Genomic DNA, 57,671 nt, shown 5'->3' with positions numbered 1-57,671 from the left:
TGGAAGTCCAGACGTACCGGCGGACGGCCGTTAGGGTCGAGAATCGTTACGCGAATAGGAACAATCGTCGCATCGCCCAGCGGCTGTTCCGGTGCAATCTGATACGTCTGACCGTGGTACATCGCCAGCGCCTGGCCATAGGCCTGCTTCAGATATTCACGGAAGGCCGTAAAGTAGGCTTCGCGCTGCGCCGGCGTCGCATCTTTGTAATAGCGGCCCAGCACCAGCGCACCCGCATATTTCACCTGGACATACGGCATCAGTTCCTGATCGACGATATCACGAAGGTAGTTCGGGTTAGCCTGAATCTTCGGCTGTTCGTTTTTCAGGCGATCGAAGGTTTTTTGCGCCGCTTCATTCATCAGCTTATACGGATTGGTCTGATCCGCCGCCGTCGCAGCGGTCAATGGGGCAATCACCAACATGGCGATCATCAGTACGCGTTTAAACATATCGTTTTTCTCCTGAAATTAATGCGTCGTGGCAGCCGGCTGCGTCGCGTCAGTATGGGCCGCTTCCGCAGACGAATCATCGCCAGAATTCTTATTGTCACCGCCTTTACTGCTGTAAAGGAACTGACCAATCAGGTCTTCCAGTACCATGGCTGACTTGGTGTCCTGAATTGTGCCGCCATCTTTAAGGATAGACGTCCCGAGTTCCGGGTCTTCAAAACCGACATTCAGCGCCAGATACTGTTCCCCCAGCAGGCCTGAGGTACGAATGGCCAATGAACTGGTATCAGGGATATGGTTGTAGCTCTCATCGATATCGATCGCCACACGCGGCAGATAGGTTTTCGGATCCAGCGTGATGTCCGCGACCCGACCCACGACAACGCCACCGATACGCACCGGAGAGCGAGCTTTGAGTCCACCAATATTGTCGAAGGTGGCATAGATACGATACGTCGGCTCAGTACGCAGAGACGTCACGTTAGCGGCCTTCAGGCAGACAAACAGCGCCGCCAGTAATGCCGCTAGTAAGAACACACCTACCCAGATTTCACTTTTTTTCGTTTGCATGAACTCAATTCCCAAACATCAGCGCAGTCAGCACAAAATCCAGCCCCAGAACCGCCAGCGACGAATGCACTACCGTGCGCGTCGTTGCCCGGCTAATCCCGGCGGAAGTGGGGATAGCGTCATAACCGTTAAATAACGCCACCCAGGTCACCGTAACGGCGAATACCAGGCTCTTAATCAGACAGTTAACCAGATCCATTCGCCAGTCGACGGCATTTTGCATCGCGCTCCAGAAGAAGCCGCTGTCGATACCTTTCCAGCTGACGCCCACCAGCGAGCCGCCCCAGATCCCCACGGCGACAAAAATAATGGTCAACAGCGGCAGCGAAATCACCCCAGCCCAGAAGCGAGGCGAAATCACGCGACGCAGCGGATCCACCGCCATCATCTCCATACTGGAGAGCTGTTCGGTCGCCCGCATCAGGCCAATTTCGGCCGTCAGTGCAGAGCCCGCGCGTCCGGCAAACAGCAACGCGGCAACCACCGGTCCCAGCTCGCGCAGCAGCGACAGCGAGACCAGCATGCCTAAACTGGTCTCGGCGCTGTAGGTGGTTAACACCAGATAGCCCTGCAGCCCCAGCACCATGCCGATAAACAGCCCTGACACGATGATGATCAACATTGACAGTACGCCGACGTTATAGAGCTGGCGAACCAGCAGCGGCGCATGCTTACGAAACTCCGGCTTGCCCACGACGGCATTGAACAGCATTAACCCGGCACGCCCGAACGTCGCGGTGGTTTTAATCCCCCGATGCCCGAGTGATGCCAGCAGATTTAGCAGCATCAGTTACTCACTCCCTTGCCGAGTAAATCATGGTGATAGTCGCCCGCCGGATAGCGGAACGGCACCGGACCGTCGGCGATACCGTCGATAAACTGACGAACCCGCGGGTCGTCATTTTCCCGCAGCGACTGTGCGCTGCCATGGGCCACGATTTTTTTGTCGGCCACGATATACGCATAGTCCGCAATGCTGAGCACTTCCGGCACGTCATGCGACACCACAATACAGGTCACACCAAGCGTGCTGTTCAGTTCCGAAATCAGCTTAACCAGCACGCCCATGGTGATCGGATCCTGCCCGACAAACGGCTCGTCGAACATGATCAGATCCGGCTCCAGTGCGATGGCCCTCGCCAACGCGGCACGCCGTGCCATCCCGCCAGAGAGCTCGGAAGGCATTAACTTCGCGGCACCGCGCAGGCCGACGGCCTCGAGTTTCATCATAACGGTGGTGTGCAGCAACGCTTCAGGCAGACGCGTATGTTCGCGCAGCGGGTAAGCAACGTTATTGAACACATTCATATCAGTGAACAGTGCGCCGGACTGGAACAGCATGCTCATACGCTTGCGCACGGTATAGAGGCGCGAGCGTGACATCGCGGGCACGTTTTCGCCATCAAACAGGATCTCGCCTTTATCGGGCGGGATCTGTCCACCGATCAGGCGCAGCAGCGTCGTTTTACCGATCCCCGATGGCCCCATGATCGCCGTGATCTTACCGCGCGGCACTGACAGCGAGATGTCATCGAAGATCACCCGATCGCCGCGAGAGAAGCGGATACCGCGAACTTCGACCAAATTCGCCAACGTTTGGCTCATAAAATCATCCTTCCTAAACATCCCTCGGGCTAAGCATGGCGCGTACCTTCACCACAAACCCAACATTTTTACAGAATCTTACCTGCCTGGGTTAGCGAAAACTGGCATTTGTTTTACTTTTGACAAACATAAAGTCAAAATTAAGAATTCGTTACGCTGCAGACGGAATGGGACAGCGAAGCGACGATTATACCTGAAGAAAGGACTTTAGATGCTCTTAGCGACGGCTCTGTTAATCATTGGTTTACTGCTGGTAGTCTACAGCGCCGATCGTCTGGTCTACGCCGCTTCCATTCTGTGCCGAATGCTGGGGATCCCGCCGCTGATAATCGGAATGACGGTGGTCAGTATTGGCACCAGCTTGCCCGAGATCATCGTTTCTGCAGCCGCCTCCCTGCACGGGCAGACCGATTTAGCCATCGGTACGGCAATCGGCTCCAATATCACCAATATATTATTAATACTTGGCCTCGCTGCCCTGCTCCATCCATTTACCGTGCATTCTGATATCCTGCGCCGCGAGTTGCCGCTAATGTTGCTGGTCAGTTTGCTGGCAAGCTTTGTGCTGTACGATGGGCAACTGTCCCGTATAGATGGCCTGTTTTTATTCGCACTGGCCATACTGTGGTTGCTGTTTACGATTAAAATCGCCCGCATTGCTGAACGCCAGGGCAGCGATAGCCTGACCCGGGAACAGATGGCAGAACTCCCGCGGGAAGGTTCGCTTCCGGTCGCCCTGCTGTGGTTAGGTGTGGCCCTGATTATTATGCCAATGGCCACCCGAATGGTCGTGGACAACGCCACCGTGCTGGCTAACTATTTTGCTATCAGCGAGCTGACCGTCGGTCTGACGGTGGTCGCCATCGGGACCAGCCTGCCGGAGCTCGCGACGGCGATCGCCGGGGCGAGAAAAGGGGAAGATGACATCGCCATCGGTAATATTATTGGCGCGAATATTCTCAATATCGCCCTGGTTCTTGGCTTACCGGCACTGATTGCACCGGGCGGGTTCGCGCCGGAGGCATTTACCCGCGACTACGCGGTCATGATGTTCGTCAGCGTGATCTTCGCCCTGCTGTGCTGGCGCCGTAAGCAGCAACTAAGCCGTCTTGTCGGTGCGCTCCTGGTCGGCGGTTTTGTAGTTTGGTTGGCGATGCTGTACTGGGCAGCACCGCTCTTCGTTGAATGACTCGGGATAACATTATGTCGCAAATAGATTTGCCAACGGATTTTGACTTTCAACGGGCAGGACGTGAAGTGCTGGACATTGAACGTGAAGGTCTGGCTCAACTCGATCAATACATTAACGCCGATTTTACGCAGGCCTGCGAAAAGATCTTCCGCTGTAGCGGGAAAGTAGTGGTGATGGGGATGGGCAAATCTGGCCATATCGGGCGTAAAATGGCGGCCACCTTCGCCAGCACTGGTACGCCTTCGTTTTTCGTTCATCCCGGCGAAGCAGCCCACGGTGACTTAGGCATGGTGACACCGCAAGATGTTATCATTGCGCTCTCCAATTCCGGTGAATCAAACGAGATCCTGGCGCTGATTCCGGTCCTGAAACGCCAGCAGGTGCCACTCATCTGCATGACCAGCCGCCCGGAAAGCAGCATGGCGCGCGCGGCAGATATTCACCTTTGCGTGAAAGTATTGAAGGAAGCCTGTCCGTTAGGGCTGGCCCCAACGTCCAGCACTACCGCCGCACTGGTGATGGGTGATGCCCTGGCGGTCGCGCTGCTGGAAGCACGTGGTTTTACCGCTGAAGATTTCGCCCTGTCGCATCCTGGCGGCGCACTGGGTCGTAAGCTGCTGCTGCGGGTCAATGATATTATGCATACGGGTGATGAAATCCCGCATGTCAACGTGACGGCAACTCTGCGCGATGCGCTGCTGGAAATCACGCGTAAAAATTTAGGCATGACGGCAGTCTGCGACGACGACATGAACATCATTGGTATTTTCACCGATGGTGACCTGCGCCGGGTGTTCGATACCGGCGTCGATATGCGTAACGCCAGCATCGCCGAGGTGATGACACCGGGGGGGATCCGCATCCGCCCCGGCATTCTGGCCGTGGATGCGCTGAACCTGATGCAGTCACGTCATATCACCTGCGTGTTAGTTGCCGATGGCGACCATCTGTTGGGTGTGGTACATATGCACGATCTCCTGCGCGCGGGCGTAGTGTAAGTAAGGATAAAATAATGAATAATGCTGATGCTCTGCTGGCAACCTGTTACGGACCGGTAAGCGCTGAGTTTATCGAGCGGGCGGCGAAGATCCGTTTGCTCATCCTCGACGTTGACGGCGTGCTGTCCGACGGTCTTATCTACATGGGTAACCACGGCGAAGAGCTGAAGGCGTTTAACGTACGGGATGGTTATGGGGTCCGCTGCGCACTGACTTCCGGTATTGAGGTCGCGATTATTACCGGGCGAAAAGCTAAACTGGTAGAAGACCGTTGTCAGACACTGGGCATTACGCACCTGTATCAAGGGCAGTCTGATAAACTGCTGGCATTCCGTGACTTATTAAGCAAGCTGGCGGTCCATCCGGAAGAAGTTGCCTACATTGGCGATGACCTGATCGACTGGCCGGTGATGGCAGAAGTCGGGCTAAGCGTTGCGGTGGCAGATGCCCACCCTCTGCTGCTGCCCCGAGCGAACTACATCACCCGCATCAATGGCGGGCGTGGCGCGGTACGAGAAGTCTGCGATTTGTTACTCCTGGCGCAGGGCAAGCTGGATGAGGCCAAAGGACAATCAATATGAGTAAAACCAGACGTTGGGTTATTATTTTACTATCGCTGGTCGCGCTGGTCCTGATAGGCCTGAATCTGGCGGGTACGGACGACGCGCCTGCACCAGAGGCCAATCCTGCTGACCCAACGTACACCAGTGAGCATACCGATACCGTGGTCTACAGCCCTGAAGGGGCGCTTAACTATCGCTTAATCGCTGAGCATGTGGAGTATTTTTCCGCCGAGGCGCTATCGTGGTTCACCAAACCGGTCATGACGACCTTTGACACCAATAAGGTCCCGACCTGGTCTATCAAAGCAGACAAGGCAAAGCTGACCAACGACCGCATGCTGTATCTTTACGGGCATGTTGAGGTAAACGCACTGACAGCGGACTCTCAACTGCGCAAAATTACGACGGATAACGCCCAGATAAACCTGGTAACACAAGATGTTACCTCCGATGACATGGTGACGTTGTACGGGACAACATTTAATTCTAGCGGCCTGAAAATGCGCGGTAACTTGCGCAGCAAAACTGCCGAGCTGATTGAAAAGGTTAGAACCTCTTATGAAATTCAGAACAAACAAACTCAGCCTTAAGATTGCGCTCGCCAGCGCCATTCTGGCCGCCAGCCTGCCGGCACTGGCCAAAACCGGTGATACCGATCAGCCGATCCACATCGAATCCGATCAGCAGTCGCTGGATATGCAGGGCAATATCGTCACCTTTACCGGCAATGTGGTCGTCACCCAGGGCACCATCAAAATCAACGCGGATAAGGTGGTCGTCACCCGTCCTGGCGGGGAAAAAGGCAAAGAAGTGATCGACGGTTTTGGCAACCCGGCCACCTTCTATCAGATGCAGGACAACGGCAAACCGGTGAAAGGCCGCGCCGATAAAATGCATTATGAATTGCAGAACGATTTTGTGGTGCTGACCGGCAACGCGCACCTGGATCAGCTCGACAGCAACATTCAGGGCGACAAGATCACCTATCTGGTGAAAGAGCAGAAAATGCAGGCTTTCAGCAGTAAAGGCGGACGCGTAACCACGGTTCTGGTTCCTTCGCAGCTGCAGGACAAAAGTGGCGATCAGTCAAAGAAAGGTAAGTAATTCGTTATGGCAACATTAACTGCAAAGAATCTTGCTAAAGCCTATAAAGGCCGCCGCGTGGTGGAAGATGTCAGTCTGACCGTGAACTCCGGCGAGATTGTCGGCCTGCTTGGCCCTAACGGCGCCGGTAAAACCACGACCTTCTACATGGTGGTGGGCATTGTACCGCGCGACGCCGGCAACATTATCATCGACGATGAAGATATCAGCCTGCTGCCGCTGCACGCGCGCGCGCGCCGGGGCATTGGCTATCTGCCGCAGGAAGCCTCTATTTTCCGCCGCCTGAGCGTGTTTGATAACCTGATGGCGGTGTTGCAGATTCGGGACGATCTCAGCAGCGAGCAGCGCGAAGACCGCGCCAAAGAGCTGATGGAAGAGTTTCATATCGAACATCTACGCGACAGCCTCGGTCAGGCGCTTTCCGGTGGTGAACGCCGTCGTGTCGAAATCGCCCGTGCGCTGGCCGCTAACCCGAAATTTATCCTGCTGGATGAACCCTTTGCCGGCGTGGATCCGATTTCCGTTATCGATATCAAACGGATCATCGAACACCTGCGAGACAGCGGTCTTGGGGTACTGATCACCGACCATAACGTCAGGGAAACGCTGGCCGTTTGTGAACGCGCCTATATCGTTAGCCAGGGTCACCTGATTGCCCACGGCACGCCTCAGCAAATCCTTGAAGACGAGCAGGTTAAGCGCGTGTATCTTGGGGAAGACTTCAGACTCTGATAGGGTAGAGGTTACAGACGTTTTAGCCGGAGATATTTGCCCTGAATATGAAGCAAGGTTTGCAATTAAGGCTAAGCCAACAGCTTGCCATGACGCCACAACTGCAGCAGGCCATCCGTTTGCTGCAGTTGTCCACGTTAGAACTCCAGCAGGAACTCCAGCAGGCGCTGGAGAGTAATCCGTTGCTTGAGCAAACCGATCTTCACGATGAGGTAGAAACCAAAGAGGTCGAGGACCGCGAATCGCTGGATACGGTCGATGCGCTTGAGCAAAAAGATATGCCGGAGGAGTTGCCCCTCGACGCCAGCTGGGATGAGATCTACACCGCCGGTACACCGTCAGGAAACGGCGTTGACTATCAGGACGACGAGCTGCCGGTCTATCAGGGCGAAACGACCCAAAGCCTGCAGGATTACCTGATGTGGCAGGTCGAGCTGACGCCATTTACCGATACCGATCGCGCCATCGCCACCTCTATCGTCGACGCCGTCGATGATACGGGCTATCTCACCATTCGGATCGAAGACATTGTCGAGAGCATCGACGATGAAGAGATCGGCCTCGAAGAAGTTGAAGCGGTACTAAAACGTATCCAGCGTTTTGATCCGGTTGGCGTGGCGGCGAAAGATCTGCGCGACTGCCTGCTGGTTCAACTTTCACAATATGCGAAAGAGACTCCCTGGCTGGAAGAGGCCCGGCTGATCATCAGCGATCATCTTGATCTGCTCGCCAACCATGATTTTCGTTCCTTAATGCGCGTGACGCGCCTTAAAGAAGATGTGCTGAAAGAAGCGGTTAACCTGATCCAGTCGCTCGATCCTCGCCCAGGCCAGTCGATCCAGACCAGTGAGCCAGAGTACGTCATTCCTGACGTTCTGGTACGCAAGGTTAGCGACCGCTGGGTAGTGGAGCTGAATTCCGACAGTATCCCGCGGCTGAAAATCAATCAGCACTATGCCGCAATGGGTAACAGCTCGCGCAATGACGCCGACAGCCAGTTTATCCGCAGCAACCTGCAGGAAGCCCGCTGGCTAATTAAGAGCCTGGAAAGCCGTAACGATACGCTGCTGCGCGTCAGCCGCTGCATCGTCGAGCAGCAGCAGGCCTTCTTCGAGCAGGGCGAAGAGTACATGAAACCGATGGTGCTGGCGGATATTGCCCAGGCCGTCGAAATGCATGAATCCACCATTTCACGTGTCACCACTCAAAAATACCTGCACAGTCCGCGCGGTATTTTTGAGCTGAAGTATTTCTTCTCCAGCCACGTCAGTACCGAAGGCGGCGGCGAGGCATCCTCCACCGCCATTCGTGCGCTGGTGAAGAAGTTAATCGCCGCGGAGAACCCCGCGAAGCCGTTGAGTGACAGTAAGCTCACCACCATACTGTCCGAACAAGGTATCATGGTCGCGCGCCGTACCGTTGCCAAGTACCGAGAGTCTTTATCCATTCCGCCGTCCAACCAGCGTAAACAACTGGTCTGACACAACCGATAAGGAAGACACTATGCAGCTCAACATTACAGGACACAACGTCGAGATCACCCCTGCACTGCGCGACTTCGTTAACGCGAAGTTCAGCAAACTGGAGCAGTTTTTCGACCGGATCAATCAGGTCTACATTGTGTTAAAAGTAGAGAAGGTAACGCAAATTGCGGATGCCAATCTGCATGTCAACGGTGGCGAAATCCATGCCAGTGCGGAAGGGCAGGATATGTATGCCGCTATCGATGGTCTTATCGATAAGCTGGCAAGACAGTTAACAAAACATAAAGATAAACTAAAACAACACTAATTGTCCGGGCGTTGCTCTCGCCTGTTACCCGCTTTAATGGGTAGCAGGCAAGGGGCGCTCAGGTGAAATTATGATGAACAACGATTCGGCTCTACAACTGAGCAACGTCCTTAACCAGGAATGTACCCGTAGCCAGGTTCACTGCCAGAGCAAAAAACGCGCGCTGGAAATCATCAGTGAGCTGGCGGCTAAACAGTTAGGTTTACCGCCCCAACTGGTGTTTGAAGCTATTCTCACTCGCGAGAAAATGGGCAGCACCGGGATTGGCAATGGGATCGCCATTCCTCATGGCAAGCTCGAAGAGGATACGCTGCGTGCGGTTGGCGTATTTGTCCAGCTGGAAACCCCGATTGCATTTGATGCCATCGACAACCAGCCGGTCGACCTGCTGTTTGCACTTCTGGTGCCGGCCGATCAGACCAAGACCCATCTGCATACGCTGTCGCTGGTGGCGAAGCGGCTGGCAGATAAAACCATTTGTCGTCGCCTGCGCGCAGCGCAAAGCGATGAAGAACTGTATGAGATCATCACCGAAGCAGGAAGCAGCGATGATAGTTAACGAGAGTCGCACTTCATTCTTTATCGTACTGAGGAGAAACGGTACATGGTACTGATGATCGTCAGTGGCCGCTCAGGCTCGGGGAAATCCGTTGCCCTGCGGGCACTGGAAGATATGGGTTTCTACTGCGTAGATAACCTGCCGGTTGTGCTGCTGCCCGAACTGGCCCGCTCGCTGGCCGACAGAAACATGTCAGCAGCCGTCAGCATTGACGTGCGCAATATGCCGGAATCACCGGAGATCTTTGAGCAGGCCATGAAAAACCTGCCAGAGACGTTTTCACCTCAGCTCCTGTTCCTTGATGCCGACCGTAACACGCTGATCCGCCGCTATAGCGACACGCGCCGTCTGCACCCGTTGTCGAGCAAGAATCTGTCGCTTGAAAGCGCAATTGACGAAGAGAGCGCCCTGCTGGAACCGTTACGTTCCCGAGCAGACCTGATCGTCGATACCTCCGAAATGTCGGTGCATGAACTAGCAGAAATGCTGCGTACGCGCCTGCTCGGTAAGCGTGAGCGCGAACTGACCATGGTCTTTGAATCCTTTGGGTTTAAGCACGGCATCCCGATTGATGCCGATTATGTCTTCGACGTGCGCTTCCTACCCAACCCGCACTGGGATCCCAAACTGCGTCCAATGACCGGGCTGGATAAACCGGTGGCGGCCTTCCTTGACCGGCACACGGAAGTTCACAATTTTATTTACCAGACCCGCAGCTATCTTGAGCTATGGTTACCGATGCTGGAGACCAATAATCGCAGCTATCTGACGGTGGCTATTGGTTGTACCGGCGGTAAACATCGCTCGGTCTACATTGCCGAGCAACTGGCTGACTACTTCCGCTCACGCGGCAAGAATGTGCAGTCTCGCCATCGGACGCTGGAAAAACGCAAATCATGACTGTAAAGCAGACCGTTGAAATCACGAATAAGCTGGGTATGCACGCCCGCCCGGCGATGAAGCTGTTTGAGCTGATGCAAAATTATGACGCAGAAGTGTTGCTGCGCAATGATGAAGGCACGGAAGCCGAAGCCAATAGTGTGATTGCCTTGCTCATGCTCGACTCAGCAAAGGGTCGGCAAATTGAGATTGAGGCCAACGGTCCGCAGGAAGCAGAGGCGCTGGCGGCGGTCATTGCGCTGTTCAACGCCGGTTTTGACGAAGATTAGCCTTTATCTGATGCACTCCCCGGCCGCGCGATGCTGACCGGGGCTCACGCTCCCTGTCCTGTTTCAGTCCAGCTTATGCGTCCGCATAAACCCTTCTCCGCCTAACTGGCGCATCTGACGCAGGATCCACGCCTGGCGGCTGCGAATATAGCCGGACGGCGCATCGGCGCGAAAGCGGATCGGGTTAGGCAGTACCGCCGCCAGAAGCGCGGCTTCCGAAGCGGTTAGCTTGCTGGCTGGCTTATGGAAAAAACGCTGAGAGGCGGCTTCAACACCAAACGTCCCTTCGCCAAACTCGGCAATATTCAGATAGACCGTCAGGATACGTTTCTTACTCCACACCGTCTCAATACCCACCGTCAGTCCGGCCTCCAGCCCTTTGCGCAACCAGCTGCGCCCATCCCACAAGAACAGGTTTTTCGCCGTCTGCTGCGACAGCGTCGAGGCACCGCGCACGCGATTTTCCTCGCGTTGATTGTGCGCCAGCGCTTTTTCTATCGCCGACACATCAAAGCCCCAGTGCTCGGGAAACTTTTGGTCCTCTGACGCAATAACCGCCAGCCCCATCCACGGTGATATCTCATCCATGCTGACCCAGTCCGAATGGGCAACGTAGTGGAAATCACCGTGCAACCATGCGCCAACCTGCCGCTCCAGCATGACGGCGGAAAAGGGCACCGGCAGAACGCTAAAGAGTGCGATTCCCCCGCCCCACATCACCACCCCAATCATCAGGATACGCAGCAGCACGCGCTTGAATATCCGCAGCGGCGACAGGCGACGAACACTCATGCAGCGAGAACCAGTACGCGAGCCACCAGCTTCTCAATGCCACTTGCCGCTTCCGCGATGTTCTGTGCCAGCATCCAGGCCGGGGTCGTCACGACCTTGTTCTCTTCATCGACCACAATGTCATCGACCGGGCAAGGCACGTGTTCCGCGCCCATCTCTTCCACCACATCAGCAGTATCGAGATCGGTGCCGATAGTTATCCGCAAGGGCACAGAGAAAATTTTCGGCAGCAGCGCCGGGGCAATGCACATAAAGCCCAGCGGTTTTCCGGCCTCATGCATCGCCAGCACCAACGCTTTCAGGTCGCTATCAACCAGGCATTCAGCACCCTGCGAGGCAAAGCTACTGAGGTTCTTCGCCGCGCCAAAGCCACCGGGAACAATCAGCGCGTCTAACGCCTCGGCCCGGGCGCTGGCCAGAGGCTGGATATCGCCACGGGCAATACGCGCCGCCTCAATCAGCACGTTGCGCGTTTCACCCAGCGGTTCGCCGGTCAGATGGTTGATAACGTCCGTTTGGGCTTTATCCGGCGCAAAACAGATGGCCTGCGCGCCACCACGGGCAATCGCCAACAGGGTAATGACCGCTTCATGGATCTCCGTCCCGTCATACACGCCACATCCGCTCAGTACCACACCAATCTTTTTCATACGCCCACTCCTTAGTACAACTTACTGAAACCAGTCAAAAATTTTGATTTACTCGCATTGCTTCACATATTTAACTGATTCACGTAACAAATAATTTAAGGTTTGCTATCTTAATGAGCGAGCAAACCGAATCCTCAGGTTGCGCTGCATATAACTCGTTCTAAAAATTCTGGCGCAACGACCAGTTCCCTGGTGTTGGCGCAGTGTTCGCGCACCCCGGTTTATCCGGGGTCATTTTTTTGGTGCCGACGCCACCCACGCCTTCAACACCGCCACATCGTTCTGCCACTCTGACTTCATCTCTTCAACCCATTCAGCAACGTTATCTGACCACGCTGGCAGGTCCGGGGTCTGAATCTGCTGTCCGAGCTGCTGAATATGACGCAGGCCGATAGAGCCCGCCGCGCCTTTGATCTTATGCCCTTCATCCACGATGCCTTTGCGGTCACGGGCGGTCAAATTAGACTCCAGCACCGCCATATAGCCAGGCATCATCTTCTCGAACACCGCCAGGCCGTCGTTGATAAGCTTCGGCCCGACCAGCTCGATATACTGCTCAAGCATTGGAATATCGAGCACCGAAGAGGCTTTACTCGCATCAACCTCCGGCATCTCGCACTCATCCTCTTCCGGGGAATCCCAGAATTTTTTAATGATGGCGGTTAATGCCGGCACCGATAGCGGCTTGCTCAGGACATCGTCCATGCCGGCATCGAGATACTCTTTTTTGTTTTTCAGCACATTCGCCGTCAGCGCCACCAGCGGCGGCAGCTCATCGGCTGCAAAGTGCTGTTTAAGATGCCGGGAAATATCCAGGCCGGTCATATCCGGAAGCTGGATATCCAACAAGACAAGATCATATTCGCCCGGTTTAAACATCTCCAGCGCCGCGGTACCGGTCATCGCGACGTCCACGGTATTACCCAGTTTCTCCAGCACCGAGCGCGCGACGATCACGTTAAGCTCGATATCTTCGACCAGCAGCACGCTGAGCGCCGGCAGCGGCATCTCATCATCAGTCAGGCTGTCTTCCGTCTCTTCCGCCACCGCAGGCGCATGCACGGTCAACGTAAACGTCGCCCCTTGTCCTGGCAAACTGGAGACATTAATGTCGCCGCCCATATTGCGTGCCAGACGACGCGACACGGCAAGGCCAATCCCGGTCCCGGTTGCCGGTTTACCGCCGTGGCTGTCTTTTACCTGATAGTACATGGCGAAGATCTTATCCTGCTCCGCCTGGGGAATACCGATACCGGAGTCCTCCACTTCAAAGTGCAGAATGTCCCCCTCATCGTAACGTACGCGGACGGTGACATTTCCGCCCTGCGGCGTAAATTTCACGGCGTTGCTGATAAGATTCCACAAGATCTGCCGCAGACGCGTTCCGTCAGTCACCACGTTATGTGGCAACGGCTGCGTCGGATCCATCACGAAGCGCAGCCCCTTCTGCTGTGCCTGCAGGCCGGAGAGGTTTTCGAGGTCGGCCAGGAAGCTGGTGAAGTCGACCGGCTGGTTATCCAGCTGAACCTTACGGCGCTCCATCTTATCCATGTCGATAATATCGTTGAAAATATTCCCCAACGTTACCGCCGACACATGAATGGTCTTGAGGTATTTTTCCTGCTCGCCGGTCAGGTCGGTATCCAGCAGGATACGGCTCAGCCCGACGATGCCATTCAGCGGCGTACGCAGCTCATGGCTGATAGTGGAAATAAAAGTGGTCTTGTCGCGGCTGGCGCGTTCCAGGGCATCCTGGTAGCGCTTACGTTCCGTAATATCGCGGCCAAAGCCCATCAGCCCCCGGCGTTTACCCACGCGGTCATAGTAGGGGACTTTGCGGATCTCAAAGCAGGCTTTGCGCCCGTCGGGATAATCCAGCCACTGTTCATAGGTCAGGGAGACGTTATGGCGGAAGACTTTCTCATCCGTCTCGAGGACTTTTACCGCCGCTTCCTCGTTATAGACATCCTGAGGTTTCAGGTGAATAAGCTGCTTTTCGCTTTTCCCTGTCAGCAACTCCATAGCGCGGTTACAGCCGGAAAACTCTTTGTCTTCATTACGATAGAAAACCAAATCCGGGGAGGCATCCAGGAAAGAGCGCAGGAAGGAAGATTGCTGCTCTAGCTGAATTTGCGCCTCTTCGCGCTCTTTCATCTCAATCTTCAGCTGTTCAAGGGTCGTTTCGCGCTCGGCTTCCGCTTTCTCACGTTCGCCAATCTCCTGATTCAGCTGGGCAATGTTGTCCTTAAGCTGCACGTTGAGCTTCAGGTCGCGTTCGCGCATCTCCTCAAGCTTTTCAACCAGTCGGGAGAGACGCTGCCGCGACTCTTCCAGTTGCTCAACAACTACCGATAGAAAATAGACCGCCCAGGGCGTGATCAGCAGACCAAAGAAGATGGAGCGGATAACATCGATACTCTCGACCTGGCCATGCAGCACCATGGTAACGGCCATCTGCACGACAATCGCCAGCACCACTAGTGCAAGGGCCAACAGCATGGAAAAACGCACCAGACCCAACTTCATCATCAGGTCAACATAGTACTGCGCCAGCATACGGATTTGCTTCATAAGGGATTCCTTCGCGACAACTCCGCACAATAATACCCAATTCTGAGCAAACCGCTGTAAGTTGTGCGAAAAATGCGAACCCCCTTACTCCTGGAGGGAAGGTGGCGTCCAGGCACGCCCCAGCGCCGAGCCCTGCACGCCGTGCTGATTCAGATAGCGGTCGAGTTCTACCATGCCGGTCCAGCGGTTTTCGCACCACAGCGGCGCCAGTAGCGTCGGGCGACGAGCGCTGGCAGAAATCCGGTGATAAATCACCTCCGGCGGCGTGGAGCGGATCATCTCGCCGGCGGTGACCGTATACTCCTCCAGCTCAATGGCCTTCAGACGCCCGGCCTGCCAGGCTTTCGCCATCGTGCTACCGGTCACAATGTGCAGAGGATGCAGCTTGATGCCATCAACGCCGGTATCCACCACCTGCTCCAGAGTTTGCAGGCAATGCGCCTGGGTTTCGCCCGGCAACCCGACAATCAGGTGTGAGCACACTTTCAGCCCGCGTTCACGCGCCAGGCGGGTCGTTCGCTGGTAGCAGGCAAAATCGTGGCCGCGGTTAATCCGCTGCAGCGTTTTGTCATGCGCGGTTTGCAGGCCCAGCTCCAGCCAGACTTCATAGCCCTGCTCGTGGTAACCGCTCAGCAGATCTAACACCGCTTCCGGGACACAATCCGGGCGGGTGCCGACACAGAGCCCAACAATATTGGCCTGGCTCACCGCCTGCTGATACATATTGCGCAGGACCTGTACTTCCGCAAAGGTGCTGGTGTACGCCTGGAAATAGGCCAGATAACGCTTTGCTCGATTCACGCGCTGCGCCTGATGCGCCAGTTGTTCTGCAATGGAGAGATGCTGTTGCTCTTCGTCAGCAAATGAGGCCACATTGCAGAAGGTGCAGCCTCCACGGCCGATAGTGCCATCGCGATTCGGGCAGCTAAACCCGCCATGCAGCGTCAGTTTATGGACTTTTTCGCCATAGCGACGCGAAAGATCCCCACCAAACATATTGACTAATTTTTGTAACTGCATAATCTGATAGACCGGCCTTAAGAAAGGGGCCAAGCCTGCCATTTTTAGCCACCGATGACGATGACCTGGATCAATCGTCAGTGCGGCCGCACACCTCATTGCATAACCACTCAAGATAACTGCAATTTCATTCACCCATCCGGTAATGACTTTTCCTTATACTTAAGCCCTGGATTGCCATTATCTTCATCAGGGGAAAAAACAGTGTTATTCCCCACCACGCAAGGAACAGGCAGATGAATACTCTGCTATAAATAGCCAGTTCAGCATATAACGATAATGATAAGCTATCGATATAGTGAGACAGATCACACTAGAATATGCTTTCCGCTGCGTTTCATTGTTGTTTAAAACTCCTTATTTTCCTTAACAATCATAACATTAAGTATCTCATAGCACATTTTTGTATAAATAAGATTGCCATTTGACGTAAGTGCCGATTCCCGATAAGTTGGGAATCCGCTGGAAGCTTTCTGGATGAGCACTCTGCTCATCATATTTATGCAGTAATTGAGATTCCCTCTTACAGCAAGTCCTCAAACTTGCGTACCGATGCGAAAAGGATTTAAAGAGGGCGAATGCGAGGTGCAAACCACCCCGTCGCCATGCTCTTTCTGTGCCCGTGCGCAATCGGTATCGGAGGGTGTCCCGTAGAGCCTGGGGAGGTTCACTGATATGTTGTACGATAAATCCCTTGAGAGGGATAACTGTGGTTTCGGCCTGATCGCCCACATAGAAGGCGAACCTAGCCACAAGGTAGTGCGTACCGCTATACACGCACTGGCCCGAATGCAGCACCGCGGCGCGATCCTTGCCGATGGTAAAACCGGCGACGGTTGTGGCTTGCTGCTGCAAAAACCCGATCGTTTCTTCCGTATCGTTGCGGAGGAGAACGGCTGGCGTTTAGCCAAAAATTATGCCGTCGGGATGTTATTCCTTAATAAGGATCCTGAACTGGCGGCTACGGCGCGCCGCATCGTTGAAGAAGAATTACAATGTGAAACCCTGTCTATTGTTGGCTGGCGCGATGTGCCGACCAACGAAGGGGTTCTCGGTGAAATCGCCCTCTCCTCGCTGCCCCGTATTGAACAAATTTTTGTTAACGCTCCGGCAGGCTGGCGCCCGCGCGATATGGAACGCCGTTTGTTCATCGCACGTCGCCGCATCGAAAAGCGCCTGCAGGAAGATAAAGATTTCTACGTCTGCAGCCTGTCGAACCTGGTGAATATTTATAAAGGTCTGTGTATGCCGGCAGATTTGCCGCGCTTTTACCTGGACCTCGCGGACCTGCGCCTGGAGTCGGCAATTTGCCTGTTCCACCAGCGCTTCTCCACCAACACCGTTCCGCGCTGGCCGCTGGCACAGCCGTTCCGCTACCTGGCACATAACGGTGAAATCAACACCATCACCGGTAACCGCCAGTGGGCGCGCGCGCGTACCTATAAATTCCAGACTCCGTTAATTCCGGATCTGCACGATGCGGCGCCGTTCGTTAACGAAACCGGCTCCGACTCCAGCTCCATGGATAACATGCTTGAGCTGCTGCTGGCCGGCGGGATGGATATCGTGCGTGCCATGCGTCTGCTCGTGCCACCAGCCTGGCAGAACAACCCGGATATGGATCCGGAGCTGCGCGCCTTCTTCGACTTTAACTCCATGCACATGGAGCCGTGGGATGGCCCGGCGGGCATCGTCATGTCCGACGGTCGCTACGCAGCCTGTAACCTCGACCGTAACGGTCTGCGTCCGGCGCGCTACGTCATTACCAAAGATAAGCTGATCACCTGTGCATCAGAAGTCGGTATCTGGGATTACCAGCCTGACGAAGTGGTGGAAAAAGGCCGCGTTGGCCCAGGCGAACTGATGGTTATCGATACCCGCGCAGGCCGCATTCTGCACTCCGCGGAAACCGATGACGACCTGAAAAGCCGCCATCCGTATAAAGAGTGGATGGAGAAAAACGTCCGCCGTCTGGTGCCGTTCGAAGACCTGCCTGACGAAGACGTTGGCAGCCGTCAGCTGGATGACGATACCCTCTCCAGCTACCAGAAACAGTTTAACTACAGCGCTGAAGAGCTGGACTCCGTGCTGCGCGTGCTGGGTGAAAATGGCCAGGAAGCCGTCGGCTCAATGGGCGATGATACCCCGTTTGCTGTGCTCTCCAGCCAGCCACGCATTATCTACGACTACTTCCGTCAGCAGTTCGCGCAGGTAACCAACCCGCCGATCGATCCGCTGCGTGAAGCGCACGTGATGTCGCTGGCCACCAGCATCGGCCGTGAAATGAACGTCTTCTGCGAAGCGGAAGGCCAGGCACACCGTCTGAGCTTCAAATCGCCGATCCTGCTGTACTCCGATTTCAAACAGCTGACCACGATGGAAGAAGAACACTATCGTGCCGATACGTTGGATATCACCTTTAACGCCACCGAAACCACGTTGGCCGAAACGGTGAAAGCGCTGTGTGATAAAGCCGAGCAGATGGTACGTAACGGTACCGTTCTGCTGGTGCTCTCCGACCGTAATATCGCCAAAGATCGTCTGCCGGTACCGGCCCCGATGGCGGTTGGCGCGATCCAGACCCGTCTGGTGGATAAGAGCCTGCGCTGCGATGCTAACATCATCGTTGAAACCGCCAGCGCCCGTGACCCGCACCACTTTGCGGTGCTGCTGGGCTTCGGCGCCACGGCTATCTATCCGTACCTGGCCTACGAAACGCTGGCAAAACTGGTCGATAGCAAAGCGATTGATAAAGCGTACCGCTCAGTGATGTTGAACTACCGTAACGGTATCAACAAAGGCCTGTACAAGGTCATGTCCAAAATGGGCATCTCGACCATCGCCTCTTACCGCTGTTCGAAGCTGTTCGAAGCTGTCGGCCTGCATCGTGAAGTTTCCGACCTGTGCTTCCTCGGCGTTGTCAGCCGTATCGGCGGTGCCGGCTTTGATGACTTCCAGCAGGATCTGCTGAATCTGTCCAAACGCGCGTGGCTGGTCCGTAAGCCGCTGGCGCAGGGTGGCCTGCTGAAATACGTTCATGGTGGTGAATATCACGCCTACAACCCGGACGTGGTGCGTACCCTGCAACAGGCTGTCCAGAGCGGTGAATACAGCGATTACCAGCAGTATGCGAAGCTGGTCAATGAACGTCCGGCCGCGACGCTGCGCGATCTGCTGGCAGTGAATCCAGGCGAGAATGCTATCAGTATCGACCAGGTTGAATCGGCAAAAGAGCTGTTCAAACGCTTCGATACCGCCGCGATGTCTATCGGTGCATTGAGCCCGGAAGCGCATGAGTCGCTGGCGGAAGCCATGAACAGCATCGGCGGCTTCTCTAACTCCGGTGAGGGTGGCGAAGACCCGGCGCGCTATGGCACCAATAAAGTGTCGCGTATTAAACAGGTTGCTTCCGGTCGCTTCGGCGTTACCCCTGCATACCTGGTCAACGCCGATGTTATCCAGATTAAAGTGGCTCAGGGCGCGAAGCCGGGCGAAGGTGGGCAGCTGCCGGGTGACAAAGTCACGCCGTATATTGCCAAACTGCGTTATTCGGTTCCGGGCGTCACCCTGATTTCGCCACCGCCGCACCACGATATTTACTCTATCGAGGATCTGGCGCAGCTGATTTTCGACCTCAAACAGGTCAACCCGAAAGCGATGATTTCCGTGAAGCTGGTTTCTGAACCTGGCGTCGGCACCATCGCCACCGGCGTGGCAAAAGCCTATGCCGACCTCATCACCATCGCTGGTTATGATGGCGGTACCGGTGCCAGCCCGCTCTCTTCGGTGAAATACGCTGGCTGTCCGTGGGAACTCGGCCTGGTGGAAACCCAGCAGGCGCTGGTCGCCAACGGTCTGCGTCATAAGATTCGCCTGCAGGTGGACGGCGGTCTGAAAACTGGCCTTGATATCATCAAAGCGGCGATTCTCGGTGCAGAAAGCTTCGGCTTCGGTACCGGCCCGATGGTCGCGCTGGGCTGTAAATACCTGCGTATTTGCCACCTGAACAACTGCGCAACCGGCGTAGCAACCCAGGATGACAAACTGCGTAAGAACCATTACCACGGACTGCCGTTCAAAGTGACCAACTACTTTGAATTCATCGCCCGCGAAACCCGCGAGCTGATGGCCGAGCTGGGCGTGAAGCGTCTGGTCGACCTGATTGGTCGTACCGACCTGCTGAAAGTGCTGGACGGCTTTACCGCGAAGCAACAGAAGCTGGATCTGAGCAAACTGCTGGAAACCGCCGAGCCGCATCCAGGCAAAGCGCTGTTCTGCACCGAAAGCAACCCGCCGTTTGATAACGGGGTGCTGAACGCGCAGCTGCTGCAGCAGGCAAAACCGTTCGTCGACGGCAAGCAGAGCAAAACCTTCTGGTTCGATATCCGTAACACCGACCGCTCCGTTGGCGCCTCGCTGTCCGGCTATATTGCCCAGACCCATGGCGACCAGGGGTTAGCGGCCGATCCTATCACCGCGCACTTCAGCGGTACCGCGGGCCAAAGCTTCGGCGTATGGAACGCCGGTGGCGTTGAGCTACACCTGACCGGTGACGCCAACGACTACGTCGGTAAAGGGATGGCAGGCGGTCTGCTCTCCATTCGTCCTCCGGTAGGCTCAGCCTTCCGCAGCCACGAAGCGAGCATCATCGGCAACACCTGTCTGTACGGTGCGACCGGTGGTCGTCTGTACGCCGCAGGCCGTGCGGGTGAACGTTTTGCAGTACGTAACTCCGGCGCCATCACCGTGGTCGAAGGCATCGGCGATAACGGCTGCGAATACATGACCGGCGGTATTGTCTGTGTTCTGGGTAAAACCGGCGTCAACTTTGGCGCAGGGATGACCGGCGGCTTTGCTTACGTACTGGATGAAGACGGAGACTTCCGTAAACGTGTGAACCCCGAACTGGTGGAAGTGCTGGACGTTGACTCTCTGGCTATCCATGAAGAGCATCTGCGTGGTCTGATTACCGAACACGTGCAGCTGACCGGTTCGTCTCGCGGCGAAGAGATCCTGGCCCACTGGCCGGCCTTTGCAGCGAAATTCGCGCTGGTTAAACCTAAGTCCAGCGATGTTAAAGCACTGTTGGGTCACCGTAGTCGTAGCGCAGCAGAGCTGCGTGTGCAGGCGCAGTAAGGAATTCAGATGAGCCAGAACGTATACCAGTTTATCGACTTACAGCGCGTTGATCCGCCAAAGAAACCGCTGAAGATACGCAAAATTGAATTTGTAGAAATTTATGAGCCATTTTCAGAAGGCCAGGCCAAAGCACAGGCAGACCGCTGCCTGTCCTGCGGCAACCCGTACTGCGAATGGAAATGTCCGGTCCACAACTACATCCCTAACTGGCTGAAGCTGGCTAATGAAGGACGTATTTTTGAAGCGGCTGAGCTGTCGCATCAGACCAACACCTTGCCGGAAGTCTGCGGGCGCGTTTGCCCGCAGGACCGCCTGTGCGAAGGGTCCTGTACGCTGAATGATGAATTCGGCGCGGTGACTATCGGTAACATCGAGCGCTATATCAACGATAAAGCGTTCGAAATGGGCTGGCGCCCGGATCTCTCCGGCGTGAAGGCCACCGGTAAAACCGTGGCCATCGTCGGAGCGGGCCCGGCAGGTCTGGCTTGCGCAGACGTCCTGACCCGTAACGGCGTCAAAGCGGTGGTCTTCGACCGTCACCCGGAAATCGGCGGCCTGCTGACCTTCGGCATCCCGGCATTCAAGCTGGAGAAAGAGGTCATGACCCGTCGTCGTGAAATCTTCACCGGCATGGGCATTGAGTTCAAACTCAACGTCGAGGTTGGCCGGGATGTTCAGCTCGACGACCTGCTGAAAGAGTACGATGCCGTGTTCCTCGGCGTCGGGACCTATCAGTCCATGCGCGGCGGGCTGGAAAACGAAGAGGCAAACGGCGTCTTTGATGCTCTGCCGTTCCTGATCGCTAACACCAAGCAAACCATGGGCTTTGGCGAAACGGCGAGCGAGCCGTACGTCAACATGGAAGGCAAACGTGTCGTAGTACTGGGCGGTGGCGACACCGCGATGGACTGCGTGCGTACTTCCGTACGTCAGGGGGCATCGCATGTCATCTGCGCCTATCGTCGTGACGAAGAAAACATGCCTGGCTCCCGCCGCGAAGTGAAAAACGCGCGTGAAGAAGGCGTCGAGTTCCAGTTCAACGTTCAGCCTCTGGGCGTTGAAGTGAATGCTAACGGCAAAGTATGTGGCGTGAAAATGGCGCGTACTGAGATGGGCCAACCGGATGCTAAGGGTCGTCGTCGCGCAGAAATCGTCGCCGGCTCCGAGCACGTGGTTCCGGCTGATGCGGTAGTCATGGCGTTTGGTTTCCGTCCGCACAGCATGGAGTGGCTGGCGAAGCACGACGTTGAGCTGGATTCTCAGGGCCGTATTATCGCGCCGGAAGGCAATGAAAATGCGTTCCAGACCAGCAACCCGAAAATCTTTGCTGGCGGCGATATCGTGCGTGGTTCCGATCTGGTGGTCACCGCCATTGCCGAAGGTCGTAAAGCGGCTGACGGGATCCTGAACTACCTGGAAGTGTAATGCCCCTGCCTGGATAACGAACTTATCCGGGCAGAAAGACAATGCCCGTGGGTCTTCACCCACGGGCTTTTTTATGGCAGCAGCAAATCGGCGCGAACCTTAATCACCACTTTTTTGATGTCGGCAGGGAGCGTCACCTGGCAACCAGGTTTATGCGGTTCTCCGGGCATAAATACCGCAAACATCTCCGGCTGGAGCGTCAGCACCTGCTCCCCGGCAATGCGCTGGCACAGTTGATAATCCTCTGCAACCTGCGCATCCTCGCACTCGCGGGCTGAGCCTGTCGCACCATAATAAATCCGCTCCGTTCCGGACAGCAAAATCTGGATATCGATAAACTGCATGTGCAGTTCGGCTTTTTTCTCTTCAGGGACGCCGGTAGTGAACTGCATGACGTTCATAAACACGTTGTCGCCCTGTAATTCATAGCTGCCCGGCGCCTTATTGCCCAGGTCGTGAGCTTGTGCCAGCGCAATAGCCCGCCACAGCGCCGTCGGTAACCCGGCCGGCAGAGGCTGCTGTAAATGACCAAAAATCATCTCATTGCTCCTTGTCCCCATAATGCCGCACCCAACAGCCCCGCATCATGTCGGTAACGGGCTTCCCGCAGCGGAACCTGATAGACCGCGGGCTCTTGTGATAAATATTCCATCACCAGCGGCAGATAACCGCTGGCCAGGCCGATGCTGCCGCCAACCACCACGCAGTCACAGTCCGTGACCGCTTTAAGATCGGCAATCAGCCGCGCCAGCGCGCGTGCCGAACGCTGGATCAGAGCCTGCGCCTGCAGATGTCCTTCGCTGGCCAGGGCAAAAATCGCCCTGGCATCCAGGCCACTCAGATCATCACGAGCCGCCGCAGCGATACCGCGCCCGGAGGCGATTGCTTCCACGCAGCCCCGCCGACCGCAGCCACAAGCAGGCCCGTCAGGATCCGCCAGCGTATGGCCACAATGACCGGCCAGGCCTCCGCGACCGGTATGCAGTCGGCCATGGCTAACGATCCCGCCACCAACGCCGGTTGAGACCGTGAGAAAGACCATCTCCCCCACTTTCTCTGCCAGCGCGTGATATTCCGCCCACGCCGCGGCCTGCGCATCATTGATCGCGATGCCCGGGAGCCCGGTCAGGCCGGACAAACAATCGAGCACAGGGAAGCGGGCCAGGCCGCCGAGGTTCGCCGGATTAATCGCCGTTAAGATACCGTCCTGAATAATGCCGGTTGAAGCAATAGCAAAACAGGTCGCGCACCCGGCAAGCGGCCCCACCAGCGTCGCCAGCGCAGCGGCTAACGCTTCGGAAGTCCGACTCGCCGGGGTCGGCATTTCACGTCGTTCGAGAATGTTAAATTCCCCGTCAATCAGCGCAGCAGCCAGCTTGGTGCCGCCAATATCAATCGCCAGCGTTGTCATTGCACCGCCCTTTTCAGCGCTGTGTTGTACCACCCGCAGATATGCTCCAGCCGGGTAATGGCGGAACCGACGGTCACCGCCCACGCCCCCTGACGTATCGCCTCTGCCGCCTGAGCAGGCGTGTTGTAACGCCCTTCTGCAATCACCCGACAGCCTGCCGAGTGAAGCGCCTGAACCAGGGCCAGATCCGGCTCGTCCGGCGTGTGCGCCGTGGTATAACCCGACATTGTGGTGCCAATAATCTCCGCCCCGAGTCGCTGGCAGAACAGGCCATCCTCAACGGAGGAGCAGTCGGTCATCGCCAGCTTGTTATGCTGATGGATCCGCGCCAGCAGCGCCTCAATCGCCACCGGACGTGTACGCTGGGTGCCGTCGATGGCAATAATATCTGCGCCCGCCAGAGCGATGGCATCTACATCCTCTACGAACGGGGTGATGCGTACCGGAGAATCCTCGAGGTCGCGTTTCAGAATGCCGATAATCGGCACCGCCACCAGGGCGCGGGTTGCACGTAGATTCGCCACCCCTTCAATGCGCAATGCCACCGCGCCGGCCTGCTCAGCCGCCAGCGCCATCGCGGCAACAATCTCTGGTGTATCCAACGGGCTTCCGGGAACCGGTTGGCAGGAGACAATTAACCCGCCGTTGATCTCGATGCTGCGATCCAGTTGTTCAAGCAAAGACATAATAACTCCCTGATATCTGTCATGGCCCGGCATCAGCGCCGGGCGTCGGCTACCTGGTTTTCAGTAATCTGCTTTTGTTGGCACCGAATGCCACCGCACCGCTCAGCGGCTTACCATCAATCGCATCATGGGTACGTACCGCTTCCGGGCGGATCCAACGTTGCACGCGGGAGGGCATATCCAGACCGATAAGTAAGATCACCACAAACGTTAACCCGAACGACAGCGATCCCAATGTGGTGCCCAGATCCATCCGTTGTGCGATCAGCGCCCCAAGAACCGGCGCGATCGCCCCGCCCAATGCCCCGACGTTATAGGTAAAGCCCAGGCCGGCAGCGCGTTGATCGGTATCGAAATAACCGCCGATCAGTTTTGGTAAGATCCCGGAGATCCCCTGCCCCAGCATCTGCTGGAAGAACAGTAACAAGCCCAACACCCACACGTTTGTGCCGCCGATAGCAAAGACCGGAATAATCAACAGTTGGGATGCCAGCAGGCTGCAGACATAGGCTTTGCGCGTGCCCAGCCAGTCGCCGAGAAAACCGCCCACGCAGCAGCCCACCGCCGCGCCAAAGCCACTGAAAAACAGCACATTGGCCACGGTGGTATGGTCATATGCGAGTTCCGTTTTGAGATAGGTGGGCAAAAGTGCCTGGATCGGCCACGAATAGAGAAAGGCGAACAGGACCACGACCATCAGCGTCACCCCGGTTGGCCAACGCTTGCCGCTGCTCTGCACCATAAAGCTGATAAAGATCGCCGCGCAGATCAGTCCCAGTAGTACCACAATGCCGGCATTTTGCAGTTCGCCTGCAAAGCAGAACCACAACGCGGTCGCCGCCACCATAGTCAGAAAGATATTGATAACCCGATGCTTTCCGCAGTAAAGGATATCCACCATCGTGCGGACCGGTGCCTGGCCTTCATGCTTTTCTTTCCAGTCCTCGGCTTCCGGGATGTTCTTACGTAGCCACAGAGCAAAAACAATCGGCACGATGCCAATGAAAAAGAGCGCGCGCCAGCCCCAGACCGGTACCACCAGGCTGTAAATCTGTGCTGCGATCACTGCCCCAACGGAGAAACCGGAGATCAAAAAGCCGCTGGCTTTGTTGCGTAGTTGCTTTGGCCAGCTTTCAATGACGTAGGTCGCGCTGGAACCATACTCTCCCGCCATGCCCATCCCAATCACCAGTCGGGCGATAAACATGGTGGTAAAACCTGGCGCAAAGCCGCAGGCCAGCGTACCGACAGAAAACAGGATAATACTGGTGACCATTGCCAGCCGGCGTCCGTAGCGGTCACCCATTGCGCCCAGCATCAGCCCGCCAAACCAGCGAGAAATAAAGGCGGCGGAAATCAGGCTGGCGGCCTCAACGGTAGTCAGGCCAAACTCACCCTGGATTTCCGTCAGGACCAGGGCGATTAAGACAAAATCAAAACCATCAAGCAGATATCCCAGCCAGGCGGCGGAGAACGCCCGCCATTGTGCCCGGTTGAGATGGCGATACCACGGGATGTTCTGGGTCGTTGTACTCATTTTACTCTCCCGCGATGGGTCAGACCCACGCTTGGCTTTTAATACCGGATGTCGTTCGCATCACACCCGATACAGACAGTGTTGTTACCCGCCCTGTGGCCGGGAATATCCCCGCTCGCGTAATACGGCGGGGCTCGCGTGCGTCTTAACCCAGTTGCGCTTTTTCCTCCTGCAGCTGCTGCGCCAGCGCCTTCAGCTCCGGCAGGAATTTCTCATCAACCGGGGAGAACGGCTTACGGCACAGCGGCTCCGCCACCACGTCCATATAATGCAGGACCGTTTTGAGGCCACGGAACACGCCGGTTTTGATCAGCAGGTCGATGACCTTGTTACACTCGCTTTGTAGACTCTGCGCTTTTGCGATATCGCCCGTCCGCAGCGCCTGCACGATCCCCTGATAACGCCATCCCATAATGTTGTAGGTGCTGCCGATCCCGCCGTCGGCTCCCGCCAGCAGGCCGGAGGCAAAGATCTCGTCATAGCCGTTATAAAGCACCAGATCGGGATGTGCGCGGCGGATCTGCTCCATCTGGAAGAGATCGCCCGAGGTTTGCTTCAACGCGCCGACACCCGGTAAGGTCACCAGCGTGTTGATCTGCTCGAGGGGCAGCTTAACGCCGCTCAGTGCCGGAATGTTGTAGACCACCATCGGTAAACCATTAGCCGAATCAATAATGGCCTGGTAGTGAGCACAGTGCTCTTCAAAACTGAAGGGGTAGTAAAACGGAGTAACGGCGGAGACGGCATCGTAACCATAGTCGTCCGCGGCCCGGGCCAGTTGCTGGCTTTCCAGCGTGCTGACGCAGCCGACGTGGGCAATCAGCGTCATTTTCCCTTTTGCTTCTTCGGCCACGATTTCCAGTACTTCCTGGCGCTCCACGCTGCTTTGCACGAAAGCCTCGCCAGTCGAGCCGCCAACATATAACCCGTCAATGCCCTGACTCAGGTTAAAGCGCACCAGCCGGCGCAGACTTTGAGTATCCAGCTTTTGTTGCCCGTCGAACGGCGTAAGCAGCGCCGCCATTACCCCACGTAAATTGACCGCCATATATACCTCGTAGTGATATTGTCCGTGATTAACGATGTACCTTTATACCTGTTATACCAGACAGATTACGCGGTAACCTCATACAGAACGCTTATTATGCGATCTGCTTCACTAAACAACGATCCTGACGATCGTCTGGCTTATTTTGTGGTGTGTTTTTTCTGGCCGAAGGCGTGCCAGGTCGCGGAAACGCTATTGAGGTGGCTTTGTAAGGCGCGATCGGCTTCATCGGGGTCGCGACGCCGAATAGCTTCGACGATGTCGATATGCTGTTGGTAGCTGACGGTATTGTGTTCGTGCAACGCGTGCTCGGGGACTTTCGGCCGTGCAGCGATCAGCCAGTCCAGAAGCGCGACATGGATTGCCATAAAGATCGGGTTTCCAGGGATTTCCGCCAGCACCCGATGGAATTCCACGTCAGAACGGATGAACAGCGCATTGTCATCAAGCGACTGGCTGTTGATCTTCAACGCCTGCCCCAGTTTATCGATCTGCTCATCACTGGCGTGTTCCGCGGCATAGCGAACCAGGCTGGATTCAAAAAACAGGCGCAGCTGTTCAAAATGGGCGATACCGCCAGGGTGAGACAAGAAGTCCTTCGCCATCCCCGACAGCTCACCAATGATGGTGTCGGCGGAAGGCCGGGAGACGCGAGCGCGTTCGCCGTTGCTAATCTGCACCAGGCCTTTGCGCTTTAGAGCGGCCAGCGCTTCGCGCACAGAAGGACGACCAACGTTGAAAAAGGTCATCAGCTCACGCTCAGACGGGAGTTGCTCGCCTTCAGCAAACTCACGGCGGCGGATCATATTCTCGAGCTCTTCCTCTACCATTTCAGAGAGCTTTTTACGTGCCAGAGGACGGCGGTGCAGGCTACTACCGATGGTGGACGAGGTTTCTTCTGTCTGGGGATCAAATGCGCTCATAGGGACCATGTGTGATGTGTGACAGCAAGTGACGACTGAATCATCTTACCACAAGAATACTGCGTGGGCGGCGTCGATAACAGAACAGGCCCCGAAGGGCCTGCAATCTGGCATCCATAAACCTGCTGGATGATTATTTTACGACGCGTAGCGCCGGACGGCCACCGCGTGGTGGTGGCGTATCGTCAGGGTCATCGTCATGATTATCCGGCTTGTCGCCGTCAATCACCGACATAACCGTCTCGTTTTCAATGCCTACCGATGCGTCGTCATCATTCAACGTCGTGACGTCTTCATCATAAGCTGCTTCAGGCTCGAACATGGTACCGGCGCCGTTTTCACGGGCATAGATAGCCAGTACCGCAGCCATCGGCACGGAAACATTGCGCGGAACACCGCCAAAGCGCGCGTTGAAACGCACTTCGTCATTAGCCAGTTCCAGGTTACCCACGGCACGCGGCGCAATATTCAGGACGATTTGCCCATCGCGCGCGTACTCCATCGGTACCAGTACGTTTGGTAATGTCACATCTACAACCAGATGTGGCGTCAGCTGGTTATCCAGCAGCCACTCATAGAACGCCCGCAGTAAATACGGGCGACGCGGCGTTAGCTGCGATACATCCATCGGTTAGCCTCGACCGAGTCGCATTTCACGCTCGGGTTCAGTTAAGGAAGCGAGGAAGGAATCACGTTCAAAGACGCGAGTCATATAGCCCTTGAGCTCTTTCGCGCCGGCACCAATAATTTCTACGCCAAGTACAGGCAAACGCCACAGCAGCGGTGCCAGATAGCAATCAACCAGGCTGAACTCATCGCTCAGGAAGTAAGGTTTCTGAGTGAATACAGGTGCAATCGCCTGCAGCTCTTCGCGCAGCTGTTTACGCGCGGTTTCGGCCTGAGCAGCGGTGCCGGTCTGAATGGTGTTCATCAGTGAATACCAGTCTTTTTCGATGCGCTGCATGTACAGACGACTTTCTCCACGCGCAACCGGATAAACCGGCATTAACGGTGGGTGCGGGAAACGCTCATCCAGATATTCCATAATGATGCGGGATTCCCACAGAGTGAGCTCACGATCCACCAGCGTAGGTACGCTTTGATTCGGGTTGAGGTCAATCAGATCCTGAGGTGGATTGTCCTTTTCCACGTGCTCTATCTCAAAACTAACACCTTTTTCTGCCAGCACGATGCGGACTTGGTGGCTATAGATGTCAGTAGGACCAGAAAACAGCGTCATTACCGAACGTTTGTTGGCAGCGACAGCCATGAAAACCTCCAGGTATATTCAGAATTTTTGTACTGCTACCAATCACACAGGATTGGCCAGATGTAAAAACCCCAGTAGCGTGACGTCATTCTCGTTTGGGTAAAATCACAAAAATGAACGATCACCAGCATTTGGGCAGAAAATTGGATGATAGTTTACCAGATCTTGAAGGCATTGTGGTGAGGGGATTCTGGAAATGCTGAAAAAGTGGTAAGAACAGGTGATTTGCTGAGGTAAAAGGCCAGATTTCTGCATAAAAAAACCCGCCGAAGCGGGTTTTTTCGCAAATTGTTCTGCGTGAGCAGAAAACAATTAACGTTTGGAGAACTGAGGACGACGACGTGCTTTACGCAGACCGACTTTCTTACGTTCAACCTGACGAGCATCACGAGTAACGAAACCAGCTTTACGCAGTTCGCCACGCAGGGACTCATCATACTCCATCAGAGCGCGGGTGATACCGTGACGGATCGCACCAGCCTGACCAGAGATACCACCACCTTTAACAGTGATGTACAGATCCAGTTTCTCAACCATGTCGACCAGTTCCAGCGGCTGACGAACTACCATGCGGGCAGTTTCACGACCAAAGTACTGTTCCAGAGAACGCTGGTTAATAACGATTTTGCCGCTGCCTGGTTTGATGAAAACGCGAGCTGCGGAACTTTTGCGGCGACCAGTGCCGTAATATTGATTTTCAGCCATTGCCTATAATCCCGATTAGATGTCAAGAACTTGCGGTTGCTGTGCCGCGTGGTTGTGCTCGTTACCAGCGTAAACTTTCAGTTTACGGTACATAGCACGACCCAGCGGGCCTTTTGGCAGCATGCCTTTAACCGCGATTTCAATCACACGCTCAGGACGGCGGGCAATCATCTCTTCAAAGGTCGCTTCTTTGATACCACCGATGTGGCCGGTGTGATGATAGTACATTTTGTCTTCGCGCTTGTTGCCGGTTACAGCAACTTTTTCTGCGTTCAGAACGATGATGTAATCACCGGTATCTACGTGCGGAGTGTATTCCGCTTTATGCTTACCGCGCAGGCGACGAGCCAGTTCAGAAGCCAGACGGCCCAGAGTTTTACCGGTCGCGTCAACAACATACCAGTCGCGCTGTACGGTTTCTGGTTTAGCTGTAAAAGTTTTCATTAAAAGCTTACCCAAATAATAAGTTACACGTTGGTGAACACCCAAACGTTTAGTCAGTTGAGGTTCACGCGACATTGTCCAGCAAACCTACCCCTTCGAATAGCCTATGCCGGCACTATAGAAAGTTTTGGGAAAAAAACCTTCTTGTAACGTGGGGTCGCAAGATTATAGAGAAGTCGGGAACAAAGGTCGACCCCTTTATGTGATTAGAAGCAGGTTTTTTCGCCGGTATCATACCGCGCTCTTCTCCCTTTCCCTCAGGCAACCAGGTATGAGGGAAAGGTTATCAATCAGGGCATGTGCGGGCGTTTCAAATACTCTTCGCTTTGCATTTCCTGCAGGCGCGATAAACAACGCTGGAACTCAAACTTCAGACGTTCGCCCTGATAAATGTCATGTAGCGGAACCGCGGCGCTGACCACCAGCTTGACGTGGCGCTCGTAGAATTCATCCACCAGCGCGATAAAACGCCGGGCTTCACTCTCCAGCTGCCCGGTCATCACCGGGACGTCAAAGAGCATCACGGTATGGAACAGGCGCGAGAGCGCAATGTAATCGTGCTGGCTACGCGCATCCACACACAGCGTGGCAAACGAGGCCGCCAGCGTCTGGTTTTCGACGCCAAGCGTCGGCAGCATACGATGGTTAATCTCCAGCGTCGGCGTCTGCTCGCGTTTGGCCCCCGCCAGCGCCAGCCACAGTTTATCCATCTGCTCTTGGGTCTGCGTATTGAGAGGCGACAGCCACAAATGCGCCTGGGTTAAGGTACGCAGGCGGTAATCAATACCGGCATCGACGTTCATAATGTCACAGTGCTGTTTAATCGCCTCGATGGCGGGCAGGAAGCGAGCACGCTGTAACCCGTTGCGGTACAGGTCATCCGGCGGAATGTTCGAGGTCGCCACCAGCGTAATCCCGCGGGCAAACAGCGCTTTCATCAGGCCGCCCAGCAGCATCGCATCGGTAATATCGGAGACAAAAAACTCATCGAAACACAATACGTCGGTTTCCGCCTTGAAGCGGTCAGCGAGGATCTCAAGCGGATCGCTGTGCCCTTGCAAGGTAATGAGTTCCTCATGCACACGCAGCATAAAGCGGTGGAAGTGCAGACGTTGCTTACGCTCTCCCGGCAGGCTTTGGTAAAACAGATCCATTAGCCAGGTTTTGCCCCGCCCTACGCCTCCCCACATATAGAGGCCGCGCACCGCGGCGGTATCGGCAGTAGGTTCACGTTTGCCTAGCAATTTGCCGAATTTTGCCCGCAAACCGCCGCTTTGCGGTACCGGAACGGGTTTATTCTGCAGTTCATGATAGATGGTATCAAGGCGGCTCACCGCTTCTTGCTGGACATCGTCGGGTTGATGGCTGCCCTCTTTGAGAGCGAAAAGGTAACGCGATGTTGGGGACAGGCTTTGCATGATCTAATTGTTATTCCTTGAAAACCGTAATGCTGAAGCTCACGATTGACGAAAAAAAGGCCGTTCTACACTACGCGATGATACGCCAGGATTCCACTTCTGTGGAATTAGCGGTTATAGTGGCACTATCGGGCGCAGGCGGAGAGCCTTACAGCCACCCTACGGAACCACAAAACAACGGGAGATGTACATGACCTGGGAATATGCGCTAATTGGGCTAGTTGTCGGTATCATCATCGGTGCCGTCGCCATGCGTTTTGGCAACCGCAAATTACGCCAACAACAGGCGCTGCAGTTCGAGCTGGAAAAGAATAAAACAGAGCTTGAAGAGTATCGTGAAGAGCTGGTCAGCCACTTTGCCCGCAGTGCAGAACTGCTGGATAACATGGCCGATGACTATCGCCAGCTGTATCAGCATATGGCAAAAAGCTCCAGCAACCTGCTGCCAGACACCATGGCGGACGCCAACCCGTTCCGCAATCGTCTGGCTGAATCTGAAGCCGGTAACGATCAGGCGCCGGTCCAGATGCCGCGTGACTATTCTGATGGCGCGTCCGGCCTGCTGCGCGGCGGAGCAAAACGCGACTAATCTCCCCCTGACCGCAAAAATATTATCCGGGCGCGTTCCCTGCGCCCGTCTCAACCCTGCATCCCAGCTATTATTTAAACATTGACCGCATTGTTAGCGGGTCAAAAATTCAATAACATCAGACCATTCGGGACGCATTTCCATACACCTCAGGTTACGAGAGCCAGCATCAGATGAAGAAACAGACTTTGCTGTTGAGTGCGTTAGCGTTAAGCATCGGGTTATCGCTGTCGGTTTTACCTACGGCTATGGCATCGTTACCCACCCAGATTCCCGGCCAGGGCGCGCTGCCAAGCCTTGCCCCCATGTTAGAAAAAGTGCTGCCAGCGGTGGTGAGCGTACAGGTCGAAGGGACCGCTGCGCCTGCGCAAAATATGCCGGAAGAGTTGAAAAAGTACTTTGGCGACAATGTGCCACAGGAGCAGGCTCAGCCTTTTGAAGGCCTCGGCTCCGGCGTCATCATCGATGCCGCAAAAGGCTATGTGTTGACCAACAATCACGTGATCAGTCAGGCGCAGAAAATCAGCGTTCAGCTTAACGATGGTCGTGAGTTTGACGCGAAGCTGGTCGGCAGTGACGACCAGAGCGATATCGCATTATTACAAATCCAGAAACCCAGCCATCTGACGCAAATCGCCATCGCTGACTCCGATAAGCTGCGCGTCGGCGATTTCGCCGTGGCCGTCGGCAACCCGTTTGGCCTTGGCCAGACCGCAACCTCCGGTATCGTCTCGGCGCTGGGCCGCAGCGGGCTGAACCTCGAAGGGCTCGAAAACTTTATCCAGACCGATGCCTCCATTAACCGCGGTAACTCTGGCGGGGCACTGCTGAATCTCAACGGCGAACTGATTGGTATCAATACCGCGATTCTGGCGCCGGGCGGTGGCAGCGTCGGTATCGGCTTTGCCATTCCGAGTAACATGGCGCAAACCCTTGCCCAGCAGCTGATCCAGTTTGGCGAAATCAAACGCGGCCTGTTGGGTATAAAAGGCATGGAAATGAGCGCAGATATCGCCAAAGCGATGAACATCGACGCTCAGCGCGGAGCTTTCGTCAGCGAAGTCCTGCCGAACTCAGGTTCGGCCAAAGCCGGTGTGAAGTCTGGCGACGTGATTGTCAGCATGAATGGCAAACCACTCAACAGCTTTGCTGAACTGCGCTCGCGGATCGCCACAACGGAGCCGGGCACCAAAGTGAAGCTGGGTCTGCTACGTGAAGGGAAGCCGCTGGACGTTGAAGTGACGCTGGATAAAAGTACGTCCTCGACCGCCAGCGCCGATCTCATCATTCCGGCCCTCCAGGGGGCATCGCTCAGTGACGGACAAATGAAAGACGGCACGAAAGGCGTCACCGTCGATAGCGTAGAGAAAGGAAGTCCTGCGGCCCAGGTTGGCCTGCATAAAGATGACATGATCATCGGCCTGAATCGCGAACGCATCCAGTCCATCGTCGAGTTGCGTAAAGTGCTGGAGAGTAAACCGGCCGTCATTGCACTGAACGTCATGCGCGGGAACGAAAGCATTTATCTGCTGCTGCGTTAATGCGGGGTTCCGGACATCGCCTGCCGTGCGATGTCCGGATAACTCGTGCTATGCTGCGCATGTCTATCCATTAACGATATCTGCATCATGCCTGGAAAGTTATTACGTTCTGTACTCATCGGTTTGATCGTCGGGGGCCTGCTGCTCGCCGCGATGCCTTCTTTGCGTCAGTGGCATCTGTCGACGACCACCCAGTACGATAGCGCGGACGAATCGCCCGCCAGCTATAATCCAGCCGTCCGCCGTGCCGCACCGGCGGTGGTGAATGTCTATAACCGCGCGTTGAATGGCACCAGCCATAATCAGCTCACTCTGGGATCCGGCGTCATCATGGATCAGCGCGGTTACATTCTTACCAATAAGCACGTTATCAATGATGCCGATCAGATCATCGTTGCCCTACAGGATGGCCGGGTCTTCGAAGCGTTACTGGTGGGTTCTGATACGCTGACCGATCTTGCCGTCCTGAAGATTAACGCCAACTCCGGCTTGCCAGTTATCCCGATCAACCCTAAACGGGTACCGCATATTGGTGATGTGGTGCTGGCGATTGGTAACCCCTATAACCTTGGGCAGACGATTACCCAAGGTATTATCAGCGCCACCGGCCGTATTGGCCTGAACCCCACCGGGCGTCAGAATTTCCTGCAGACCGATGCTTCCATTAACCACGGTAACTCCGGCGGCGCGCTGGTAAACTCGCTGGGCGAGCTGATGGGCATCAACACGCTGTCATTTGATAAAAGCAATGATGGCGAAACCCCTGAAGGGATCGGCTTTGCCATTCCGTTCCAGCTGGCCACCAAAATTATGGATAAGCTTATCCGCGATGGTCGGGTGATCCGCGGCTATATCGGCATCAGCGGTCGTGAGATTGCCCCACTGCATGCGCAGGGCGGTGGGATGGATCAGCTGCAAGGGATTGTGGTCAATGATGTTGCTCCGGATGGCCCGGCAGCGCAGGCCGGGATCCGCGCCAATGACGTCATCGTCTCCGTGAATGATAAACCGGCCGTCTCCGCACTTGAGACTATGGATCAGGTCGCGGAAATCCGCCCTGGATCAGAAATTCCGGTGATCATTATGCGTGATGACAAGAAGATCACTCTGCATATTGCCGTTCAGGAATACCCGGCGACCAACTAGCAGACATAAAAAAACCGGAGCGACTCGCTGGCTCCGGTTTTTTTAATCCATCACACGCTTACTTGTTGACGAAATCTTCGCCCATAGCGATATCTTTCTTCAGCGTATCCAGCATCCCTTCCAGCGCCTGCTGTTCAAATGCACTGAGCTTGCCGATCGGCTGACGCGCCTCAACACCATTTTTACCAAGCAGCAACGGCTGGGAGAAGAAGCGCGCGTACTGACCATCGCCTTCCACGTAAGCACATTCCACCACCCCTTTTTCGCCTTGCATTGCCCGAACTAAGGACAAGCCGAAACGTGCGGCCGCCTGGCCCATCGAAAGCGTCGCCGAGCCGCCACCGGCTTTTGCTTCCACCACTTCGGTGCCGGCGTTCTGGATACGTTTTGTCAGGTCGGCAACTTCCTGATCGCTAAAGCTCACGCCCGCAATCTGCGACAGTAACGGCAGGATCGTCACACCGGAGTGGCCGCCAATCACCGGGACTTCGATATCTGATGCTGATTTATCTTTCAGCTCAGCCACAAAGGTGTTCGAACGGATGATGTCCAGCGTGGTCACGCCAAACAGTTTGTTCTTGTCGTAAACGCCTGCTTTTTTCAGCACTTCTGCCGCAATGGCCACCGTGGTATTCACCGGGTTGGTAATAATACCGATGCAGGCCTGCGGGCAGGTTTTCGCAATCTGTTGTACCAGATTCTTCACAATGCCGGCGTTAACGTTAAATAAATCGGAGCGATCCATGCCTGGCTTACGGGCTACGCCAGCAGAAATCAACACGACATCCGCCCCGACAAGCGCTGGAGTGGCGTCTTCACCGGAGAAACCTTTAATTTTCACATCGGTAGGGATATGGCTAAGATCAACCGCCACGCCCGGTGTGACCGGAGCAATGTCGTACAACGAGAGTTCTGAACCTGAAGGCAGTTGGGTCTTAAGTAGTAGGGCAAGCGCCTGGCCAATTCCACCAGCAGCGCCGAGGACTGCAACTTTCATCCTAAACTCCTTATTATGGTTAATATCGTCTTTCGTTATTCCGTCGCCTGGACCTTAATTCACAAGATAAACAATTACAATCAGTATGGTTGAATAATGCGGACTGTTGCGCAGTGATGCATCAGCTTCGCATTTTCATCCTTGAGCGTGACTACCCGGCATCATGCTTTACCGGATCGACTATTGGTTACAATACACCCAGCCCGCTCGGCAAAACAACATCATTCTCATAACATTTAATTTACTTTTACAGCGATTTACGGGCTGTGATGAAGGCATGTTCCTTCGCAGGGTTATTTGCTAAAATATGCCCCCTTCATAACATTATTTACTTTATCCCCTTGCGGATTATTTGCATAAAAATTCATTCCTATGCATAATGATGTTGTTTTTACCACCATAATTTGGGTGACTTATGCGAAGTTCGGCAAAACAAGAAGAACTGGTTAAAGCGTTTAAACTGCTGCTTAAAGAAGAAAAGTTCAGCTCTCAAGGCGAGATTGTTCAGGCGCTGCAGGAAGAAGGTTTCGATAATATTAACCAATCGAAAGTCTCCCGCATGCTGACAAAATTTGGCGCGGTGCGTACCCGGAACGCCAAGATGGAGATGGTCTATTGCCTGCCTGCCGAGCTCGGCGTCCCGACCACCTCCAGCCCACTGAAAAACCTGGTCCTCGATATCGACTATAACGATGCCGTGGTGGTCATTCATACCAGCCCGGGTGCTGCGCAGCTGATTGCCCGTCTGCTGGACTCCCTCGGCAAAGCGGAAGGCATTCTTGGCAGTATTGCCGGTGATGACACCATCTTTACCACCCCGGCCAGAGGTTTTACCGTCAAAGATCTGCATGACGCGATTCTGGTGCTGTTCGAACAAGAACTGTAAGCCCCTTCCCTCTGGCGCCCGCCAGGGGGTCATTCAAAAACGCAGCATTTCTTTAACATTAAGTGTGGTTTTCCGCCTCTATACATTCCTTTACCGAATGACAGCGTCTAAAACGCACAAAATATCAAATCCGCCTATCCATATGATTTTATTCGCTATAACACCAGACCATGGCGAAAAAATGACATTCCTAATACTTATACGTTATAAAAACGACAATTCCTTGCAATTATTTACTCATAAAACAATTAGCAAGGTATTAATATTTTCGGTGATTAGTGTATACTTGATTTTGTGATGAGGGTCACGAAACGAAGAGCCCTCAATAATAAGATTCGACGAGGTGAACATCATGAAAATCAAAACAACTGTAGCTGCACTCAGCATTCTGTCGGTTCTCTCCTTTGGCGCTTTCGCCGCTGACTCGATTAATAGCGAGCAGGCGCAAGGCCGTCAGTCAATCGGCACTGTTTCCGTCGGCGCGGTGAACGCATCCCCGATGGATATGCATGAAATGCTGAACCAGAAAGCTCAGGAAGAAGGTGCTTCTTCCTACCGTATTATCGAAGCCCGCACCGGTGACCACTGGCACGCAACGGCTGAGCTTTATAAATAAGATTTAACGATTGTCGGTTATTAACTGAATACGAATATTCCCAGCGGCCCAGGTTCATAAGACACCTCCCGCCGCTGCAACATTACGGTTGGAGTAAAGATTATGAAAAGTGCAATGATCATCGCATCCCTGGGCCTGGCTTCCGTTCTCTCCTTCGGCGCGAATGCCGCCGTGAATCAGGTCAGCGCGGAGCAAGCTCAAAATCTGCAATCTATGGGTACCGTGTCTGTTTCTCAGGTAGGCAGCGCCCCGATGGATATGCGTCAGGAACTAGCGGCGAAAGCCGAGAAAGAAGGCGCAAGCAGCTACCGCATTATTGAAGCCCGTACCGGCGATAGCTGGCACGCTACAGCTGAGTTGTACAAATAAACCCTCGTCGTCTATTCCGACGACTTGCCCCCGCCTGTCGGGGGCTTTTTTATGCCTGTCTGGCGTTAAAGCGTAGCTCCCCTTCCAGCTCTTCTTCCGCTTCATCAAACAGCAATATCAACGCCCCAAAGCGCCGACGCTGCTTATCACTCAAGTGAATAAACTCAATCTCCAGCGGCAACGGCAGCAGTCCTCCTGTGACGACTTCCCACAATGAGTCCAGATTATTCACCTTGTCACGATTGAGCATGAAAGTCCGTGAGAATTCACGATAGAAATCCTGCTGTTCGGCTATATCATCGAAATCAAAGGTATAGATAGTCATCTCCCGCACCCTGTCAATATCGCGCCATTGTCACCCGTCCCGATACTCTTTCTGCGCCGGGTTTTCCACCCGCTCTCCTGTACAGAACGTAAACGTCCTCGACGCTTAAGTATAGTGATAAAAAAACCGACGCTTCAGGCGTCGGTTCAGAGGGTTAGCTGTTGGTGAGGGCTTGCTGGTATTTACGCAGCATCTCCACCAGCCTTCGAACGGGTTCGGTCACCTGCGGTGAGGCTTCCCAGAGCTGCAGCTTTTCCTGATAAACGTCCAGCTCCTCTAACAAGCGAGCGAAATAGCGACGCCGTTTATCATCGTTACTGGCGGACATCACATGATCGGCAGTACGCCGCAGTTGACGGTGGAACGCCGACAGATCGTCGTTCACCGGCACCGGGGCATCCCGCAGTCGTTGATGGGCGATAATCAGCGTTAACGCCAGGCGAAAGCGAGCGATGTCCCCAGGGAACTTATTCAACAACAGGAACAGCTGCTGATACAGCGCAGGAAGATGGTTCTCTTTGCGCCGCGCAGTGCTGGTCGTCAACGATGAAACTGCAGCCGACACAAACTGATTAAGCAGCACGCGTCCGGTACGCGCTTGCGAATTATCCCGCACTAACAGAATCACCATCAGCGCCAGGAAACAACCGACGATCTGCCCTAGCGCGCTATCGAGGAACTGGCTGAATTGAAACTGCATTGGGTTGTCCAGAACCAGTATGTTGATAGTGCTCGCCAGCGCCCCCAACGACCCCAACCGCCGTTTTTGGACCTCAATACCAATAAAGAATGCCATGGCCGCCAGGCTGAGACACAGCAACAGCATGCTTTGCTGCGTGGCAGGCATAATCACCAGGAAAAACAACGCCCCGAGCGGTAAAGCTGCCAGCGTGCCATACAGGAAGTCAATTGCCACCATCTTCGGATTAGGCAGCCGCATGGCCAACGACGTGACCACCGCAATCATCACCATCGCCCCACTACCTGAAGTCCAGCCAGTCCACAGCCAGAACAACGTGCCGAGAATGCAGGAAATAGAGGTGCGCCAGAAGTTGACCATCGCATGATGGTGTTCAGCGGATCCCGCCTTCACCACGACTTCGCCCTGCAGCACGTCATCTTCAATCCGGCTGATTCGGGTATTGCCCACCACCCCGCGCTTCAGCAGTAGATAACGCGTCGCGGCGCCTACCCAGCTGTAGATCGTCACCGGCGTATTGTGTTCCCCTTTCCAGGTCAGAAAGCGGCGCATTCTTTTCAGCTGCCGGTGGACGTCCTGTACGCTTTCTACCGGCTCAGCAAACAGCTCACGATAATCATCGGTCACCATTTCCGGGCGCGAGTTCTGGATAAGGTAGGTTTCACAGGCCTGGGTAATCAGTGTTAACGAGATGGTATTGATCGCCTTCAGCCGTTGGTTGACCTTCGCCCAGCGCGAAGACTCCATAATCAGGTTACCGCGCATCCCTTCCAACGCACTGGTCCGGCGCACCAGCGCCCCCCAGGCTTTATCGACCACTTCGCTATCGCCATGCGCCACGCACAGCTGCATCAGCCGGTACTGATCGACCAGCAGATTATCCAGCTCCAGATCGATCTCTTTCTTAATCGAACGCGGGGAAAATAGCAGGTCGGCAATGATCGCGCTGACAATACCCACGACAATCTCGCTGCATCGTTCAACGGCGAACTGCGGCGCCAGCATCGGATCGGTGTGGATAGTGATAATAATGATAAGCGCGGTATAGCCTGCCAGCCCCCAGGCGTAGGAGTTTTCAACCCGTACCAGCGAGGAGATCCAGGTACAAAATCCCGCCCACAAACAGCACACCAGCATCATCAGCAGCGGTGCGCGGATCATCAAAATAATAATGGTCAGGGCGGCGATACAACCGATAAAGGTCCCGGCAATACGCAGCATGCCGCGATAGCGAATAGCGCCCGAGTAAGGTTCTCCTCCGGCTGCAAACGCAGGTCCGGCGGTCACAATCGCCGCGGTCAGTACAGCCCAGCGTGGGGTTTCCAGCTGGAAGTGGAAGCCGACAAACAGCGCCAACACGACCGCACACGCTAATTTAATCGCGAAGCGAAGGTGCCGGGATGCAATGGTGAAGATGCCCATGGCGATTAACCAAACTCACGCAGGCGCATCGCCAGTTTCTGGAAGAAATTAGCCTGGCTGGTATCGCGGTCTTCCTTACCGGTAATCACTACCGTTGCGGTTGTCCCGGCTGGCCACAGATTGCCTTGCTGTTTGTCGAGACGGATACGTACCGGAACACGCTGCGCCAGACGCACCCATTCGAGGTTGGAGTCCACGGAGGCCATCCCTTTCGCATCGACGCTGCTGCTGGCGTTGGTCACCCCGGCGGCGATACTGTCTACCGTCCCTTTAATGGACAGGCTACTGCCCAGCGGGGTGATTTCCGCGCGGTACCCCTGACGGACACCTTCCAGCTTGGTCTCTTCGAGATAGGCCACCACGTAGAAGGTGTTTTGTTTAACCAGTGCCACAGCGGTAGAGCCGCGGGTAATAAATTCGCCATTGTAGACGTTGAGGTTAGTCACCCAGCCATCGGCTGGCGCACGCACCACCGTACGTTCAAGATCGAGCTTAGCCAGATCCCGGCTGGCCACGGCTTTCGCCAGCTGGTGTTCCACGGTTTGTAAAACGTTATTGGCCTGGTCTATCTCTTCACGAGACATCGCCTGCACGCCCAGCCTGTTACGGCGCCCGGCTTCAACACGTTTTTCCTGCGCCAGTGTCTGGTAATAGGAAACGTCGGCCTGAGCTTCTTCCAGGGCTTTCTGATAACGCGGCTGATCAATGACAAACAACACCTGGTCTTTCTTAACCAGCTGGTTATCCTTGATATTTACCTGTGAAATCAACCCTGATACATCAGGTGCGATGGCCACGATATCGGCACTAAAGCGTGCATCACGTGTCCAGGGAGAGGCGGTGTAGTAGACCCAGGCGCGAAAAATCGCGACAAACGCCAGGATAACCAGTATCACAGTGATTGCGGTACGGAAGATATTTCTTGTTAGTGTTTTCACATCGACCTCAAACGAACAAACGCGATATCAGATAAAAAAGGCAGCAATATAACGCGGTATTGAAAAGTGCAGGATGCCAGACAAAATCATAGATGCCGGTGGGAACCAGCAGCCGATGCACCAGCCAGAAAACGGCCAGCGATATTAGCAATTCAAAGAAGATCGGCGGAAATGACAAGCCGAAAATCACGATGACAGGGAACAGACTCATGATGACCTTGATAAGAAGCGTACAGGTGGTAGCGTGAAGCGTTTATTATTTAGCTAACAATATAGTAACGTAACCATTGCAGCATGATCTATATTATGTGATCTAAATCACTTTTAAGTCAGAGTGAATAATGGAACGATTAAAACGCATGTCCGTTTTTGCCAAAGTGGTTGAACTGGGTTCATTTACCGCCACGGCACAGCAGCTTCAGATGAGTGTCTCTTCCATCAGCCAGACAGTCTCTAAACTGGAAGATGAGCTACAGGTAAAGCTGTTAAACCGCAGCACGCGCAGCCTGGCCTTAACAGAAGCCGGTAAAATTTATTACCAGGGCTGCCGCCGGATGCTGTTTGAAGCCCGTGATGTCCACGAGCAACTCTACGCATTTAACAATACGCCTATCGGCACGCTGCGCGTCGGCTGCTCTTCAACTATGGCACAGAATGTCCTCGCCCACATTACTGCAGGTATGTTGAAAGAATATCCGGGTTTGTCGGTCAACCTGGTCACCGGTATCCCGGCCCCGGACCTGATCGCCGACGGCCTGGATGTGGTGATCCGCGTTGGAGCGTTACAGGATTCCAGCCTCTTTTCACGACGCCTCGGCTCCATGCCGATGGTGCTCTGCGCGGCGAAAAGCTATCTGCAACAGGCGGGGATCCCGGAAAAACCCGCCGATCTAGCCAGCCACTCATGGCTTGAGTACAGCGTACGCCCGGATAATGAGTTCGAAATTATCGCCCCGGAAGGGATCTCCACCAAACTGATCCCGCAGGGCCGTTTTGTCACCAACGATCCGATGACGTTGGTACGTTGGCTGACTGCCGGCGTCGGGGTGGCCTATGTTCCGTTGATGTGGGCGATCGAGGAGATCAACCGTGGCGAACTGGAGATCCTGTTACCCAGCTACCAGTCCGATCCTCGCCCGGTGTATGCGGTGTACACCGAAAAAGACAAACTGCCGCTGAAGGTGCAGGTGTGTATAAACTCGTTGACGGAGTATTTTGTCGAAGTGGCAAAAATTTATCAGGGCATGCACGGCCGCGGAATCGCCCGCTAGCGCGCAAAACAGCAAGGTGAGATCACAGGGAATCAGGGTCAGATTGCGCCTCCGCCGAAGCGGAAGCGCATTGACGACAGTCAGGCAGTTCCGCCGACGGTGAGGTTATCGACTTTCAGCGTCGGCTGACCGACGCCCACCGGCACGCTCTGGCCTTCTTTACCACAAACACCAACGCCACTATCCAGTTTCAGATCATTACCGACCATCGAAATCTGCTGCATGGCTTCAATTCCGGAGCCAATAAGGGTCGCGCCTTTCACCGCTTTAGTGACCTTACCTTTTTCGATCAGGTAGGCTTCAGAGGTAGAGAACACAAACTTACCGGAGGTAATATCCACCTGGCCACCGCCAAAGTTAGGCGCATAGATCCCGTAATCCACCGATTCGATAATTTCCTGCGGCGTTGATTTCCCTGCCAGCATGTAGGTATTGGTCATACGCGGCATCGGTAAATGCGCATAAGATTCGCGACGGCCGTTACCGGTCGGCGCAACGCCCATCAAGCGCGCATTGAGTTTATCCTGCATATAGCCTTTAAGGATCCCATTCTCAATCAATACGTTGTATTGACCCGGGGTCCCTTCATCATCCACCGCCAGCGAACCACGACGATTGGCAATGGTGCCATCATCCACGACGGTACAGAGTTCTGACGCCACCAGCTCACCCATATGGCCGCTGAAGACCGAAGTGCCACGACGGTTGAAATCGCCTTCCAGGCCGTGCCCCACCGCTTCATGGAGTAACACGCCAGGCCAGCCGGCGCCGAGTACCACCGGCAACATACCGGCCGGTGCTGCAACGGCAGACAAATTCACCAGCGCCATACGCACCGCTTCTCGCGCCCAGGCATCCGCTCGAACATCGCCATCCTCGGAAGCAAGGAAATAGTCGTAACCAAAACGACCGCCGCCTCCGCTGGAACCTCGTTCGCGTTTGCCATCATCTTCCACCAGCACGCTGACGGACAGGCGCACTAACGGGCGAACATCTGCCGCCAGAGTTCCATCGGTCGCCGCAACCAGAATCAGTTCATAAACACCGCTCAGGCTGGCGGACACTTCCTGCACGCGCTTATCGGCAGCACGAGCAACTTTATCGACGCGACGCAGAATATCCAGCTTCTCTTCGCGACTCATGCTTTGCAGCGGATCGATACTGGTGTACAGCGAGCTATACTCTACTGCCCCCAGGGTGTGTACTTTGCCATCGCCGCTGTCGCGCACGATGGTACGGGCCGCCTGCGCGCTCTGTTCCAGAGCCAGTCGGCTAATTTGGTCGGCATAGGCGAAACCGGTTTTTTCACCGCTGACCGCACGCACGCCTACACCCTGATCAATGTTATACGAGCCATCTTTAATGATGCTGTCTTCCAGAACCCAGGATTCGTGATAGCTCGACTGAAAATAGAGATCGCCGTAATCAAGACGGCGCTCGGCCAACTGGCCAAGAATGGCAAAAAGATCCTGATGATTCAGGCCATTTGCCGACAGTAATTGTTCACTTACCAGGTTCAGACTCATCGTTTTGCTACTCATATGTTGCCGCGTATCAGGCGGAAGAATATACCCTAAATCGTTCAGGCTGCAGGACAATAGCGCCAAAAACACGATGAAACCGCACGGGCCTCAGTATCGATGGGTGCCGTCACCCGTCGCACACCGGCAGCCTGCAACGATAACGGGTATAAAACGCTATCTATTGAGAGTGCGATAATTCCCCGTAATCGTCAAATCATTGCTTTTTGTCGCTGCGCGCCTGGCGTAGAACTTCATTGATTTGCGGCTGGTCGATAGGACCGGTGATGCGATAACGCAAAATGGACACTTTGTTCCACAGCGGCCCCAGCACCTTACTGGCAGCAAAGACGGCGGCGCCGACAATCGGGTTAATAACAAACGCCGTTGCCACGCCGACGGTAGCGGAGATTTCGGGCGCCACCACCGCTTGCAGATCGAGCTCGCGTCGCACCAGATCGACCGAGCCTCTCATGGCAATATCCGCTTCAAGGCCATCGACCAGGGTATCGTCGGTATTCAGCACGCCATCTTTAATCCATGCCGTGCTGTTGATCGAATCGAAATAGAAGCCTTCGCTAAAGGTATCGCTAAAGTCGAAACGCAGCTTGCGCAGCAGCGCGTCGACGCTCAGTAAACGCAGCAGCTGACCGGCGTGGCCAGTGCTGATATCGGTAAACTCGCCTTTACCAAGGTGGCTTTTCAGCACCCCGTTAAGCGACGCCACATCCGGCTGCCACGGCGGCGCGCGCCAGTGTAAATCGTAGTCGACATCAAACGACGAGCCTTTCACCGGCGTGGAGATCCCGAAGAAGCTGACGAAAGCATCCGTTTTATTACCGTGGAGCTTACCCTTCAGCGATGTCCGCACGACGCCGGGCGCATTCACCCACACGCCTTCAGAGGTGAGACGGCCAAAACCGGTATCCACCAGGCCGTTCGCCAGCGACAGGGTATCGCCTTGAATGGCGAAATCGCCATCGATGCGACCGTACTTCTGCCCCCATAGCCAACACTCCGCGCAGCGGAGCTGGAGATCGGGCCATCCGCGGAAATCAAGGCGATTATTGGCAAGCGGGGCGCTGCTCGTGGTGTCAGCGGACTTTTGGGCGCTGGTCGGGTTGTAATACAGATAGCGAATGGCTGCCTGCCAGGGAGCATGGTCGCGCATCGTCAAGGTAGCGTTGATTTCCCGCCCCTGGGCTTCCACCTTAGAACCGCCTGCATCCGGCTCGCTCACCAGGCTGACGTTGTTCCAGCGTTGACCGGCGAAGGTCAGCGACGGCGTACGTAACGTAATGCGCTGTGGGAAGACGATATTGCTGCTGACTTCATTGACGGCGCCGCCCTGGAACAGAGCCAGCCACTCCGCGCCATCCATCGGCGGCATATTCAGCTCAACCCCGGCCTGATCCGGTAGCGGAGAAATCGCTTTGCTATCAGAAGTTAAAATGGCGCGATCGAGAGTCAGCTTACGGTTCAGCAGCCAGCGGCTGTTGAAATGATTTTTCCCGCCGATGGTCCCGGTCAGTTCAAAGCTGTTTAACCCGCCTTCGGCATTAATTTTCACCGGTAGCGCGACGCCCGCCGGTTTATCTACCGGAGAAGGTAAGTGGCTACTTACATTTTTCAGGTCACCGCTGATATCGACTTTATAGCTCGCGCTCCCGCGATACGGCAGCTCAATCGCCACCTTGCCTTCCCACGGCACGCTGCCGCTCAGGGCATCATCAACCGCTTTTGGGAGCAGCCCCATGCGTGAAGGCTGCCAGTTGGCGTTCATTCCCACGTTCACCGCAAAGGCTTTTGGCCCTTCAGTAGTGGAAAAATCGACATTCAGCGGTTGATTGAACCAGTTGGCTTTCAGGGTATCGCTTTTCAGATCGCCATTCACAAAGCTGAATTTACCGTTGAGGTCTTTCAGCGTCGTATCGATTGGCTTGATATACAGATTGTTATTCGCCAGTACCACGTCGCCTTTGGCGGTGGTGAGCTCGCCATCCAATGGAATATCAAGATGTAAGCGAGCGCTCACATTCCCATCTAACTGCAGTTCATCCAGCGCCGATCCCAACGTCTCTTTCAGCGGAGTCTCTTTAAAGTACGGGCCGACGTCTTTCCCCGGGCCGTTCACATCGGCATCGATAAGCAGTTTTTCCTGCGAATAATCCGGGATGGCTGCATCAAGGTGGGTAGCGGCAACTTTACCCAGCATCACCTTATCGGACTTCATCCATAAGCCGTTATTGATAAAGTCGAGGTTGATATCCAGTCCGGTCAATGCCGGCCAGTCGGGTTGAAAAGCAAAGGTCGCGTTGGTTAACGGCACCGACACCTGGAACTGGCCTTCGTTGTGAAGGTACGGGAACAGATGCGGATTGCCGCCGTATACCAGAGTGGCGTCAGTCGCATTGCCGCCTTTAATCGCGCCACTGAGATAATCGACCAGCGCTTTCCCCATCAGGTTTTCCGGGAAATAACGCCATGCCTGACCACCGTCATTGGTGCTGATCCCTGCCAGAATACCCAGCCACGGCTCATCGTCCTGCGGCTGTAAATAACGGAACCCTCCGCGGGCGCGTACGCCGGTCGCCTGCACGTCAATATTGCGCCCGTCGAGCATGAAGCCTTTGTCATTCTTCACCCAACTGAGGGTGGCATCGCCTTGTGCAATTTCCAGCGGTGCACGGAAGACCGTGGCATAGGGCATTTTCGCATCCGTTATACTGGCATGCAGTGCGCCGTTCTCCACGCTACCGGCAGCGTTTCCGGAGAAATGCTCGGCCCCTGGTAACAGCTTCCACTGTTTCCAGGCGAGATCGCTCCAGCGCGCCTGAAAGCGGGACTTATCCGCCGCCTGCAGCGGAATGTCTAACGCCAGAACGTCGATGATGCCGGTAGGCTGCGTGGTCCGCCAGATGTCGCCCAGTGCCGGCGCTAACTTATCCGCAAAAGGCTGCAGTCCGACCAGGCCATTCAGATCGAGATTGCTGGCACGGATGCGCAGTTCATCACTGCGTAAATGTGCATCGCCACCCACGTCCTGCGCCGGGATCCACGCCATCGCCAGCGCGCCGCGTGGCCAGGCTTTACCATCTATCGAGATGCGGGTATCCGGGATATGAAAACCCCAGCCCTGCTTCTCACGGAAGATTTGCGCCGTCAGGTTATCCACCGTCAAATGATGAGGTTCGCGTTCGCCCTTCCAGCTGGCGCCGCCCTTTTTCAGCCAGACATCGCCCCCGGCGATATCGCCTTTGTCGATGTTCATCCAACCTTCAAGGCTAAAGCGCGCGTTTTGTAACGCGATATTGTCCTGCATCCAGCGTCCGAGCCACGGCTTAACGTCAATGTCGTCGGCTTGCAGCCACACCCGCCCCTTGTTCAGTAATCCATTTTCATCACGCAGGTCCATGCGTACCTGCATCACCCCATGCTGGCCATTCAGGCTGGAGAGGCTCAGCTGGCCTTCTGCACGGTGGCGATTATTCGTATTCAGCCAGGTGAGCTGGGGGATGGCTAGCTCCGCACGCTGGCCGGAAATAGTCACAAAACTCAAATGGCTGTCGCGCAGGATAAAGTGGTCGAACTGACGCAGGAACAGATCGCCAATATGGTCGGTTTTCAGACTATCGCCGCCATCATTGGTCTGGATGGGTGAATTAGTATGGACTTTTAACTGCCAGAAAGTGAGATCGCGGAACTGCCAGCGCATATGCAGCAGGCTTTGCCAGACATCCAGTGCCAGAGTGACACGTTTGGCAGACAGCTGACCGCCATCTTTCAGGCCCGCGCTGATATCACGAACATCGAGTGCCGGGCCAAAATTCTGCCAGCTGGCTGTCAGCTGTGAGGCATTGACCGGCGTGCCTGACATCGCGGAGATTTTTGCCAGCAGCTGTGGGCGCCATGCATCTAACTGCGGCAGCACGAGACGCAGGCCACTCACCAGCAGAGCGACGACAACAGTCAATGTTGCCACGGTGAGCAGTAATATCCCGGGCAGTCGTCTCACGCCTCTCTCCTTGTCAGACTTTTACACATCATCCGTCTGGTTGCCTCTGCGTCAGCGACCTTCACTTTACGGTGGAGTATCGCCAGTTTGTGTCCATAAATGCCTGAACAGAGGCTGCCGAATGATTACATCATAACGACATCAAACTGCTCTTGATTATAGAGCGGCTCAATTTGAACTTTGACCTGCTTGCCAACAAAGATTTCGACTTCCGCTAGCGCGTGCGACTCTTCCCCTTTCAACGTTTCCGCGACAGCAGGAGAAGCATAGACCAGGAAACGATCGGAATCGTAGGCATGGTGCACACGGACAATCTCACGCATGATTTCATAACACACGGTTTCGACTGATTTCACCGTACCGCGACCATGACAGGTGGGGCAGTCTTTACACAATACATGCTCAACGCTTTCACGCGTACGCTTACGGGTCATCTCAACCAGTCCAAGCTGAGAGAAACCGTTAATACTGGTTTTTACCCGGTCTTTACTCAGTGCCTGTTCCAGTGAATGCAGTACCCGGCGGCGGTGATCCTCATTATTCATATCAATGAAATCAATGATAATAATACCGCCCAGATTGCGCAGACGGAGCTGGCGGGCAATGGCCTGAGTCGCCTCGATATTGGTATTGAAGATGGTATCGTCGAGATTACGGTGGCCCACGAATGCACCGGTGTTGATATCCACGGTGGTCATCGCTTCCGTCTGGTCGATAACCAGATAGCCACCGGACTTCAGCTCTACTTTGCGCTCCAGCGCACGCTGGATCTCGTTCTCAACGTCAAAGAGATCGAAGATTGGCTGGCGACCGCTGTAATGCTCCAGCTTGCTGGTCATCTCAGGCATATATTCGGCTGTAAACTCGACCAGCGATTCATAAGTCAGGCGAGAGTCGACGCGAATGCGATCGAGGTGTTCGTCGGCAAAATCGCGCAGCACGCGCTGAGCCAGCGCCAGCTCGCCGTAGAGTTGATAGCGCGTCTGCTGACGTTTCTTACGCTCCATGACCTTGGTCCAGACCCGCTTAAGATAGGCGGCATCGGCGGCCAGTTCCTGTTCGTGTACACCTTCCGCAGCGGTACGAATGATAAAGCCGCCCTGCTCATCACAGTAGTCGGCCACCACGCGCTTCAACCGTTCGCGTTCCGCTTCACTTTCTATACGCTGGGATACGCCAACGTGAGAAGCGCCGGGCATAAACACCAGATAGCGGGAGGGGAGCGTAATATCGGTAGTCAGACGAGCGCCTTTGGTGCCGAGGGGATCTTTCACCACCTGCACCATCAGGTCCTGGCCCTGGCGCACCAGTTCGGAAATATCACGCACGGTGAACTGTTTTTGCTCTTCCCCGGCAACGCATTCGGTATGCGGCATAATATCTGACGCATGCAGGAATGCGGCTTTATCCAGGCCAATATCTACAAAAGCCGCCTGCATTCCCGGCAGCACACGACTGACACGCCCTTTGTAGATATTGCCTACGATCCCGCGTCGCGCTTCACGCTCAATATGAATTTCCTGCAGAATACCGCCATCAATGTACGCAACGCGCGTCTCTGATGGTGTTACGTTAACGAGTAGTTCAGCCGTCATCTTTATCCCTTTTCTTCACGCAGTGAGTTAAAGTTACTCAGCAACTCATACGTTTCTACCAGCGGTAAGCCGACTACGGCGTGGTAGCTGCCATTAATCTTCCTGACGAAACAGCCACCCAACCCTTGAATACCGTATGCACCTGCTTTATCGAGCGGTTCGCCGCTGGCCACGTAGTCAGCAATATCCTGCTCTGAGAGCAGGCGGAAGGTCACTTCCGTTATCACCAGGCAATCCAGCGTCTGTTGCTTGTCAGCCAACACCACTGCCGTCATGACCTGGTGCGTTTTACCGGAAAGCATACGCAGCATCTCTGCGGCATGGTCAGCGTCGCGGGGTTTTTCCAGCACTTCGCCGTTCAGTATGACGATGGTATCCGCACCCAGCACCGGCAGATCCCGTTCGGCCAGAGCCACGCCCGCCTGCGCTTTTTCGCGCGCCAGACGAACGACATAGTGCTCAGCGCTCTCCTGCGGCAAACGTTGTTCCTCAATGCCGGGAACCAGACGTTCAAAACACAGCCCCATTTGCGTCAGCAATTCCTGCCGACGCGGAGAGCCAGAAGCGAGATACAACATCATCATATCAACCTTATTGCACCGCAAATTGCTGACGCACCTTACGCATCAGGAGGAATAACCAGGGCCACAGCACACCGTTTACTACACTACTCCAGAACACTTCCGGACGGAAAGAGACGTTGATCACTAAAAACTCTGACCAGAAAACAACGATATCCACCGCGAGCGATAACATCATGACCACCAGCGCCTGTTGCCAGAGTGCCAGATTACGGAACAGCTGATATTTCAGAGCGACCAGATAAGCAATGATACTTAACGATAGCGCGCGAACGCCCAGTGTCGACCCGCTGATGAGGTCAAGGATCGCCCCCATCACGAAACCGGTGCCGACGTTGACTCGATGCGGTAAGGCGAGGATCCAGTAAAGCAGAATAAGGAACACCCAGTTTGGCCGGTAGACGGTAAGATCCGCCGGCCAGGGCATAACCTGCAGCAATAGCGCGATAAGAAACGAGAGCCAGATAACCCAGCGTCCCTGGCTTCGGTAGCTTGCCACTATTGCCCCCCTGCAGGCAGAGGTTGCGCAGGTGGCGTCAGGCCAGTTGCTGGCGCAGGCATTTGCGGCCCCATAGCATCCGGTGCCGGCAGAACCTGCGGCATCATCTGCATCAGGCGCTCATTGGCCACGCGATGGACTTCTTCCGGTGTCATCGGGTTAGCCCCGTTGCGATCGGCACCCCACAGCAGCAGCAGGTAGCGCAGACGCTGCAGACCCGCGGTCGGACGCGCCTGAATAACCGTATAGGCACGCTGCGTATCCAGCTTCACGGAAGAAACCACCCCAACCGGGTAACCTTCCGGGAAGCGCCCACCGAGACCTGAAGTCACCAGCACATCACCGACGCGAATATCGGTATTGGCCGGCAGGTGTTCCAGTTGCAAATCGTCAGTACAGCCGTTCCCGGCCGCAATCACGCGGATATCATTACGCAGTACCTGAATAGGCAAGGCATGGGTCGCATCGCAAATCAACAGAACGCGGCTGGTCAGCTTTGCCACCGCCACGACCTGGCCGACAACACCTTTGTCGCTGATCACCGGCTGGCCTTCATAGACGCCGTTGACGCTGCCTTTGTCGATGACAACCTGATCGCTGTAGGGATCGTTAACCGTTGAGATGACCTGGGTCACCATTTTTTGCTCGTCCTGGCGCAGCGGCGAGCCCAGCAGTTCACGCAGACGCGCGTTCTCCTGCTTGTACTGACCCAGCATCAGCAAATCGCTGTTCTTCAGCAGCAATTCCTGACGCAGTGCACGGTTTTCCAGTTCGAGCTGATCGCGGGTAGCCAGCGTTTGCGACACGCTGTCCAGTAATTCCCGGGGACCATTTGAGACAAAGTAGAAAGGACTGACGGCTGTGTCCATATACGTTCGGATCTGACTGAACGTACCCAGGCGGCTGTCGGCGATAATCACGCCAAGCGCCACCAAAACCGCCAGAATAAGGCGAATCTGTAGCGACGGGCCACGGCTAAAAATTGGCTTCATAGGCTATGCGTATTCTCGTGTCAGTTAAGACCAGGGGTAGCGTTTACGACTACCCCAGACCTTCGGCTGACTACTCTTCGCTAAACAAGTCGCCGCCGTGCATGTCGATCATTTCCAGCGCTTTACCGCCGCCACGCGCGACGCAAGTCAGTGGATCTTCTGCAACTACGACAGGAATACCTGTCTCTTCCATCAACAGACGGTCAAGGTTACGCAGCAGCGCACCACCGCCAGTCAGCACCATGCCGCGCTCGGAGATATCAGAAGCCAGCTCTGGCGGACACTGTTCCAGTGCGACCATTACCGCGCTCACGATGCCGGTCAGCGGTTCCTGCAGGGCTTCGAGAATTTCATTTGAGTTCAGGGTAAAGCCACGTGGCACACCTTCTGCCAGGTTACGACCGCGAACTTCGATCTCACGCACTTCATCACCCGGGTATGCCGAGCCGATTTCATGCTTGATACGTTCAGCTGTCGCTTCACCGATCAGTGAGCCGTAGTTACGACGCACATAATTAATCACGGCTTCATCGAAACGGTCACCGCCGATACGTACGGAAGAGGAGTACACCACGCCGTTCAGGGAGATAACCGCCACTTCTGTGGTACCACCACCAATATCCACCACCATTGAACCGGTGGCTTCAGATACCGGCAGGCCCGCACCGATTGCAGCCGCCATCGGCTCTTCAATCAGGAAGACTTCACGCGCGCCTGCACCCTGCGCAGATTCACGAATCGCACGACGTTCAACCTGCGTCGCGCCAACCGGCACGCACACCAGAACACGCGGGCTCGGACGCATGAAGCTATTGCTATGCACCTGTTTGATGAAGTGCTGGAGCATCTTTTCAGTAACGAAGAAGTCGGCAATAACGCCGTCTTTCATCGGGCGAATCGCCGCGATATTGCCCGGAGTACGCCCGAGCATCTGCTTCGCTTCATGACCAACAGCAGCGACGCTTTTCGGCGAACCGGCACGATCCTGACGAATGGCCACAACTGAAGGCTCATTCAATACGATGCCTTGTCCTTTTACATAGATGAGGGTATTCGCAGTACCCAGGTCAATGGACAGGTCATTGGAAAACATGCCACGAAATTTTTTTAACATACTAAGGGATAATCCTGAAAGCTGGGGCGGAAAACAAAATCCGCTTACTTTACCAACCACACGCAGCAGCGACAAGGCGCAAAAATCATCTGCTACGGTGAAAATTAGTGCAGTTCATGTCCTTTGTTACAAATTTACCGGGTCCATTCAGTGCTGAAATGTTCAGCAGCGCTCCGCGCTTGAATCCGTAACCCGTTAAAGGTCATTTACTGGCATTTACATTGCGATAATCCGGCAGGTAGACAAGCACACCCCCTTCACTATGGCGCGCGTTATTCTACGTGAAATCACGCTAAACGGCAGATCAAACCGAGTATCTTTGCGAATATTTTTTCACATTTGTGTCAAGTGGCTGTGAGGCGGCAAAAAATTCCCCCTGACCACCGGTGACACCGCACTGAGACAGCACCTGCCACTCGCTACGGCTCCGGACTCCCGTGGCAAAAACCTGAACCGGCATGCCCTTACAGGCCTCCACCAGGCTCTGCACCAGCAGCTGGTTCTCACTGCGCTTTTCTATATTGCGCGACAGCCCCGGGTGCAGCTTAATGACTTCGACGTCCAACTGCTTGATCCAGCTGGTTCCAACCAGCGTTAACCCAGCCTGAACAACCGCCACACGTATACCCAAAGCGTTCACCAGGCGCATGACCGGTTGTAAGCGGCCGATATATTGACAAACATCTGCCTCTGCAAGTTCAAAAATAATCCGTCGCCGTTGCGATTTTTCACATTGCATCAAAGTATCACGCAACCAGCGCTGAAAACGCGGCCGGATCAATGACTCAACGGTAACCTGCAGTGCCAGGTTTTCTTCGGGCCAAAAGCTTAAAAACGGCAGCAGTCGCGTCACCTGCAGGCGGTCATACTCTTCCGCCAGGCCAAACTGCTGCACCATCGGCATATATTCTGCCGCGATGACCTCTTCCGTCCCGTCGTACAGCCGTGACATCAGTTCGCGATGATGAACCCGACCGTCACGCGTTACCGCCGGTTTCTGATACAAACGGGGTCCCCCACGAGTGAGCATCTGCTCAATCAGCGTACGCCAACGGACGTTGCCGCGCCCTTTCTCCGGCAGCGAATCATCATAAACCGCCCAGCTATTGCTGCCCTGTAGTACCGCATTGCGGGTGGCAGCTTCTGCACGTTCCATCACCTGCGCCGCGGTCTGGCCGCTACGGAAAGCACAGATGCCAATATGCATCATGTCGTCACGATCAAGAATGCGGGTCGGAGGCAGCGCATCAACGGCTTTTAACAGCAGCCCGGCGATGCTATCGGCCTCTTTTAAGGTGCGATGCGGAAGGAGTACCGCAAAATCACTGCGGTGATAACGCGCCAGCAGCGATCCGGGGTAGCGCATAATAAAAGTAGAAAGCAGATTAATGAGCGTGAAGTAATGCTCTTCGGCAGCAGCACGCCCCCAGTTATCACGGAGCAGATCGAACTCCGGCAGGCGAATCATCATGACGATACCGTGTGACCCGACTTTTTCCTGATCTTCCAGCAGGGTCGCCAGCTGGTTGTCAAAAAACAGTCGATTGCTTAGCCCGGTTTTCGAATCCTGCGCAGCATAAGAACGAATGAGCGTATCCATACGGCTGCGCTGGTCGCTGGCAAACTGCAGTTCAGAGAGCAGCATATCCAGCGCGCTACTGGTGCTCGCCGGCCACTCGTGTACCGACCCTCTCACCTGAGGCCCACGCTCGCCGCTGAGGATGCGTGCCGCCCTCACCTCCAGCAGCTCCTGCCCCGCCAGTTGACGACGAACCCAGCGTACGGAGAAGAAAATCGCCAGCACCATCAGGCCAATGGCAATAGATAATGGCGCAGTGATATGTAGCGCGCGGAAATAGTTCACCATGGGGTCGAGATAGACCAGATGAAGCGTCATCCCCGGGTGTTTTAACGACGGTACGATGATTTCACGATACTGATTATTACTTCCCAGCGGACGATAGCTGTCGCTACGTGAGTGGCTGTATACCGACTTCCCGCCAAGCAGAAAATCCACCCGGACGATCTCGACCGGCGTCATCAGCTCATCCATCTGCGGCTCAAGCTTATCAAAGGAAGAGGTCACCAGGCGGTTATCCAGCATCGTCGCCACAGCCTGGACGCGATTTTCCATTTTCAGCTGAATACCGTTATAGAAACTCAGCGAAGCACCTATAAGCGTGACAAAGATGGTCAGGCTGGTAAGCAGCGTGACAAATGCTGAGAACTTCGTCGTTAATCGCATCCCTGTGTTAACTCCGCGAGTGAATGACCGCCCGATAGAAATTCAGGCTCCTGTACTAGCGCTGCTATACCTAAAGTAAGCACTAACTTTCTAAAGCGCGAGGCATACTATCAAAGCTGGCGTATCTGGCAATTTATTGCGTTAAATCGGCGTAATAATGCCGATAGCGAGTATAGTCTGCAGAAAAATTTTTCCAATCTTTGTACATATAAGGACCCGCATATGCAGGCTTTAATATTAGAACAGCAGGATGGCAAAACAATCTCTTCGGTGCAAACCATCGACGCCGGGCAGCTGCCGCAAGGCGATGTCACCGTCGATATTCAGTGGTCCAGCCTCAACTATAAAGATGCGCTGGCAATCACTGGCAAGGGAAAAATCATTCGAAACTTTCCGATGATTCCTGGCATCGATTTCGCCGGCACGGTTCACGCCAGCGAAGATCCCCGCTTCCACAGCGGCCAGAAAGTGCTGCTGACCGGCTGGGGCGTCGGTGAAAACCACTGGGGCGGCCTGGCAGAGCGCGCCCGGGTGAAGGGTGACTGGCTGGTCGCCATGCCCGCCGGCCTGGATGGCCGCAAAGCTATGGCTATCGGCACCGCCGGTTTTACCGCCATGCTGTGCGTAATGGCGCTGGAAGACTCTGGTATTCGCCCTCAGGACGGTGAGATCGTGGTGACGGGCGCCAGCGGTGGCGTTGGCAGCACCGCCATTGCGCTACTGCATCAGCTTGGTTACCAGGTCGTCGCGGTATCGGGTCGCGAAAGCACGCATGAATATCTGAAAAGCCTCGGTGCTCAACGCATTCTCGGGCGTGAAGAGTTTGCCGAAACCCGTCCGCTGGAAAAACAACTGTGGGCCGGGGCGGTCGATACCGTCGGAGATAAAGTGCTGGCGAAAGTGCTGGCACAGATGAACTATGGCGGCTGCGTCGCCGCCTGTGGCCTGGCCGGGGGCTTCGCGCTGCCCACCACGGTCATGCCGTTTATTTTGCGTAACGTCCGCCTTCAGGGCGTGGACTCGGTGATGACGCCACCGGCACGCCGTGCCGAAGCCTGGCAGCGTCTGGTCCGCGATCTACCGGAATCATTCTACGCCACCAGCACCACTGAGATCGCCCTTGGAGAGGCGCCGGCATTCGCCGACAAAATCATCAATAACCAGATCCAGGGTCGGACGCTGGTGAAGATCGCCTAATCTGCAATTTTTCGTGACATATTCGCGATAACGCTTCGCCTCCGTCATGCTTAGGAAAAAGCATGCCGGAGGATGTCATGAAACCCAAAAAACTCACGGAAGCCGATGTAACGGCCGAATCCGTTTTTATGCTGCAGCGCCGCCAGGTGCTTAAAACGCTCGGTATTACCGCTACGGCCCTTTCACTTTCTCCCGTCGCCCAGGCCGATCTTCTGGATTGGTTCAAAGGCCATGACCGCCCTCCCGCCCCGGCAGGTAAAGCATTAACCTTCGACAAACCCGCCCAATGGCAAAGCTCACTCGCGCTCACGCCAGAAGATAAAGTCGCGGGCTACAACAATTTCTATGAATTTGGCCTCGATAAAGCCGACCCCGCCGCCAATGCCGGCAGCCTGCGTACTGACCCCTGGACGCTGACTATTGGCGGTGAAGTCGCGAAACCGCTAACTCTTGATCATGATGACCTCACCAGGCGTTTTCCACTGGAAGAGCGCATTTACCGGATGCGCTGCGTAGAGGCCTGGTCGATGGTGGTGCCGTGGGTCGGTTTCCCGTTGCATAAACTGCTGGCGCTGGTTGAACCCACCAGCAATGCCCGGTTCGTGGCGTTTAAAACGATCTACGCGCCGGACCAGATGCCGGGGCAGAAAGACCGTTTTATCGGCGGCGGACTGGCTTATCCCTATGTGGAAGGGTTGCGACTGGACGAAGCGATGCACCCCCTGACGTTACTCAGCGTTGGCGTATACGGTAAAGCTCTGCCGCCGCAAAACGGGGCGCCGGTGCGCCTGACCGTGCCGTGGAAATATGGTTTTAAAGGCATTAAATCGATCGTCAGTATCGAGCTGACCCGCGAGCGTCCCCCCACCACCTGGAATCTGGCGGGTCCGGAAGAATATGGCTTTTACGCCAATGTGAATCCGCATGTCGACCATCCACGCTGGTCGCAGGCCACAGAACGCTTTATCGGTGCCGGGGGCGTGCTCGACGTTAAGCGCCAGCCCACCTTGTTATTCAACGGCTATGCTGACGAAGTGGCCTCGCTCTATCGGGGTCTTAATCTGCGGGAGAACTACTAGTGCGCCTGAGTGTAAAACAGATTACCTGGCTGAAAGTGGTTCTCCACCTGGCCGGTTTTTTACCGTTCATCTGGCTGTTCTGGGCCGGACAGCAGGGCTACTTTAGTGCCGACCCGGCAAAAGATATTCAACACTTTACCGGTAGGATGGCTCTTAAATTTTTGCTCGCGACCTTGCTAGTCTCGCCGCTGGCGCGCTACGCTAAACAACCATTATTGATTCGTACCCGGCGTTTGTTGGGATTATGGTGTTTCGCCTGG

General features: G+C 55.1%; 55 protein-coding genes (2 of these 55 cut by a window edge). 23 read left to right on the top strand and 32 right to left on the bottom strand.

What is annotated here, in order from left to right; genetic code table 11:
• The 4 genes in view from mlaC to mlaF are tightly spaced (at most 18 nt apart) and all read right to left on the bottom strand, a layout consistent with a single transcriptional unit that may run on beyond the window.
• Window positions 1-452, bottom strand: partial view of a phospholipid-binding protein MlaC gene (mlaC, locus tag ACMYSP_RS15230; protein ID WP_434582908.1) — the 5' portion only. Its footprint begins 184 nt before the window's first position; 452 of the gene's 636 nt are visible here — the first part of the coding sequence; its start codon is at window positions 450-452; its stop codon lies off the left edge, out of view.
• Between the two features lie 18 nt (window positions 453-470).
• Window positions 471-1,022, bottom strand: a complete 552-nt coding sequence (gene mlaD / locus ACMYSP_RS15225) for an outer membrane lipid asymmetry maintenance protein MlaD (RefSeq protein ID WP_434582907.1) — start codon at window positions 1,020-1,022, stop codon at window positions 471-473.
• A gap of 4 nt (window positions 1,023-1,026) precedes the next feature.
• On the bottom strand, window positions 1,027-1,809 hold the full coding sequence (gene mlaE, locus ACMYSP_RS15220) for a lipid asymmetry maintenance ABC transporter permease subunit MlaE (protein WP_123756311.1): 783 nt from the start codon (window positions 1,807-1,809) through the stop codon (window positions 1,027-1,029).
• Window positions 1,809-2,627, bottom strand: coding sequence for a phospholipid ABC transporter ATP-binding protein MlaF (mlaF, locus tag ACMYSP_RS15215; RefSeq protein ID WP_434582906.1), 819 nt, complete (start codon window positions 2,625-2,627; stop codon window positions 1,809-1,811). The genes mlaE and mlaF overlap by 1 nt, the downstream gene beginning before the upstream one ends.
• Before the next feature lie 211 nt (window positions 2,628-2,838).
• Here mlaF and ACMYSP_RS15210 point away from each other — a divergent pair, with 211 nt between their 5' ends.
• The 11 genes from ACMYSP_RS15210 to npr all read left to right on the top strand — a co-directional run bounded on the left by ACMYSP_RS15210 (window position 2,839) and on the right by npr (window position 10,735).
• Window positions 2,839-3,816, top strand: a complete 978-nt coding sequence (locus ACMYSP_RS15210; protein WP_434582905.1) for a calcium/sodium antiporter — start codon at window positions 2,839-2,841, stop codon at window positions 3,814-3,816.
• A complete protein-coding gene (gene kdsD, locus ACMYSP_RS15205; protein WP_410003350.1) occupies window positions 3,813-4,817 on the top strand; it encodes an arabinose-5-phosphate isomerase KdsD in 1,005 nt (334 codons plus the stop codon). Before ACMYSP_RS15210 ends, kdsD begins: the two co-directional genes overlap by 4 nt.
• Window positions 4,818-4,831: 14 nt before the next feature.
• Window positions 4,832-5,398 (top strand): 3-deoxy-manno-octulosonate-8-phosphatase KdsC, encoded by a 567-nt coding sequence (gene kdsC / locus ACMYSP_RS15200; protein ID WP_434582903.1) that lies wholly within the window; start codon window positions 4,832-4,834, stop codon window positions 5,396-5,398.
• On the top strand, window positions 5,395-5,970 hold the full coding sequence (gene lptC, locus ACMYSP_RS15195) for an LPS export ABC transporter periplasmic protein LptC (RefSeq protein ID WP_434582902.1): 576 nt from the start codon (window positions 5,395-5,397) through the stop codon (window positions 5,968-5,970). The genes kdsC and lptC overlap by 4 nt, the downstream gene beginning before the upstream one ends.
• Window positions 5,939-6,484, top strand: coding sequence for a lipopolysaccharide ABC transporter substrate-binding protein LptA (gene lptA, locus ACMYSP_RS15190; RefSeq protein ID WP_434582901.1), 546 nt, complete (start codon window positions 5,939-5,941; stop codon window positions 6,482-6,484). Before lptC ends, lptA begins: the two co-directional genes overlap by 32 nt.
• 6 nt (window positions 6,485-6,490) lie before the next feature.
• Window positions 6,491-7,216: an LPS export ABC transporter ATP-binding protein gene (gene lptB / locus ACMYSP_RS15185; RefSeq protein ID WP_434582900.1), complete on the top strand. Its 726-nt coding sequence runs from the start codon at window positions 6,491-6,493 to the stop codon at window positions 7,214-7,216.
• A gap of 47 nt (window positions 7,217-7,263) precedes the next feature.
• On the top strand, window positions 7,264-8,697 hold the full coding sequence (gene rpoN / locus ACMYSP_RS15180) for an RNA polymerase factor sigma-54 (RefSeq protein WP_174509420.1): 1,434 nt from the start codon (window positions 7,264-7,266) through the stop codon (window positions 8,695-8,697).
• A gap of 22 nt (window positions 8,698-8,719) precedes the next feature.
• Window positions 8,720-9,007 (top strand): ribosome hibernation promoting factor, encoded by a 288-nt coding sequence (gene hpf, locus ACMYSP_RS15175; protein WP_123756302.1) that lies wholly within the window; start codon window positions 8,720-8,722, stop codon window positions 9,005-9,007.
• A gap of 70 nt (window positions 9,008-9,077) precedes the next feature.
• Window positions 9,078-9,566 carry a PTS IIA-like nitrogen regulatory protein PtsN gene (gene ptsN / locus ACMYSP_RS15170; RefSeq protein ID WP_434582899.1) on the top strand — a complete coding sequence of 163 codons (489 nt, stop codon included), beginning with the start codon at window positions 9,078-9,080 and terminating at the stop codon, window positions 9,564-9,566.
• A 45-nt stretch (window positions 9,567-9,611) separates the two neighbouring features.
• The gene (rapZ, locus tag ACMYSP_RS15165; protein WP_434582898.1) at window positions 9,612-10,466 is read left to right on the top strand and encodes an RNase adapter RapZ; all 855 of its coding nucleotides are present in this window, start codon (window positions 9,612-9,614) and stop codon (window positions 10,464-10,466) included.
• Window positions 10,463-10,735: a PTS phosphocarrier protein NPr gene (npr, locus tag ACMYSP_RS15160; RefSeq protein ID WP_123756299.1), complete on the top strand. Its 273-nt coding sequence runs from the start codon at window positions 10,463-10,465 to the stop codon at window positions 10,733-10,735. Before rapZ ends, npr begins: the two co-directional genes overlap by 4 nt.
• A 63-nt stretch (window positions 10,736-10,798) precedes the next feature.
• Here npr and mtgA read toward each other — a convergent pair whose 3' ends face one another.
• From mtgA to ACMYSP_RS15140, 4 genes are all read right to left on the bottom strand, one after another.
• On the bottom strand, window positions 10,799-11,527 hold the full coding sequence (gene mtgA / locus ACMYSP_RS15155; RefSeq protein WP_434582897.1) for a monofunctional biosynthetic peptidoglycan transglycosylase: 729 nt from the start codon (window positions 11,525-11,527) through the stop codon (window positions 10,799-10,801).
• On the bottom strand, window positions 11,524-12,177 hold the full coding sequence (gene elbB, locus ACMYSP_RS15150) for an isoprenoid biosynthesis glyoxalase ElbB (protein ID WP_434582896.1): 654 nt from the start codon (window positions 12,175-12,177) through the stop codon (window positions 11,524-11,526). The genes mtgA and elbB overlap by 4 nt, the downstream gene beginning before the upstream one ends.
• 231 nt (window positions 12,178-12,408) lie before the next feature.
• Window positions 12,409-14,748 carry an aerobic respiration two-component sensor histidine kinase ArcB gene (gene arcB, locus ACMYSP_RS15145; protein ID WP_434582894.1) on the bottom strand — a complete coding sequence of 780 codons (2,340 nt, stop codon included), beginning with the start codon at window positions 14,746-14,748 and terminating at the stop codon, window positions 12,409-12,411.
• Window positions 14,749-14,832: 84 nt separating this feature from the next.
• The gene (locus ACMYSP_RS15140; RefSeq protein WP_434582893.1) at window positions 14,833-15,768 is read right to left on the bottom strand and encodes a TIGR01212 family radical SAM protein; all 936 of its coding nucleotides are present in this window, start codon (window positions 15,766-15,768) and stop codon (window positions 14,833-14,835) included.
• A gap of 675 nt (window positions 15,769-16,443) precedes the next feature.
• Between ACMYSP_RS15140 and gltB the strand changes: the two genes are divergently transcribed.
• Window positions 16,444-20,904, top strand: coding sequence for a glutamate synthase large subunit (gene gltB, locus ACMYSP_RS15135; protein ID WP_434582892.1), 4,461 nt, complete (start codon window positions 16,444-16,446; stop codon window positions 20,902-20,904).
• Window positions 20,905-20,913: 9 nt separating this feature from the next.
• Entirely contained in the window at window positions 20,914-22,332 is a 1,419-nt protein-coding gene (locus ACMYSP_RS15130) for a glutamate synthase small subunit (RefSeq protein WP_434582891.1), read from the top strand.
• Between the two features lie 71 nt (window positions 22,333-22,403).
• Here ACMYSP_RS15130 and nanQ read toward each other — a convergent pair whose 3' ends face one another.
• The 11 genes from nanQ to zapE form a co-directional block, all read right to left on the bottom strand.
• On the bottom strand, window positions 22,404-22,871 hold the full coding sequence (gene nanQ / locus ACMYSP_RS15125) for an N-acetylneuraminate anomerase (RefSeq protein ID WP_434582889.1): 468 nt from the start codon (window positions 22,869-22,871) through the stop codon (window positions 22,404-22,406).
• Window positions 22,868-23,743 (bottom strand): N-acetylmannosamine kinase, encoded by an 876-nt coding sequence (gene nanK, locus ACMYSP_RS15120; RefSeq protein WP_434582888.1) that lies wholly within the window; start codon window positions 23,741-23,743, stop codon window positions 22,868-22,870. Before nanK ends, nanQ begins: the two co-directional genes overlap by 4 nt.
• A complete protein-coding gene (locus tag ACMYSP_RS15115) occupies window positions 23,740-24,429 on the bottom strand; it encodes an N-acetylmannosamine-6-phosphate 2-epimerase (RefSeq protein ID WP_434582887.1) in 690 nt (229 codons plus the stop codon). The genes nanK and ACMYSP_RS15115 overlap by 4 nt, the downstream gene beginning before the upstream one ends.
• 49 nt (window positions 24,430-24,478) lie before the next feature.
• Window positions 24,479-25,966, bottom strand: a complete 1,488-nt coding sequence (locus tag ACMYSP_RS15110) for an MFS transporter (RefSeq protein ID WP_434582886.1) — start codon at window positions 25,964-25,966, stop codon at window positions 24,479-24,481.
• A gap of 145 nt (window positions 25,967-26,111) precedes the next feature.
• Entirely contained in the window at window positions 26,112-27,014 is a 903-nt protein-coding gene (gene nanA / locus ACMYSP_RS15105; protein WP_434582885.1) for an N-acetylneuraminate lyase, read from the bottom strand.
• Window positions 27,015-27,154: 140 nt separating this feature from the next.
• Window positions 27,155-27,937 carry a transcriptional regulator NanR gene (gene nanR / locus ACMYSP_RS15100; protein ID WP_434582884.1) on the bottom strand — a complete coding sequence of 261 codons (783 nt, stop codon included), beginning with the start codon at window positions 27,935-27,937 and terminating at the stop codon, window positions 27,155-27,157.
• A 133-nt stretch (window positions 27,938-28,070) separates the two neighbouring features.
• On the bottom strand, window positions 28,071-28,565 hold the full coding sequence (gene sspB / locus ACMYSP_RS15095) for a ClpXP protease specificity-enhancing factor (RefSeq protein WP_434582883.1): 495 nt from the start codon (window positions 28,563-28,565) through the stop codon (window positions 28,071-28,073).
• 3 nt (window positions 28,566-28,568) lie between these two features.
• A complete protein-coding gene (gene sspA, locus ACMYSP_RS15090; protein ID WP_123756284.1) occupies window positions 28,569-29,207 on the bottom strand; it encodes a stringent starvation protein SspA in 639 nt (212 codons plus the stop codon).
• A 312-nt stretch (window positions 29,208-29,519) separates the two neighbouring features.
• Entirely contained in the window at window positions 29,520-29,912 is a 393-nt protein-coding gene (rpsI, locus tag ACMYSP_RS15085) for a 30S ribosomal protein S9 (RefSeq protein WP_003025138.1), read from the bottom strand.
• Window positions 29,913-29,927: 15 nt separating this feature from the next.
• A complete protein-coding gene (gene rplM, locus ACMYSP_RS15080; protein ID WP_123756283.1) occupies window positions 29,928-30,356 on the bottom strand; it encodes a 50S ribosomal protein L13 in 429 nt (142 codons plus the stop codon).
• A gap of 290 nt (window positions 30,357-30,646) precedes the next feature.
• Window positions 30,647-31,774, bottom strand: a complete 1,128-nt coding sequence (gene zapE, locus ACMYSP_RS15075) for a cell division protein ZapE (protein ID WP_434582881.1) — start codon at window positions 31,772-31,774, stop codon at window positions 30,647-30,649.
• 190 nt (window positions 31,775-31,964) lie between these two features.
• Here zapE and zapG point away from each other — a divergent pair, with 190 nt between their 5' ends.
• From zapG to degS, 3 genes are all read left to right on the top strand, one after another.
• Window positions 31,965-32,363, top strand: a complete 399-nt coding sequence (gene zapG / locus ACMYSP_RS15070) for a Z-ring associated protein ZapG (protein WP_434582880.1) — start codon at window positions 31,965-31,967, stop codon at window positions 32,361-32,363.
• A gap of 173 nt (window positions 32,364-32,536) precedes the next feature.
• Window positions 32,537-33,904, top strand: a complete 1,368-nt coding sequence (gene degQ, locus ACMYSP_RS15065) for a serine endoprotease DegQ (RefSeq protein WP_434582879.1) — start codon at window positions 32,537-32,539, stop codon at window positions 33,902-33,904.
• Window positions 33,905-33,991: 87 nt separating this feature from the next.
• On the top strand, window positions 33,992-35,050 hold the full coding sequence (gene degS, locus ACMYSP_RS15060; protein WP_434582878.1) for an outer membrane-stress sensor serine endopeptidase DegS: 1,059 nt from the start codon (window positions 33,992-33,994) through the stop codon (window positions 35,048-35,050).
• Between the two features lie 58 nt (window positions 35,051-35,108).
• Here the strand turns inward: degS and mdh are convergent, their stop codons facing one another.
• The gene (gene mdh / locus ACMYSP_RS15055; RefSeq protein WP_434582877.1) at window positions 35,109-36,047 is read right to left on the bottom strand and encodes a malate dehydrogenase; all 939 of its coding nucleotides are present in this window, start codon (window positions 36,045-36,047) and stop codon (window positions 35,109-35,111) included.
• Window positions 36,048-36,462: 415 nt separating this feature from the next.
• On the opposite strand from mdh, the gene argR reads away from it, so the two are divergent.
• The 3 genes from argR (at window position 36,463) to yhcN-B (ending at window position 37,918) form a co-directional block, all read left to right on the top strand.
• Window positions 36,463-36,933 carry a transcriptional regulator ArgR gene (gene argR / locus ACMYSP_RS15050; RefSeq protein ID WP_041147448.1) on the top strand — a complete coding sequence of 157 codons (471 nt, stop codon included), beginning with the start codon at window positions 36,463-36,465 and terminating at the stop codon, window positions 36,931-36,933.
• Window positions 36,934-37,285: 352 nt separating this feature from the next.
• Entirely contained in the window at window positions 37,286-37,549 is a 264-nt protein-coding gene (gene yhcN / locus ACMYSP_RS15045) for a peroxide/acid stress response protein YhcN (RefSeq protein WP_434582875.1), read from the top strand.
• A 102-nt stretch (window positions 37,550-37,651) separates the two neighbouring features.
• Window positions 37,652-37,918, top strand: a complete 267-nt coding sequence (gene yhcN-B / locus ACMYSP_RS15040; RefSeq protein ID WP_123756927.1) for a DUF1471 family stress response protein YhcN-B — start codon at window positions 37,652-37,654, stop codon at window positions 37,916-37,918.
• 49 nt (window positions 37,919-37,967) lie between these two features.
• Here yhcN-B and ACMYSP_RS15035 read toward each other — a convergent pair whose 3' ends face one another.
• The 4 genes from ACMYSP_RS15035 to aaeX all read right to left on the bottom strand — a co-directional run bounded on the left by ACMYSP_RS15035 (window position 37,968) and on the right by aaeX (window position 41,514).
• Window positions 37,968-38,243, bottom strand: a complete 276-nt coding sequence (locus ACMYSP_RS15035) for a barstar family protein (protein WP_434582873.1) — start codon at window positions 38,241-38,243, stop codon at window positions 37,968-37,970.
• Window positions 38,244-38,397: 154 nt separating this feature from the next.
• The gene (gene aaeB, locus ACMYSP_RS15030) at window positions 38,398-40,365 is read right to left on the bottom strand and encodes a p-hydroxybenzoic acid efflux pump subunit AaeB (protein WP_434582871.1); all 1,968 of its coding nucleotides are present in this window, start codon (window positions 40,363-40,365) and stop codon (window positions 38,398-38,400) included.
• Window positions 40,366-40,370: 5 nt separating this feature from the next.
• Window positions 40,371-41,303, bottom strand: a complete 933-nt coding sequence (gene aaeA, locus ACMYSP_RS15025) for a p-hydroxybenzoic acid efflux pump subunit AaeA (protein WP_434582869.1) — start codon at window positions 41,301-41,303, stop codon at window positions 40,371-40,373.
• A gap of 7 nt (window positions 41,304-41,310) precedes the next feature.
• Complete coding sequence (gene aaeX, locus ACMYSP_RS15020; protein ID WP_041147453.1) at window positions 41,311-41,514, bottom strand: p-hydroxybenzoic acid efflux pump operon protein AaeX; 204 nt, start codon at window positions 41,512-41,514, stop codon at window positions 41,311-41,313.
• A gap of 130 nt (window positions 41,515-41,644) precedes the next feature.
• On the opposite strand from aaeX, the gene aaeR reads away from it, so the two are divergent.
• Window positions 41,645-42,574, top strand: coding sequence for an HTH-type transcriptional activator AaeR (gene aaeR / locus ACMYSP_RS15015; RefSeq protein ID WP_123756273.1), 930 nt, complete (start codon window positions 41,645-41,647; stop codon window positions 42,572-42,574).
• Between the two features lie 80 nt (window positions 42,575-42,654).
• On the opposite strand, the gene tldD is transcribed toward aaeR, so the two are convergent.
• From tldD to csrD, 8 genes are all read right to left on the bottom strand, one after another.
• Window positions 42,655-44,100, bottom strand: a complete 1,446-nt coding sequence (tldD, locus tag ACMYSP_RS15010; protein ID WP_123756272.1) for a metalloprotease TldD — start codon at window positions 44,098-44,100, stop codon at window positions 42,655-42,657.
• A gap of 211 nt (window positions 44,101-44,311) precedes the next feature.
• On the bottom strand, window positions 44,312-48,109 hold the full coding sequence (gene yhdP, locus ACMYSP_RS15005; protein WP_434582868.1) for an AsmA2 domain-containing protein YhdP: 3,798 nt from the start codon (window positions 48,107-48,109) through the stop codon (window positions 44,312-44,314).
• A gap of 125 nt (window positions 48,110-48,234) precedes the next feature.
• Window positions 48,235-49,704, bottom strand: coding sequence for a ribonuclease G (rng, locus tag ACMYSP_RS15000; protein ID WP_123756270.1), 1,470 nt, complete (start codon window positions 49,702-49,704; stop codon window positions 48,235-48,237).
• Between the two features lie 2 nt (window positions 49,705-49,706).
• A complete protein-coding gene (locus ACMYSP_RS14995; RefSeq protein WP_434582866.1) occupies window positions 49,707-50,288 on the bottom strand; it encodes a Maf family protein in 582 nt (193 codons plus the stop codon).
• Between the two features lie 7 nt (window positions 50,289-50,295).
• The gene (gene mreD / locus ACMYSP_RS14990) at window positions 50,296-50,784 is read right to left on the bottom strand and encodes a rod shape-determining protein MreD (RefSeq protein ID WP_123756268.1); all 489 of its coding nucleotides are present in this window, start codon (window positions 50,782-50,784) and stop codon (window positions 50,296-50,298) included.
• Window positions 50,784-51,776 carry a rod shape-determining protein MreC gene (gene mreC, locus ACMYSP_RS14985; protein WP_123756267.1) on the bottom strand — a complete coding sequence of 331 codons (993 nt, stop codon included), beginning with the start codon at window positions 51,774-51,776 and terminating at the stop codon, window positions 50,784-50,786. The genes mreD and mreC overlap by 1 nt, the downstream gene beginning before the upstream one ends.
• 70 nt (window positions 51,777-51,846) lie before the next feature.
• Window positions 51,847-52,890 carry a rod shape-determining protein MreB gene (gene mreB / locus ACMYSP_RS14980; protein ID WP_002918653.1) on the bottom strand — a complete coding sequence of 348 codons (1,044 nt, stop codon included), beginning with the start codon at window positions 52,888-52,890 and terminating at the stop codon, window positions 51,847-51,849.
• A gap of 304 nt (window positions 52,891-53,194) precedes the next feature.
• Entirely contained in the window at window positions 53,195-55,135 is a 1,941-nt protein-coding gene (gene csrD / locus ACMYSP_RS14975; protein ID WP_434582856.1) for an RNase E specificity factor CsrD, read from the bottom strand.
• 222 nt (window positions 55,136-55,357) lie between these two features.
• On the opposite strand from csrD, the gene acuI reads away from it, so the two are divergent.
• The 3 genes from acuI to msrQ all read left to right on the top strand — a co-directional run.
• Window positions 55,358-56,332, top strand: a complete 975-nt coding sequence (gene acuI / locus ACMYSP_RS14970; protein WP_434582854.1) for an acrylyl-CoA reductase (NADPH) — start codon at window positions 55,358-55,360, stop codon at window positions 56,330-56,332.
• Between the two features lie 77 nt (window positions 56,333-56,409).
• Window positions 56,410-57,411: a protein-methionine-sulfoxide reductase catalytic subunit MsrP gene (gene msrP / locus ACMYSP_RS14965; RefSeq protein ID WP_434582852.1), complete on the top strand. Its 1,002-nt coding sequence runs from the start codon at window positions 56,410-56,412 to the stop codon at window positions 57,409-57,411.
• On the top strand, window positions 57,411-57,671 hold the start of the coding sequence (msrQ, locus tag ACMYSP_RS14960) for a protein-methionine-sulfoxide reductase heme-binding subunit MsrQ (protein WP_434582850.1). The gene runs 339 nt beyond the window's last position; 261 of the gene's 600 nt are visible here — the first part of the coding sequence; the start codon lies at window positions 57,411-57,413; the stop codon falls past the right edge of the window. Before msrP ends, msrQ begins: the two co-directional genes overlap by 1 nt.

Source organism: Klebsiella sp. R390 (genome assembly GCF_051131745.1).
GTDB lineage: Bacteria > Pseudomonadota > Gammaproteobacteria > Enterobacterales > Enterobacteriaceae > Klebsiella.
Note: the sequence above shows the minus strand (reverse complement) of the source record. Positions and strands in the feature narration are given on the sequence as shown.

Bases quoted from the DNA above. Each gene is read 5' to 3' on its own strand.
- mlaD (WP_434582907.1), bottom strand. From the start codon at position 1,022: ATGCAAACGAAAAAAAGTGAAATCTGGGTAGGTGTGTTCTTACTAGCG.
- mlaE (WP_123756311.1), bottom strand. From the start codon at position 1,809: ATGCTGCTAAATCTGCTGGCATCACTCGGGCATCGGGGGATTAAAACC.
- mlaF (WP_434582906.1), bottom strand. From the start codon at position 2,627: ATGAGCCAAACGTTGGCGAATTTGGTCGAAGTTCGCGGTATCCGCTTC.
- ACMYSP_RS15210 (WP_434582905.1), top strand. From the start codon at position 2,839: ATGCTCTTAGCGACGGCTCTGTTAATCATTGGTTTACTGCTGGTAGTC.
- kdsD (WP_410003350.1), top strand. From the start codon at position 3,813: ATGACTCGGGATAACATTATGTCGCAAATAGATTTGCCAACGGATTTT.
- kdsC (WP_434582903.1), top strand. From the start codon at position 4,832: ATGAATAATGCTGATGCTCTGCTGGCAACCTGTTACGGACCGGTAAGC.
- lptC (WP_434582902.1), top strand. From the start codon at position 5,395: ATGAGTAAAACCAGACGTTGGGTTATTATTTTACTATCGCTGGTCGCG.
- lptA (WP_434582901.1), top strand. From the start codon at position 5,939: ATGAAATTCAGAACAAACAAACTCAGCCTTAAGATTGCGCTCGCCAGC.
- lptB (WP_434582900.1), top strand. From the start codon at position 6,491: ATGGCAACATTAACTGCAAAGAATCTTGCTAAAGCCTATAAAGGCCGC.
- rpoN (WP_174509420.1), top strand. From the start codon at position 7,264: ATGAAGCAAGGTTTGCAATTAAGGCTAAGCCAACAGCTTGCCATGACG.
- hpf (WP_123756302.1), top strand. From the start codon at position 8,720: ATGCAGCTCAACATTACAGGACACAACGTCGAGATCACCCCTGCACTG.
- ptsN (WP_434582899.1), top strand. From the start codon at position 9,078: ATGATGAACAACGATTCGGCTCTACAACTGAGCAACGTCCTTAACCAG.
- rapZ (WP_434582898.1), top strand. From the start codon at position 9,612: ATGGTACTGATGATCGTCAGTGGCCGCTCAGGCTCGGGGAAATCCGTT.
- npr (WP_123756299.1), top strand. From the start codon at position 10,463: ATGACTGTAAAGCAGACCGTTGAAATCACGAATAAGCTGGGTATGCAC.
- mtgA (WP_434582897.1), bottom strand. From the start codon at position 11,527: ATGAGTGTTCGTCGCCTGTCGCCGCTGCGGATATTCAAGCGCGTGCTG.
- elbB (WP_434582896.1), bottom strand. From the start codon at position 12,177: ATGAAAAAGATTGGTGTGGTACTGAGCGGATGTGGCGTGTATGACGGG.
- arcB (WP_434582894.1), bottom strand. From the start codon at position 14,748: ATGAAGCAAATCCGTATGCTGGCGCAGTACTATGTTGACCTGATGATG.
- ACMYSP_RS15140 (WP_434582893.1), bottom strand. From the start codon at position 15,768: ATGCAGTTACAAAAATTAGTCAATATGTTTGGTGGGGATCTTTCGCGT.
- gltB (WP_434582892.1), top strand. From the start codon at position 16,444: ATGTTGTACGATAAATCCCTTGAGAGGGATAACTGTGGTTTCGGCCTG.
- ACMYSP_RS15130 (WP_434582891.1), top strand. From the start codon at position 20,914: ATGAGCCAGAACGTATACCAGTTTATCGACTTACAGCGCGTTGATCCG.
- nanQ (WP_434582889.1), bottom strand. From the start codon at position 22,871: ATGATTTTTGGTCATTTACAGCAGCCTCTGCCGGCCGGGTTACCGACG.
- nanK (WP_434582888.1), bottom strand. From the start codon at position 23,743: ATGACAACGCTGGCGATTGATATTGGCGGCACCAAGCTGGCTGCTGCG.
- ACMYSP_RS15115 (WP_434582887.1), bottom strand. From the start codon at position 24,429: ATGTCTTTGCTTGAACAACTGGATCGCAGCATCGAGATCAACGGCGGG.
- ACMYSP_RS15110 (WP_434582886.1), bottom strand. From the start codon at position 25,966: ATGAGTACAACGACCCAGAACATCCCGTGGTATCGCCATCTCAACCGG.
- nanA (WP_434582885.1), bottom strand. From the start codon at position 27,014: ATGGCGGTCAATTTACGTGGGGTAATGGCGGCGCTGCTTACGCCGTTC.
- nanR (WP_434582884.1), bottom strand. From the start codon at position 27,937: ATGAGCGCATTTGATCCCCAGACAGAAGAAACCTCGTCCACCATCGGT.
- sspB (WP_434582883.1), bottom strand. From the start codon at position 28,565: ATGGATGTATCGCAGCTAACGCCGCGTCGCCCGTATTTACTGCGGGCG.
- sspA (WP_123756284.1), bottom strand. From the start codon at position 29,207: ATGGCTGTCGCTGCCAACAAACGTTCGGTAATGACGCTGTTTTCTGGT.
- rpsI (WP_003025138.1), bottom strand. From the start codon at position 29,912: ATGGCTGAAAATCAATATTACGGCACTGGTCGCCGCAAAAGTTCCGCA.
- rplM (WP_123756283.1), bottom strand. From the start codon at position 30,356: ATGAAAACTTTTACAGCTAAACCAGAAACCGTACAGCGCGACTGGTAT.
- zapE (WP_434582881.1), bottom strand. From the start codon at position 31,774: ATGCAAAGCCTGTCCCCAACATCGCGTTACCTTTTCGCTCTCAAAGAG.
- zapG (WP_434582880.1), top strand. From the start codon at position 31,965: ATGACCTGGGAATATGCGCTAATTGGGCTAGTTGTCGGTATCATCATC.
- degQ (WP_434582879.1), top strand. From the start codon at position 32,537: ATGAAGAAACAGACTTTGCTGTTGAGTGCGTTAGCGTTAAGCATCGGG.
- degS (WP_434582878.1), top strand. From the start codon at position 33,992: ATGCCTGGAAAGTTATTACGTTCTGTACTCATCGGTTTGATCGTCGGG.
- mdh (WP_434582877.1), bottom strand. From the start codon at position 36,047: ATGAAAGTTGCAGTCCTCGGCGCTGCTGGTGGAATTGGCCAGGCGCTT.
- argR (WP_041147448.1), top strand. From the start codon at position 36,463: ATGCGAAGTTCGGCAAAACAAGAAGAACTGGTTAAAGCGTTTAAACTG.
- yhcN (WP_434582875.1), top strand. From the start codon at position 37,286: ATGAAAATCAAAACAACTGTAGCTGCACTCAGCATTCTGTCGGTTCTC.
- yhcN-B (WP_123756927.1), top strand. From the start codon at position 37,652: ATGAAAAGTGCAATGATCATCGCATCCCTGGGCCTGGCTTCCGTTCTC.
- ACMYSP_RS15035 (WP_434582873.1), bottom strand. From the start codon at position 38,243: ATGACTATCTATACCTTTGATTTCGATGATATAGCCGAACAGCAGGAT.
- aaeB (WP_434582871.1), bottom strand. From the start codon at position 40,365: ATGGGCATCTTCACCATTGCATCCCGGCACCTTCGCTTCGCGATTAAA.
- aaeX (WP_041147453.1), bottom strand. From the start codon at position 41,514: ATGAGTCTGTTCCCTGTCATCGTGATTTTCGGCTTGTCATTTCCGCCG.
- aaeR (WP_123756273.1), top strand. From the start codon at position 41,645: ATGGAACGATTAAAACGCATGTCCGTTTTTGCCAAAGTGGTTGAACTG.
- tldD (WP_123756272.1), bottom strand. From the start codon at position 44,100: ATGAGTCTGAACCTGGTAAGTGAACAATTACTGTCGGCAAATGGCCTG.
- rng (WP_123756270.1), bottom strand. From the start codon at position 49,704: ATGACGGCTGAACTACTCGTTAACGTAACACCATCAGAGACGCGCGTT.
- ACMYSP_RS14995 (WP_434582866.1), bottom strand. From the start codon at position 50,288: ATGATGATGTTGTATCTCGCTTCTGGCTCTCCGCGTCGGCAGGAATTG.
- mreC (WP_123756267.1), bottom strand. From the start codon at position 51,776: ATGAAGCCAATTTTTAGCCGTGGCCCGTCGCTACAGATTCGCCTTATT.
- mreB (WP_002918653.1), bottom strand. From the start codon at position 52,890: ATGTTAAAAAAATTTCGTGGCATGTTTTCCAATGACCTGTCCATTGAC.
- csrD (WP_434582856.1), bottom strand. From the start codon at position 55,135: ATGCGATTAACGACGAAGTTCTCAGCATTTGTCACGCTGCTTACCAGC.
- acuI (WP_434582854.1), top strand. From the start codon at position 55,358: ATGCAGGCTTTAATATTAGAACAGCAGGATGGCAAAACAATCTCTTCG.
- msrP (WP_434582852.1), top strand. From the start codon at position 56,410: ATGAAACCCAAAAAACTCACGGAAGCCGATGTAACGGCCGAATCCGTT.